At 61.2% G+C, this 52,581-nt stretch carries 67 protein-coding genes and 2 pseudogenes (2 of these 69 only partly in view); 12 read left to right on the top strand and 57 right to left on the bottom strand.

What is annotated here, in order from left to right; all coding sequences use genetic code 11:
* The 28 genes and pseudogenes from L6D64_RS16875 to L6D64_RS16745 form a co-directional block, all read right to left on the bottom strand.
* Positions 1 to 546 (bottom strand): annotated as a pseudogene (locus L6D64_RS16875) (hypothetical protein) (its annotated part extends 247 nt beyond the left edge of the window); the annotation flags it as partial.
* A 12-nt stretch (positions 547 to 558) separates the two neighbouring features.
* A complete protein-coding gene (locus L6D64_RS16870) occupies positions 559 to 1,614 on the bottom strand; it encodes a hypothetical protein (RefSeq protein WP_176507158.1) in 1,056 nt (351 codons plus the stop codon).
* Positions 1,614 to 4,661 (bottom strand): phage tail protein, encoded by a 3,048-nt coding sequence (locus tag L6D64_RS16865; RefSeq protein WP_176507157.1) that lies wholly within the window; start codon positions 4,659 to 4,661, stop codon positions 1,614 to 1,616. Before L6D64_RS16865 ends, L6D64_RS16870 begins: the two co-directional genes overlap by 1 nt.
* Entirely contained in the window at positions 4,658 to 5,056 is a 399-nt protein-coding gene (locus L6D64_RS16860; RefSeq protein ID WP_176507156.1) for a DUF6950 family protein, read from the bottom strand. Before L6D64_RS16860 ends, L6D64_RS16865 begins: the two co-directional genes overlap by 4 nt.
* 3 nt (positions 5,057 to 5,059) lie before the next feature.
* Positions 5,060 to 5,659, bottom strand: coding sequence for a hypothetical protein (locus tag L6D64_RS16855; RefSeq protein WP_176507155.1), 600 nt, complete (start codon positions 5,657 to 5,659; stop codon positions 5,060 to 5,062).
* Positions 5,659 to 6,243, bottom strand: coding sequence for a hypothetical protein (locus tag L6D64_RS16850; protein WP_176507154.1), 585 nt, complete (start codon positions 6,241 to 6,243; stop codon positions 5,659 to 5,661). The genes L6D64_RS16855 and L6D64_RS16850 overlap by 1 nt, the downstream gene beginning before the upstream one ends.
* Positions 6,244 to 6,269: 26 nt before the next feature.
* On the bottom strand, positions 6,270 to 6,410 hold the full coding sequence (locus L6D64_RS16845; protein ID WP_176507153.1) for a hypothetical protein: 141 nt from the start codon (positions 6,408 to 6,410) through the stop codon (positions 6,270 to 6,272).
* 21 nt (positions 6,411 to 6,431) lie between these two features.
* A complete protein-coding gene (locus L6D64_RS16840) occupies positions 6,432 to 8,894 on the bottom strand; it encodes a phage tail tape measure protein (protein ID WP_176507152.1) in 2,463 nt (820 codons plus the stop codon).
* A 55-nt stretch (positions 8,895 to 8,949) separates the two neighbouring features.
* Entirely contained in the window at positions 8,950 to 9,300 is a 351-nt protein-coding gene (locus L6D64_RS16835; protein WP_176507151.1) for a superinfection immunity protein, read from the bottom strand.
* A 71-nt stretch (positions 9,301 to 9,371) separates the two neighbouring features.
* Positions 9,372 to 9,590, bottom strand: coding sequence for a phage tail assembly protein T (locus tag L6D64_RS28645; protein WP_443096546.1), 219 nt, complete (start codon positions 9,588 to 9,590; stop codon positions 9,372 to 9,374).
* Positions 9,591 to 9,592: 2 nt separating this feature from the next.
* On the bottom strand, positions 9,593 to 10,060 hold the full coding sequence (locus tag L6D64_RS16830; protein WP_176507150.1) for a phage tail assembly chaperone family protein, TAC: 468 nt from the start codon (positions 10,058 to 10,060) through the stop codon (positions 9,593 to 9,595).
* An 8-nt stretch (positions 10,061 to 10,068) separates the two neighbouring features.
* Positions 10,069 to 10,584: a phage tail tube protein gene (locus L6D64_RS16825; RefSeq protein ID WP_176507149.1), complete on the bottom strand. Its 516-nt coding sequence runs from the start codon at positions 10,582 to 10,584 to the stop codon at positions 10,069 to 10,071.
* 52 nt (positions 10,585 to 10,636) lie between these two features.
* Positions 10,637 to 11,005, bottom strand: coding sequence for a DUF3168 domain-containing protein (locus L6D64_RS16820; protein ID WP_176507148.1), 369 nt, complete (start codon positions 11,003 to 11,005; stop codon positions 10,637 to 10,639).
* Complete coding sequence (locus L6D64_RS16815) at positions 11,002 to 11,487, bottom strand: HK97-gp10 family putative phage morphogenesis protein (protein ID WP_176507147.1); 486 nt, start codon at positions 11,485 to 11,487, stop codon at positions 11,002 to 11,004. Before L6D64_RS16815 ends, L6D64_RS16820 begins: the two co-directional genes overlap by 4 nt.
* Complete coding sequence (locus L6D64_RS16810; RefSeq protein ID WP_176507146.1) at positions 11,480 to 11,821, bottom strand: phage head closure protein; 342 nt, start codon at positions 11,819 to 11,821, stop codon at positions 11,480 to 11,482. The genes L6D64_RS16815 and L6D64_RS16810 overlap by 8 nt, the downstream gene beginning before the upstream one ends.
* Positions 11,821 to 12,297 carry a head-tail connector protein gene (locus tag L6D64_RS16805; protein WP_176507145.1) on the bottom strand — a complete coding sequence of 159 codons (477 nt, stop codon included), beginning with the start codon at positions 12,295 to 12,297 and terminating at the stop codon, positions 11,821 to 11,823. Before L6D64_RS16805 ends, L6D64_RS16810 begins: the two co-directional genes overlap by 1 nt.
* Before the next feature lie 3 nt (positions 12,298 to 12,300).
* Complete coding sequence (locus L6D64_RS16800) at positions 12,301 to 12,525, bottom strand: hypothetical protein (protein ID WP_176507144.1); 225 nt, start codon at positions 12,523 to 12,525, stop codon at positions 12,301 to 12,303.
* 41 nt (positions 12,526 to 12,566) lie between these two features.
* Positions 12,567 to 13,823: a phage major capsid protein gene (locus L6D64_RS16795; protein ID WP_050492188.1), complete on the bottom strand. Its 1,257-nt coding sequence runs from the start codon at positions 13,821 to 13,823 to the stop codon at positions 12,567 to 12,569.
* Positions 13,824 to 13,832: 9 nt separating this feature from the next.
* Positions 13,833 to 14,534, bottom strand: coding sequence for an HK97 family phage prohead protease (locus tag L6D64_RS16790; RefSeq protein ID WP_176507143.1), 702 nt, complete (start codon positions 14,532 to 14,534; stop codon positions 13,833 to 13,835).
* Positions 14,531 to 15,865 carry a phage portal protein gene (locus L6D64_RS16785; protein WP_176507142.1) on the bottom strand — a complete coding sequence of 445 codons (1,335 nt, stop codon included), beginning with the start codon at positions 15,863 to 15,865 and terminating at the stop codon, positions 14,531 to 14,533. The genes L6D64_RS16790 and L6D64_RS16785 overlap by 4 nt, the downstream gene beginning before the upstream one ends.
* Entirely contained in the window at positions 15,858 to 16,022 is a 165-nt protein-coding gene (locus L6D64_RS16780) for a hypothetical protein (protein ID WP_176507141.1), read from the bottom strand. The genes L6D64_RS16785 and L6D64_RS16780 overlap by 8 nt, the downstream gene beginning before the upstream one ends.
* A gap of 11 nt (positions 16,023 to 16,033) precedes the next feature.
* Positions 16,034 to 17,743, bottom strand: a complete 1,710-nt coding sequence (locus L6D64_RS16775; protein WP_176507140.1) for a terminase large subunit — start codon at positions 17,741 to 17,743, stop codon at positions 16,034 to 16,036.
* Positions 17,743 to 18,126 (bottom strand): terminase, encoded by a 384-nt coding sequence (locus L6D64_RS16770; protein ID WP_029885668.1) that lies wholly within the window; start codon positions 18,124 to 18,126, stop codon positions 17,743 to 17,745. The genes L6D64_RS16775 and L6D64_RS16770 overlap by 1 nt, the downstream gene beginning before the upstream one ends.
* A gap of 127 nt (positions 18,127 to 18,253) precedes the next feature.
* The gene (locus L6D64_RS16765) at positions 18,254 to 18,622 is read right to left on the bottom strand and encodes an HNH endonuclease (RefSeq protein WP_176507139.1); all 369 of its coding nucleotides are present in this window, start codon (positions 18,620 to 18,622) and stop codon (positions 18,254 to 18,256) included.
* A complete protein-coding gene (locus L6D64_RS16760) occupies positions 18,613 to 18,963 on the bottom strand; it encodes a hypothetical protein (protein WP_176506973.1) in 351 nt (116 codons plus the stop codon). Before L6D64_RS16760 ends, L6D64_RS16765 begins: the two co-directional genes overlap by 10 nt.
* Positions 18,964 to 19,023: 60 nt before the next feature.
* The gene (locus tag L6D64_RS16755) at positions 19,024 to 19,341 is read right to left on the bottom strand and encodes a YfgM family protein (RefSeq protein WP_176507138.1); all 318 of its coding nucleotides are present in this window, start codon (positions 19,339 to 19,341) and stop codon (positions 19,024 to 19,026) included.
* The gene (locus L6D64_RS16750; RefSeq protein WP_176507137.1) at positions 19,341 to 19,712 is read right to left on the bottom strand and encodes a chemotaxis protein; all 372 of its coding nucleotides are present in this window, start codon (positions 19,710 to 19,712) and stop codon (positions 19,341 to 19,343) included. The genes L6D64_RS16755 and L6D64_RS16750 overlap by 1 nt, the downstream gene beginning before the upstream one ends.
* A 60-nt stretch (positions 19,713 to 19,772) precedes the next feature.
* Positions 19,773 to 20,282, bottom strand: a complete 510-nt coding sequence (locus L6D64_RS16745) for an acyloxyacyl hydrolase (protein ID WP_176507136.1) — start codon at positions 20,280 to 20,282, stop codon at positions 19,773 to 19,775.
* Positions 20,283 to 20,479: 197 nt separating this feature from the next.
* On the opposite strand from L6D64_RS16745, the gene L6D64_RS16740 reads away from it, so the two are divergent.
* Positions 20,480 to 20,713: a DUF6555 family protein gene (locus L6D64_RS16740; protein ID WP_236192508.1), complete on the top strand. Its 234-nt coding sequence runs from the start codon at positions 20,480 to 20,482 to the stop codon at positions 20,711 to 20,713.
* Between the two features lie 152 nt (positions 20,714 to 20,865).
* On the opposite strand, the gene L6D64_RS16735 is transcribed toward L6D64_RS16740, so the two are convergent.
* Positions 20,866 to 21,012, bottom strand: coding sequence for a hypothetical protein (locus tag L6D64_RS16735; protein ID WP_176506972.1), 147 nt, complete (start codon positions 21,010 to 21,012; stop codon positions 20,866 to 20,868).
* A 90-nt stretch (positions 21,013 to 21,102) separates the two neighbouring features.
* On the opposite strand from L6D64_RS16735, the gene L6D64_RS16730 reads away from it, so the two are divergent.
* Positions 21,103 to 21,558 carry a hypothetical protein gene (locus L6D64_RS16730; protein WP_176507135.1) on the top strand — a complete coding sequence of 152 codons (456 nt, stop codon included), beginning with the start codon at positions 21,103 to 21,105 and terminating at the stop codon, positions 21,556 to 21,558.
* A 578-nt stretch (positions 21,559 to 22,136) separates the two neighbouring features.
* Here L6D64_RS16730 and L6D64_RS16725 read toward each other — a convergent pair.
* From L6D64_RS16725 to L6D64_RS16660, 14 genes are all read right to left on the bottom strand, one after another.
* On the bottom strand, positions 22,137 to 22,748 hold the full coding sequence (locus L6D64_RS16725; RefSeq protein WP_176507134.1) for a hypothetical protein: 612 nt from the start codon (positions 22,746 to 22,748) through the stop codon (positions 22,137 to 22,139).
* On the bottom strand, positions 22,745 to 23,302 hold the full coding sequence (locus L6D64_RS16720; RefSeq protein WP_236192507.1) for a hypothetical protein: 558 nt from the start codon (positions 23,300 to 23,302) through the stop codon (positions 22,745 to 22,747). Before L6D64_RS16720 ends, L6D64_RS16725 begins: the two co-directional genes overlap by 4 nt.
* Positions 23,299 to 23,805, bottom strand: a complete 507-nt coding sequence (locus tag L6D64_RS16715; RefSeq protein ID WP_176507133.1) for a hypothetical protein — start codon at positions 23,803 to 23,805, stop codon at positions 23,299 to 23,301. The genes L6D64_RS16720 and L6D64_RS16715 overlap by 4 nt, the downstream gene beginning before the upstream one ends.
* Positions 23,792 to 25,204, bottom strand: coding sequence for a replicative DNA helicase (locus L6D64_RS16710; RefSeq protein ID WP_176507132.1), 1,413 nt, complete (start codon positions 25,202 to 25,204; stop codon positions 23,792 to 23,794). Before L6D64_RS16710 ends, L6D64_RS16715 begins: the two co-directional genes overlap by 14 nt.
* Entirely contained in the window at positions 25,201 to 26,019 is an 819-nt protein-coding gene (locus tag L6D64_RS16705) for an ATP-binding protein (protein WP_176507131.1), read from the bottom strand. The genes L6D64_RS16710 and L6D64_RS16705 overlap by 4 nt, the downstream gene beginning before the upstream one ends.
* Complete coding sequence (locus tag L6D64_RS16700) at positions 26,006 to 26,800, bottom strand: helix-turn-helix domain-containing protein (protein WP_176507130.1); 795 nt, start codon at positions 26,798 to 26,800, stop codon at positions 26,006 to 26,008. Before L6D64_RS16700 ends, L6D64_RS16705 begins: the two co-directional genes overlap by 14 nt.
* Positions 26,797 to 27,027, bottom strand: a complete 231-nt coding sequence (locus tag L6D64_RS16695) for a hypothetical protein (RefSeq protein ID WP_176507129.1) — start codon at positions 27,025 to 27,027, stop codon at positions 26,797 to 26,799. Before L6D64_RS16695 ends, L6D64_RS16700 begins: the two co-directional genes overlap by 4 nt.
* Positions 27,024 to 27,665 (bottom strand): hypothetical protein, encoded by a 642-nt coding sequence (locus L6D64_RS16690; protein ID WP_176507128.1) that lies wholly within the window; start codon positions 27,663 to 27,665, stop codon positions 27,024 to 27,026. The genes L6D64_RS16695 and L6D64_RS16690 overlap by 4 nt, the downstream gene beginning before the upstream one ends.
* On the bottom strand, positions 27,662 to 28,408 hold the full coding sequence (locus L6D64_RS16685) for a Rha family transcriptional regulator (protein ID WP_176507127.1): 747 nt from the start codon (positions 28,406 to 28,408) through the stop codon (positions 27,662 to 27,664). The genes L6D64_RS16690 and L6D64_RS16685 overlap by 4 nt, the downstream gene beginning before the upstream one ends.
* Entirely contained in the window at positions 28,405 to 28,692 is a 288-nt protein-coding gene (locus L6D64_RS16680; RefSeq protein WP_176507126.1) for a hypothetical protein, read from the bottom strand. Before L6D64_RS16680 ends, L6D64_RS16685 begins: the two co-directional genes overlap by 4 nt.
* Positions 28,689 to 28,958: a hypothetical protein gene (locus tag L6D64_RS16675; protein WP_176507125.1), complete on the bottom strand. Its 270-nt coding sequence runs from the start codon at positions 28,956 to 28,958 to the stop codon at positions 28,689 to 28,691. The genes L6D64_RS16680 and L6D64_RS16675 overlap by 4 nt, the downstream gene beginning before the upstream one ends.
* The gene (locus L6D64_RS16670) at positions 28,955 to 29,251 is read right to left on the bottom strand and encodes a hypothetical protein (protein WP_176507124.1); all 297 of its coding nucleotides are present in this window, start codon (positions 29,249 to 29,251) and stop codon (positions 28,955 to 28,957) included. Before L6D64_RS16670 ends, L6D64_RS16675 begins: the two co-directional genes overlap by 4 nt.
* The gene (locus L6D64_RS16665; RefSeq protein ID WP_236192506.1) at positions 29,248 to 29,565 is read right to left on the bottom strand and encodes a hypothetical protein; all 318 of its coding nucleotides are present in this window, start codon (positions 29,563 to 29,565) and stop codon (positions 29,248 to 29,250) included. Before L6D64_RS16665 ends, L6D64_RS16670 begins: the two co-directional genes overlap by 4 nt.
* A gap of 339 nt (positions 29,566 to 29,904) precedes the next feature.
* Positions 29,905 to 30,231, bottom strand: coding sequence for a transcriptional regulator (locus L6D64_RS16660; protein ID WP_176507123.1), 327 nt, complete (start codon positions 30,229 to 30,231; stop codon positions 29,905 to 29,907).
* Positions 30,232 to 30,334: 103 nt separating this feature from the next.
* Here L6D64_RS16660 and L6D64_RS16655 point away from each other — a divergent pair, with 103 nt between their 5' ends.
* The 8 genes and pseudogenes from L6D64_RS16655 (at position 30,335) to L6D64_RS16620 (ending at position 35,298) form a co-directional block, all read left to right on the top strand.
* Positions 30,335 to 31,090 (top strand): S24 family peptidase, encoded by a 756-nt coding sequence (locus L6D64_RS16655; RefSeq protein ID WP_176507122.1) that lies wholly within the window; start codon positions 30,335 to 30,337, stop codon positions 31,088 to 31,090.
* A gap of 134 nt (positions 31,091 to 31,224) precedes the next feature.
* The gene (locus L6D64_RS16650; protein ID WP_176507121.1) at positions 31,225 to 31,623 is read left to right on the top strand and encodes a LuxR C-terminal-related transcriptional regulator; all 399 of its coding nucleotides are present in this window, start codon (positions 31,225 to 31,227) and stop codon (positions 31,621 to 31,623) included.
* Positions 31,624 to 31,713: 90 nt separating this feature from the next.
* A pseudogene (gene csrA / locus L6D64_RS16645) lies at positions 31,714 to 31,887 on the top strand (carbon storage regulator CsrA); the annotation flags it as partial.
* Between the two features lie 121 nt (positions 31,888 to 32,008).
* On the top strand, positions 32,009 to 32,236 hold the full coding sequence (locus L6D64_RS16640) for an Arc family DNA-binding protein (RefSeq protein ID WP_054886681.1): 228 nt from the start codon (positions 32,009 to 32,011) through the stop codon (positions 32,234 to 32,236).
* The gene (locus L6D64_RS16635) at positions 32,223 to 32,615 is read left to right on the top strand and encodes a hypothetical protein (protein WP_176506971.1); all 393 of its coding nucleotides are present in this window, start codon (positions 32,223 to 32,225) and stop codon (positions 32,613 to 32,615) included. Before L6D64_RS16640 ends, L6D64_RS16635 begins: the two co-directional genes overlap by 14 nt.
* Positions 32,612 to 32,755, top strand: coding sequence for a hypothetical protein (locus L6D64_RS16630; protein WP_176507120.1), 144 nt, complete (start codon positions 32,612 to 32,614; stop codon positions 32,753 to 32,755). The genes L6D64_RS16635 and L6D64_RS16630 overlap by 4 nt, the downstream gene beginning before the upstream one ends.
* Before the next feature lie 203 nt (positions 32,756 to 32,958).
* Complete coding sequence (locus L6D64_RS16625) at positions 32,959 to 34,161, top strand: Arm DNA-binding domain-containing protein (RefSeq protein WP_054886682.1); 1,203 nt, start codon at positions 32,959 to 32,961, stop codon at positions 34,159 to 34,161.
* Positions 34,162 to 35,298, top strand: coding sequence for a RelA/SpoT domain-containing protein (locus L6D64_RS16620; protein ID WP_054886683.1), 1,137 nt, complete (start codon positions 34,162 to 34,164; stop codon positions 35,296 to 35,298).
* Between the two features lie 252 nt (positions 35,299 to 35,550).
* Here the strand turns inward: L6D64_RS16620 and L6D64_RS16615 are convergent, their stop codons facing one another.
* From L6D64_RS16615 to L6D64_RS16570, 10 genes are all read right to left on the bottom strand, one after another.
* Positions 35,551 to 37,494 (bottom strand): response regulator, encoded by a 1,944-nt coding sequence (locus L6D64_RS16615; protein ID WP_176507119.1) that lies wholly within the window; start codon positions 37,492 to 37,494, stop codon positions 35,551 to 35,553.
* Complete coding sequence (locus tag L6D64_RS16610) at positions 37,484 to 38,347, bottom strand: sensor histidine kinase (protein WP_176507118.1); 864 nt, start codon at positions 38,345 to 38,347, stop codon at positions 37,484 to 37,486. The genes L6D64_RS16615 and L6D64_RS16610 overlap by 11 nt, the downstream gene beginning before the upstream one ends.
* A complete protein-coding gene (locus L6D64_RS16605) occupies positions 38,340 to 39,350 on the bottom strand; it encodes an ATP-binding protein (protein WP_176507117.1) in 1,011 nt (336 codons plus the stop codon). The genes L6D64_RS16610 and L6D64_RS16605 overlap by 8 nt, the downstream gene beginning before the upstream one ends.
* Positions 39,347 to 39,751, bottom strand: a complete 405-nt coding sequence (locus tag L6D64_RS16600; protein ID WP_054883953.1) for an anti-sigma regulatory factor — start codon at positions 39,749 to 39,751, stop codon at positions 39,347 to 39,349. The genes L6D64_RS16605 and L6D64_RS16600 overlap by 4 nt, the downstream gene beginning before the upstream one ends.
* Positions 39,748 to 40,110: an STAS domain-containing protein gene (locus L6D64_RS16595; protein WP_054883952.1), complete on the bottom strand. Its 363-nt coding sequence runs from the start codon at positions 40,108 to 40,110 to the stop codon at positions 39,748 to 39,750. The genes L6D64_RS16600 and L6D64_RS16595 overlap by 4 nt, the downstream gene beginning before the upstream one ends.
* 4 nt (positions 40,111 to 40,114) lie before the next feature.
* Positions 40,115 to 40,966, bottom strand: coding sequence for an STAS domain-containing protein (locus L6D64_RS16590; protein WP_176507116.1), 852 nt, complete (start codon positions 40,964 to 40,966; stop codon positions 40,115 to 40,117).
* 180 nt (positions 40,967 to 41,146) lie between these two features.
* On the bottom strand, positions 41,147 to 42,226 hold the full coding sequence (locus L6D64_RS16585; RefSeq protein ID WP_176507115.1) for a PDDEXK nuclease domain-containing protein: 1,080 nt from the start codon (positions 42,224 to 42,226) through the stop codon (positions 41,147 to 41,149).
* A gap of 144 nt (positions 42,227 to 42,370) precedes the next feature.
* Positions 42,371 to 43,762, bottom strand: a complete 1,392-nt coding sequence (gabP, locus tag L6D64_RS16580) for a GABA permease (protein WP_176507114.1) — start codon at positions 43,760 to 43,762, stop codon at positions 42,371 to 42,373.
* 365 nt (positions 43,763 to 44,127) lie between these two features.
* A complete protein-coding gene (locus L6D64_RS16575; protein WP_176507113.1) occupies positions 44,128 to 45,471 on the bottom strand; it encodes an MFS transporter in 1,344 nt (447 codons plus the stop codon).
* 153 nt (positions 45,472 to 45,624) lie between these two features.
* Positions 45,625 to 46,575: a 2-hydroxyacid dehydrogenase gene (locus L6D64_RS16570; protein WP_176507112.1), complete on the bottom strand. Its 951-nt coding sequence runs from the start codon at positions 46,573 to 46,575 to the stop codon at positions 45,625 to 45,627.
* A 99-nt stretch (positions 46,576 to 46,674) separates the two neighbouring features.
* On the opposite strand from L6D64_RS16570, the gene L6D64_RS16565 reads away from it, so the two are divergent.
* Positions 46,675 to 47,562: a LysR family transcriptional regulator gene (locus tag L6D64_RS16565; protein WP_176507111.1), complete on the top strand. Its 888-nt coding sequence runs from the start codon at positions 46,675 to 46,677 to the stop codon at positions 47,560 to 47,562.
* Between the two features lie 109 nt (positions 47,563 to 47,671).
* On the opposite strand, the gene gudD is transcribed toward L6D64_RS16565, so the two are convergent.
* Positions 47,672 to 49,027: a glucarate dehydratase gene (gene gudD, locus L6D64_RS16560; protein ID WP_176507110.1), complete on the bottom strand. Its 1,356-nt coding sequence runs from the start codon at positions 49,025 to 49,027 to the stop codon at positions 47,672 to 47,674.
* Positions 49,028 to 49,046: 19 nt separating this feature from the next.
* Positions 49,047 to 50,399, bottom strand: a complete 1,353-nt coding sequence (locus tag L6D64_RS16555; RefSeq protein WP_176507109.1) for an MFS transporter — start codon at positions 50,397 to 50,399, stop codon at positions 49,047 to 49,049.
* 259 nt (positions 50,400 to 50,658) lie between these two features.
* Between L6D64_RS16555 and L6D64_RS16550 the strand changes: the two genes are divergently transcribed.
* The gene (locus L6D64_RS16550; RefSeq protein WP_176507108.1) at positions 50,659 to 51,354 is read left to right on the top strand and encodes a FadR/GntR family transcriptional regulator; all 696 of its coding nucleotides are present in this window, start codon (positions 50,659 to 50,661) and stop codon (positions 51,352 to 51,354) included.
* 19 nt (positions 51,355 to 51,373) lie between these two features.
* Here the strand turns inward: L6D64_RS16550 and L6D64_RS16545 are convergent, their stop codons facing one another.
* Entirely contained in the window at positions 51,374 to 52,384 is a 1,011-nt protein-coding gene (locus tag L6D64_RS16545) for a zinc-dependent alcohol dehydrogenase family protein (protein WP_176507107.1), read from the bottom strand.
* 100 nt (positions 52,385 to 52,484) lie between these two features.
* Positions 52,485 to 52,581: the 3' end of an HAD family hydrolase gene (locus L6D64_RS16540; RefSeq protein ID WP_176507106.1), read on the bottom strand. 494 nt of this gene lie beyond the right edge of the window; only the last 97 of its 591 coding nucleotides appear in the window; its start codon lies off the right edge, out of view; it ends in the stop codon at positions 52,485 to 52,487.

The raw sequence follows: 52,581 nt of genomic DNA, 5'->3' as shown, positions 1-52,581 counted from the left end.
TCGTAGTACGCTGCCGACAGTGGAATCGTAGTTAGAGGTCGTGAGGGTCGCTACGGCTGCGCTACCTAAGCCTAAGTTAGTCCTGGCAGCCGAGGCACTGGCACCTCCCGTACCACCTTTTGCAACTGGTAGGATTGATTCTGTTGCGACAGAGCCAAGTCCCAACCCAGCACGAGCATCTGCCGCAGTGGTGCCGCCAGTCCCTCCTTTTGCTACTGGCAAGATGTCGTAGTTGCCCGTGGTGCCCAGCGCGGCGAGCTTGGTGCCGTACTGGTTGACGATGGCCCGCAACGCATCGGCCGAGTCCTTGACGTAGCCCTGCATCGGAGCGAGGCCATACCCGCCAGCGGATACGGTAGCCCCTTGGTAGGCCGGCAGGATGCTCAGCACCGTAGCGCTCGCGATGTTGGCCACCTCATACCAACGGCCGTCAGGCCCTTGGAAGGCATCCCCCACCCTGGCATTCGCGGCGAAGTCAGTATTCGTGCCGACCGCCGATGTTTGGCCGGCCGTGATCGCGACCGTGCCTGATCTGTACCATGGCATGCGTGTTTCCTTTCAAAGGGGTTTCATTGGGCGGGATGCAAAGAGGGTTCGACCGTTCACGCTGAGCGCGTTGATACCGTCGAAGTTCTCGCAGTACATCTGCAGCACGTCGCGCCTTCCAGGCAGAAATCCTCCGAAATTCGCCCTGAATGGTTGGGTGGTTTGCACAACGTTTGTCACCGAGAACAGCGCGTTCGCAAGGACGTAGTCAGCATAATTTCCGGTCCAAGCCATTTGCGCGGGCGAGGCGTAATAACCTGCACCGGTGATGGGCGTTCCTGCGGTCGCGAATGAGTTGTTGGCTGGCTGGCTGTTAAGCAAGGCCAAGTTGGCCGACGTGACGAATGTCCTGTTGCCTGCCGCGTCCCGCACCGAAGCTCCGTAAGCATCCACTGGTGTGTTCGGCGTCATGTAGCTAGCACAGAACCAGTTGATCATCATCGGGTTCAACGCAACGCTGCCGTGTGCTGGCTGGTTGTTGTAGGCTTTGATACGGAACCCGGTCCAGTTCCCGGGGGATCCCGTAACGAAGAAGTTTCCGACCATCATGTAGTTGTCAGCATTCAGGAAGATCAGCGGACGCTCATAAGTGGTGACAGGCTGAGGAAACGTCACAGTTCCGTATTGAATTTGAGTTCCGCTTCCAGCCCCCTGGAACCCTATGTTCATGCGTCCGTTGTACCGGACGCTGAGCACCCGGTTGATCGAGTCGATCTGCGTGCGGATATTGTTGTTTGCGGCCCTGATCCCATAACTGCCTGCTGCCGAAAACGGCTCGCCACCCTGCGACAGGATCATCACCTGCCAGGTCCTGGTGCCTGGCTGTCGCAGCTGCAGCTGTCCGGTAGTTGCCCAAGCGGGCGGGCTCCAGGTGTTGTCACCGCCGTCAAACAGGGCGTCAACCACGACAAAGGACGCCGCTTGGATTTCTGGTATCGCGATGTACTGGTCGAACGCGTTGTTTCCCACGACCTGCATCATCTTCAGAGACCGGATCGGTGTAATGGTCGTGTCCAGAGTAATGGCCCCAGACGCATCCTTCGTCCGGAGCCCATAAATGTCAGCCATCAGGTCATCCTCCCCAGCGCGGCGCGTTCGATGCCGTTGGCGTCATAAACGTAGATCCCGCCGTTGTTGATGAGCACGCTGCCGCTGGCATCCTGGCCACGGAAGGTGAACACGCCGGTGACCATGTTCAGTTCGATCAATGGCCGGCCCTGAGCGTCCACGGCCTGTGACCTGAGCGTTCCGCTGTTCACGATCGTCTGGATGTAGGCCGAGTTGATGAACGCCTGGTTGATGAAGACCTGTCCGCCCTGCACCACGAACGGCGAAGAGAGCGTCCCATTCACCCCGTTCACCACCGCAAACCTGTCGGCGCTGACCAGGAACTGGCTTTGCAGGCCGGCCGGTCCGTTCTCGATGCCCAGCCCGATACCCGCCGCCACGTACTGGCCCTGGGCATTTAGCTGCATCTTCACGGTCCACATCGTGGTCAGCTTGCCGGCGGTGTCGGCATAGGCCGAAGAGGTCTGCTGGATCGCTGCCGAGTTGTCGGCAACCGAGGCGTTCAGCTGCTGTATCGCCGTGGCCGTGGCCTGCTGATTGGTCGCAACCGTCGTTTCAACCGTGGTGAGGCGGCTTTCATTGCCACCGACGCGGGCCTCCAGATTCGTGGTCCGCTGGGTCTGTGCAAAGTCGGCCTCTGCGCGCACCTTGACCTCTTGGGCGTAGCTGGCGGTACTGTCCCAGCCCTTCAGCGCATCCAGCAGCTCCCCTTCCCCGTCGTCATCACGGGCCGAGGCGCGCAGCGCCTGCAGGCTGCCTGCCGTAGCAGTGACCTTGCCGTCGACCTCGGCGATGTCGGCGGTGTTGGTGGCCACCTGCTGGGCCAGACCATTGGCAGTCTCGAGAGACTGGCCAACGTCGCCCCAAAGCGCGGCATTGGGTGGAGCATTCGCACCAGAGGCGTCTGCTGGAACAGGCTGCAGCGCCTGGTAGATGCGGCCATCAACCACGACCATCTGGCCCTTCTGGTAGGCCTCATCCTTGTCGTAGGCCTTGAGCCCATCCAGCGCGGCGATCTGCTCCTCCAGGCCAGGAATCTTCTGGATTTCCTCCAGCAGGTCCTGGCCAAGTTCGCTCTCGGTGATCTTGCCCGACAGCGCTGCCAGCATGGCGGTGACGTCGTTCGAGGTGGACGCGGCGATCTTGAGGAAGCCACTGACACCGTAGGCGTTGCGGGAGCGGATGAAGTAGAAGTAGTTGGTGAAGAACGCCAGGCCGGTGTGCGTCAGGCTGAGGCCTTGCCCCAGGTAAGTCGCCTGCACAGCGGGAGCCTGCGGGTCTTCGCTGTAGAAGTACTCGTAGGTGCCTCCGTTCAGCCCGTGCTGCACGTTGCTCGGGAACAGCGTGATGGTGTCGATCGTGGACTGCACCGTGCACGCCTCTGGAATCGGCGGGCCGTCGATGTTCACGGTAATGCTGGCCTCGCCGGACCTGGTCAGCGGACCCAGCGCGGCAACGCTCATCGTGTAGTTGCCCGAAGACAGTCCGGCAATCGGCAGCTGCAAAGTCGTCTCGGGCACCTGCTGGGCCTGCACCGCAGTGCTGCCCTGACGAATGGTGACCGCATAACCCGTGACAATGCCCGCCGGCTGCGTCCAGCTCAGCACGCCCTGGGTGACTTCGGCAGTCTCGTCGGGCACCCAGGCCAGATTGGTAGGACTGCCCAGGCCGCCGGCCGGTAGGCTGATGAAGCCGATGGGGTTGTACGGCTGGCCCACGGCATCGTCGAAGATCGCGGGCTCATATTGGGAGACCGTCACCGTGCAACCATCGTCGGCGGCCATGTTCCAGTCGGTGACGATGAACTCCCCGATGATGTTCAGGGACGGAAGATTGACGCGCACTACGCGCCCCGGCCTGCAGTTGTAGCCAGCAAAGTTCATTGGCAGCTGGAGCGAGCCGCCGGCACGCGCCCGGCGCAACTTGATATTGGCCAGGCGCTGCGCCTGGTAGGCATCGGTCACATACCCGAGCGACATCGATTCGGCTGCCTCGCCACCGTCCTCATCCACCCATTGCTGAATCCGCACTTCGGGAAAGTCGGTCTCGGCCCAGGTCTGCGAGGGATCGATGAACGTGCCGGTGACGATGTTGATCGCAGAGTCGTTGTTGACCTCGGTGGTGCCCGAGACCGTGCCGACGATCATGTCCTCGGTGATCTCGAAGTCATACGGCCCGTAGTAGGCACCGGCCTGCATCATCCACTTGCCGCCGACGCGGATCAGTTGGCCTGCGCAGGATTCCTCCAACTTCTGGATAACCTGGGTGCGCTGCTCGTCGGCGCCGATAACACAACCGGTACGGTAGCGAATGCCCGCCGTGCCGTCGGCGTTGGCCACGGCCTCGTCGCACACGTTCGCAGCGCTGGCAAAGGTCTCGAAAACAATCTCGTCATCCGGCACTTTGCACCGGGCGCGCAGGAACCAGAGCATGTGCAGCGCCGTGTTGTCGCTGTAGCCGGTCATACCGGTGCGCGGGTCGTAGATATCGTTTCGACCGCGCACTACGAAGCGCACGTCAGGGATGCCCGACGGGAATTTCTCGGCATTGTGCTTGAGCGAGAGCCGAACGAACGACAGACCCCGACCGATTTGAGTGTCGCGCCAGTCGCGGCAGTTCGCCCTCAGGAAGGCATTGACCTGGGATGGATCTACCAGCAGCTCGTAGGAGGCATATTCACCGTAGGTGGCGATCTCCTCCTCGCCCAGATAGATGCCATCCAGTCCAGCGATTGCGCCCTCGCTGAGTACGTACACCAGGTGCACCCACTCGCCATCGGTCTGATCGCCAGTCTGCTCCTGGGCCCAGACCAGAACGCCACCGGTGTTTGCTCGCCCGAGGATGAACCGAGCCGGGGCTTTCGACGAGCGCACAGTCTGTGCCGACGGCTCGCTGCTGACACTGCCACCCTTTAGCGCGGCATCCTGCTGAGAGCCGACAAACAGGCCCACGGCCCCGCCGATGATGGCGAAGCCAATGCCGCCAGTGACGAATCCTAGCGCTGCGCCGGCGGCGACCAGCGCAACCTTCCTGACTGCCTTGCTCATTCAACTCTCCAGACAACCAGGGGCTCGCAGGCGATACGCCCTACCCCATCCTCGGTCACCGACCAGAATTCGCCGGCCCAGAACACCGCCACGCCGCGGCCGTTCTCGCCGTCGTACATCGCCACATCGCCGCGCTGAATGAACGCTTGGTTGACGCGCTGAAAGCACGCGTCCCAGGCGCCATCGAGTGAGCCGTGAATCTTCTTCAGCAGGCGCTTCGCACCGGTTTCGGTGGTGTAGCGGCCCCGGTACTGCTCGGCCGGGTCGGTACCGCAAACCGCCACCGCGCAGTCGGCAGCGAACAGGCAGCAGTCAAATTCGCCCCATGAAAAAGGCCGCTCAGTGGCGGCCTTGATCGTGTGGGCAAGTTGGGTGGTCCAGTCTCGATTGCGCATGGTCTACTCGTAGCTGAAGGAAGGTGCGTCCTTGCTGGCCCCCCAGTAGATGGGCCAGTCGGCCATCTGGGCGACGGCAAAGAAGAAGCGGTCATCCTGATGGCGGGCGCGGTGGTTCTCATCGGTCCAGCGCTCGGTGGCGATTCGGCTCCACTCGGCCATGCGGTCGATGATCGGCACCCGTATGGCGTTGCCGTCACTGCCGTTGCCGCTGTAGGCGAACTGGGCCGCGTCCATGCGCCCGCTGAACAGAATGTCGGCCGCGTACTCGCCGGCCTGGTTGATCACCACGAACAGCAGCTTGGCGTTTCGCCCGCGACAGCCCTTCAGGCTGGTCTCGCTGATGATTGTGGCGTCCAGTCCATTGAGGGTTAGTTCGACGCTCATTGGCGATCCAGAGCTGCTGCTCTCTTGGGCCTGGCCAACTTCGCCGAAGGTGCCGACACCCTGGTAGGTGATGCCGTCCAGCACCAGGTCACCGGTGCCGGTATGGGCGAACACCATGCCGTCGGGGAAATCCAACTGACATGCGTAGACCGCCATGAAGCGGCCTTGGCCGATGATGTCGACCACTTGCTGGCTGAAGGGGAATGAACCCGCCATCAGAAAGCCTCCCTGAACTCGAGTGCGTCATTGGCCACCAAAGGGCGCAGCGTCAGCGAATGCGTGTCACTGGCTCTGCGCATCTCGGCATACGGCGCCTTGTATTCGACTGCGGCGCCAGCAGCGATGGCCTTGCGGATCGGCTTGTTCACGTTGACCACCACCTGGCCGGCAGCGTCAGAGGTGGCATCGTCGATGACTTCGAACATGACCCCGCCGATGGTGATGTAGTCGCCCATAGAGAACACCTTCTTGTTCGGCGTCACCCCCCCCAGCCGCATCGAGGAGGCCTGGGCAACGGCCGCGACCACCACGGGCTCTCCAATCGAGTCGGTGCGCGTACGGGTGAAAGCCGGCAAGTTGAAGGTGTTGAACATGCCCTGCAGGCGGCCAATGAACGCCGTCAAGATTCGTTCCTCATCCCGGGACAACGCGGAGAACGTCAGCTGGCACTGCCAGTAAGCCCCCGGGTAACCCACGATCTGCTGGGCATTCGACAGAGTCGAAGTGAACGCCCGGTTGTTGTAGACGACGCCCCAGGTCATTTCACTCGGGCACAGGCCTTCCGGCCATGCGATTGCCATGTAGGTACTCCTGGTGATCGGTCTGGTTACTGAGAAGGGCCTTTGTGCAAGTCCTTCAGGACCATCTGATAGCCGAGCTGCGCACCCTGACGTGCCGCTTCTTGGATACGCGCCAGCAGCAGCGCCTCAGCAGCGGCTTTATCGGTGTCCTTCTGACATTGAGCCATTCATGTTCTCCTGGCTGTGTATCAGCCCTTGCGCAGCTGCTGCCGCGCAGGACCGTTACTGCGGAAGTCCTTGAGGACCATCTGATAGCCGAGCTGGGCGCCCTGACGTGCCGCCTCTTGAATCCGCGACAACGTTGCGTCGTCGGCAGAGCCCTGCACCACGATATGCTGCTGGATAGGCGGCATCGAACTGCTGACACCCTGGCCACTGCTGGATGCCTGAATGTCACTGAGGGTGCGGTCGAGCTTGGCGCTCGTCCCAGCAGTGGTAACGCGCTCCCCCTTCTGGAGCAACCAGGTGCCTTCACGCGGCACGCTGTCGATACCATCGTGCGCCATACCGACTAGGGCCAAGCTGCTGGCCAAGCCGGTGGTGCTGGTGATGGCAGCAGAAGCCGGCGCGGCGTTGGCACCGAACGACGCCAGGGAGGCCATAGCAGCCGCGGGAGCGTAGGCGGCCGCCATGGCAGTACCGGTCGCTGCGGCCAAGGCGGCGGACGACGCCGCAGCCGCATCACCGATGGCCGCATTGACCGCCATCTGCAAACCGACTTTCACGAGCATGTGCAGCAGGTCATCCGCGATGCCCTCTGCGAAGTCGCTGAAGTTGAACTCGCCGGTTTTTACGAACCCGACCAGCTCATCTTCCAAGCTGCCGAGCGCGTTACTCGTCACGTCGTACATCTGCGATGACAAGTCGCGCGCGTGATCGGCATAGTCCTGCCAGGCGTCCTTGGCGCCATCCAGCCAATTGGTCTGAAGCTCATCCTGCTTGCTGTAGTAGTCGACCTGCATCGACAGGCGCTCTTCCAGCGAGGATTGCAGCAATTCCGTTTCCCGCTTGAACAGGCTCTCGCTGATGTCTCCAGAGTTGCGCTGGGCCTGTAGATCGGCGTACTTCTGGTCGAACTCCTGGCGTATCTCAAGAATGCCCTGCAGGCGCTCGCGGGTCTTGTTCCCCATGCCAGCGCCTACAAACTCCATATTCAGACCAGACTGAGCTGTCGCATTGGCCGCGGCCAAAGTCGAGGCATACGACGCGGCCTTGGCATTCTCCTCGTTCGCGATCTTGAGCTGCTTGAGCTTGTCCAGTTCCTCGGCCAGGCCCTTCAGCTTGACCTGCTGCAGCGATGTGATGCCCTTCAGCTTGCCGGATTCCACTTCAAACTGCAGTTTAGCGACTTCCGTTGCGTCTTTGCGTTTATCCACCTCGGTATTAATGAGCGCAATTTGTCGGCGATAGCCTTCTTCACTGCTTTCAAACTGGGACTGAAGCTGCTTCGCAGCATTCGCAGCGGCCTTAGCTGCAGCTTGCGCGTCGGCAGTCGGAGCCTTAAATGTTCCGCGAGCCCCCTCCTTATTCAATAAAGCGAGAGCGTCAGCAATTTCTTTGATCTTGCCGCTAGCCTGACTGGAGGAGCCAGCCTGGTCGATTTTCACCCACAATTTGTTGTAGCGGGCATCCATTTTGTCCAGATCGTCAGCTACACCAGCTGCGAGCTTCGAAGAGTTTTCCCTGACCTTTCCGATTACCTCAGTAGGCTTTGACAGGTCAACCCCGTCAAAAGCACCACCGATGATCGTAACAAGCCCCTTGATCGATCGCCCGGTAAGTTCAAAGGCATACGCCACAGCCAAGGCGGATTTGGCGCTGATGTCCAAGATAACGCGCAGGCCCTCTGAAAGCGCGGTTACCGACTCGGTGTCTTGGCTCAGATCAAATAAAATGCCTGAGTAATCAGCAAGGGTAGGCATCAGGGCAGCAGCAACTTGGTTCTTTATCCCCGCCATGGACTGTTCGGCTAGCCATCCAGCTGCTGCCAAATTCTGGGTGGCGACAATAGTCTTCTCGTCCATGATGGCGCCGGCTTTCTCAGCTGCGTCGCCCAGCACCGCAAACCCGGCCCCATTGTCCCGCAGAAGTGGGAGTAGTAGGGTCGCATCGTTTGCCAGCGACTCCATCTGTTGCGTCATTTCGGCCTGACTCAACCCAGCTTTTTGCAGGCTAGTTGCGAACAGCTGTAATGCCTGAGGGCCAGACAGATTGCGAAACTGCTCAGCGGTGACCCCTACCTTGGGGGCGATTGTTTTGAAAAAATCTTGAAGCTCGCCACCGCCATTCAACAGAAAGTCGCCGACCTTGTCGTTGACGTCCTTGAAAATGTCGGCAAGCTTGTCATTTTCGACGCCTACTGCCTTAGCGCCAGCGGCGTACTTCTGAAATTCTGTCGTGGTGCTACCAGCGACCGAAGCGAATCGGGTGATTTCTCCAGCAGCCTGCACGGTGGAAACGGTAAAAGTTGCCAGTGCTGCGACACCAGCCGCAACCCCAGCGCCAACGGCAATTCCTGCAGCCTTAGCTCCTTTCTCAACTTCCTTGCGCCACTTTGCAGAGCTTCGCTCGGCCTTGTCCATCCCTGCTACGAAACCGCCAACTTGGGCAATAATATCCAGAGTCAAAGTGCCTAATGACTTTGAGGCCATCTCTTTCTCCGAGCAAAAAAAAAGCCCGCAAAGCGGGCTTATGTTGAGGCGGTAACTACCTACTGAGGACTTTGGCTTTCGCGGCCTCGAACTCTTCAGGAGTAAGATGACCGCGCTCTTTCAATGCTGCCAACTTTTCAAGCTCCTGATAGGAAGCCTGCTCAGATGGTTCGGGTTTTGACTGGATCACAGACTGCTGTGAGTCCGGATGTCTTACCGCGCTCACAGACCAAATGAAGGCTGCAATCCACCCGATACCGGTCCAGCCGAGAAGTAAGATCACAAAGAATATCGGTACTTTGTTGTGATGGCGGCGCGCTACCGAGATGATGAATGGAAGGAAGTACAGTACAACCATCCCTATAAGCATTGGCACTGCATCAAATGGTGCTGAATTTGCGGACATGACCTGGGCTCCCTGTCTCCCTGCCGTAGAGGGTGGCAATCTACCACCTCCTCGCGGAATGACCAAAACCATCAGGTCCACGTCGCCATAGCCAGGTCCAAACTGGCGGCTACCTGATCCCCATGCCTCATGAAATCATCGGGGGCATAAGGCTCTGGTCGGACCTTGCGGTCACGGACCTGGTTGGCCAGCATCGATGCCAGCAATGCAGCACCTCGCTCCACGCGCATTCCCACGTGAAGCGAGCCGCGACGCCTCTGGTACTTCACCCAGGAATGGAATTCGCGCAGGCTCAGGTTTTCTTGCGCTTCCGCGATCGTGCGGCCGCCGACTCCGGCGAGGACGAGTTCGTGCCAGAGCTCGTCGAGGTCGGTGAGCTCGTCGTCTTTCCCAGGTTGTTCACCTCATGGATGGCGGTGAGCAGCGCTACGGTGAGGTTGCCGTCCAAGGCACCAAGGCGCTTGGTGCTCTTCGGGTCTTTCGCCAGCTCAGCCTTATCCAGAGGGCCATGGGTGATATCCAAGACCGAAAAGACAGGCTGCCCTTCCTCGTTGCAGATCGCTGCGGCAATGCGACCGGCGATGCTGTCTTGGTGGCCTGCTGCAGCCAGAACATCACTGACGGCTGTCTGGTAGCCCAGAGGGCGCACAAATACTGTACCGGTGAGCTGTTCGCCGCCCTGGCGCCAGGTGATTTCCTTTTCAACGGGCCGGCCAGTGAACGAGCCGACCTGCTGCAGCGTTTCAATATTGAGCTTCATGGGCTACCTCAGGCAGTTTTGCGAATCCAGGCGGAGCCTCCCGAGCGCTGGATGGATACCGCGGTGCTAACAACAGCGTTGGCGGCGAAGTCGAAGGGGAAGTCGGCGACATAGCCCTGGAAAACGAACCAGGTGCGGTCCTCGGGCAGCTCGAAGTCGTCGCCGGCCGTGGCCACCGTGGGGAAGGATGTCTGCTTGCCCTCCGCGTCCACGGGACCATCGGACCAACCCACGGCCCAGCGCAGGGTGGTGTCGCCATTGGCCTCGGATAGCTGATGGAGACGAATGTGGCTCGGGCTGTCCGGATCAGCGTTGATGGTCAGCGAGGCCTGGCCAGGTGTACGCAAGCCCGGTTTGTAGGTGCGCTCGTTGGAGCTGAGGCACGTGTCCTCGATCTGCTCCTTGGGCGATCCGCCGGGGTTGAAAGCCGTTGCGCACTCCACTTCCATCACGGTCATTGGACCGGTGCCAGAGGTTGGCGGTACCAGGGCAAAGACCTGGGTGCCTTGGGTCAAAATCGACATGGTGGTCTCCTGTCGGGCAAAAAAATGCCCGCAATTGGCGGGCCTGGTTGGCTCAACGGCGGACTATCCAGTCCACGTCGAAGCTGGTTCGAAAATTCTTGGTCGCTGAGTCGCGGGACTCGCCGCCCCAGCGGGTGACGTAGGCACGCAACTCAATTGCATCGCGGATCGCATCGCGCACCTGGCGCACTGACTTGCTGGTGGTGCCGTACACGTCGACCTGCAGGGTGAAGCCATCGGCATCAGGCCGGCCCGCCAGGTAGTTCTCTGGACTGCCGTTCACCAACTGCCATACCGCATAGGGCTTGCCCACGCCTTCAGGCGCCTCACCGAATGGGTACATGCGCAGGTCAACGCCACTTCCCAGCAGCGCGGTGACACCAGGGTCAGCCGCGCAAACGCGTTCAATGGGTGGTGTCATGAGGATGCAGCCTTCTTCGCAGCGCGCCGGATAGCGCGGTCGATCGCCTTCTCGTACTCGGTGACGAAGGTGTTGGTGACTTCGCTGATGCTGTTGGCCAGGGCCGGTCGCATGAACGGGACCGCGGCCATGTGCTCGGTACCGAACTCGAGCAAGCGCCAGTGAGGCGTCGGTGCGTTCGGGCTGAGGTCGCCGCCATCCTTGAGCACGGCGCCGTGCAGCACGCCGATCCGAAACCCCAGGTTGCCGGTCTGCTTGAACAGCCGTCCATTCCAGCGCAGGGCGATGTTGTCAGCGATGGATCGCCCAGTGGCCTTGTCGTCGATCCGCTCGGCGCGCTCCTTGGCGTTCTGCATCACCACCTGGGCGGCTTTGCGCAACGCGGCCCTACCACCCTTGCGGCGAACGTCGTAGCTGACGGCGTCCAGCTTGCCCAGCAGGCTTTCCAGCCCGGTGATGCTGAACTCGACGCCGTCAGCCATCCTTCACCCCCTTCTCGACCAAGATCGTCAGATAGTCGAGGCCGGACTTGTCGTCGGCCAGAGGTGGCCCGACGATGCTGTACACATCGCCCCGGTAAAGGATGCGCATGGTTGGAAGAACACCTGGTCGGTACCGGATTACCATCCTGCCAGTGGCCTGTGCCTGGCCGGCCTGGGCCGAGATGAAATCTCTCGCCGATAGATCCTCTACGCGCGCCGGGCACTTTGGCCATCGAGTTACCCATTCAGGCTCGCCGAACTCCAGGGTCACCGGATCGCGCACTGGCACCAGCTCCTGGATATCGATCCGGTGCCGGAGCTTCCCGGCCTGCATCACACACCCATCCGGATGCGGTATGGCATCAGAAGGTGTTGCGAGGCCAGCGGCAGCTCGGTGGCAATGGTGCCGGTCACCACGTCCTCGCGGTTGGCGAACAGGTGCCCAAGCTTCAACAGGCAAGCCGCCTGGATAGAGGGGTTGAGCACCATGCCGTAGGCGATGGCGTCGGCCTGGCCATACGCATCGGCCAGAGCCTGGCGGGCGTGGTCGAGCAGTCGGCAGCGCAGCGAGTGGTCCTGCTCAGCCTCCGCTGCAGCGACAGCCGCGGCGTTTGCCTCCTTGGCCTGTTGCAGGGAAGCAGATACGCCGGCACGGGCGCTGTCGAGTGATATCTGGTCCAGGTAGAAGCGGCGGTTCAGGAACTGCATGGCCGCCTCCTCTGCCGCATCAAGCTGCGCCTGGACCAGCACCTGATCCTCCGGCTCGGCCAGCAGATGATGCATGGCCACGTCGATGGCGATCACGGACATGGATCACTCCTTGGGCTTGGTGGCCGCTCCCTTGCCGCCCTTATTGGCCGGCTCCGGTGCCTTCTTGTTCTCTGGCTCCTCGGCTTTCTTCACGGCGTACTCCTCGATCAGGCCGTTGCGCAGCAAGTCACGAGCACGCAGCTCGTCGACGGTGATTTCTCGGTTGCGCTTGACGTACTCGCCACCGTTGTTGAAACCCTTGATGGTTTTGACTTTGACGTCTGGCATGTGCGGTAACGCCCGGTTTCCCGGGCGCGCTCCTGAGCTGGTTACGGGGTGGCTTCGAATTCACCGTGCACGAACGACTCTGGGCGATACACCGCCAGTGCCAGGCGCTCCTCGGCGCGGATGGTGACCATGTTGGTGCGGAAGTTGTCACCGTCTTCGGTGGAGACCTCGACAGCCGCTTCCTCGCGGTCGAATACCTGGGCCGCGATGTTCATCGCGCCGACCAGAAACTCGCCCTCTGGCACCGCGTTGCTGTCCACCACCGGCAGCTTCCACAGACGCTGGACGCCGCCTTCTTGGACGTTCACCCAGATGTAGGAGCCGTTGGCGTCCTTGGTCAGCTCGATGTCTGCCCAGTCCACAGGGTTCAGCGCGATGGCCGAAGCACGGTACTCGGCAACGCGCACCTGCAGAATTGCACGGCGCAGGGTGTCGATCTTGGTGTCGCCGGTTTTGCGCAGCGCCTCGTTGAAGGCGGTGGCCTGCGGGATCAGACCCAGCAGGTTCTGCCCGGTGCCGTCGCCGGCCAGCAGCTGCTCCTCTTCCTTGTACTTCAGGCCGTAGATCGCGCGGCCGTTGATGTAGCTCTGCAGGAGCGGGATGTCCGACAACACCTGCTTGGAAGCGCGGAACCAGTGGGCAATGGTGATGACGTTGGTGGTCTTCAGTCCGAAGGACAGATCGGACTGGGCCTTCGCGGCCCCCTCACCCGCCTGGGGTGCGGCCATGTTCTGGAAGCCGGTTTCCTGCACGAACTCGACCGCGTTCGAGCCGGTGCGTCCTGGCATGATCAGGTCGCGGATGGTGAACTCGCGCTCGGGACCCACCACGATCCCGGGCACGCGGGTCGGCTGGATGCCGACGCCGACGCCACCGGTGCCAGTGGTAGCGCTGGTAATGTTGGTCACGGCCTTCCGGCCCACGCGGACGATGCCGCGCCCGCGAGTTTGCAGCGACTTGAAGTCGTCGCACTCGGTCAGCTCCTCGCCAGCCGACTTGAAGTCGACCGGATCGTTGGCGGAGAAGCGGCGGGCCATCTTCTGCTCAATCTCCTGCAGGCGGTCCTGCAGGCCCAGGCCGTCCTTCACCAGGCCATCGAGGATGGTCTTGGTATCGGCCAGGATTGTGCCGTGCGACTTGATCTCTTCAGTGGCCTTGGCGGCGAACGCCTTGATCTCTTTGTCGCGCTCATCGAGCAGATCGTTGACCGCTTTCAGTTGCAGCTTGTCTTCGGCGTGCTCTTTGCGCTGGAACTGGCGGTGTTCGGAGCGAGCCTGGTTGCTCATGGCGTTATGCATGATGAATCCTCAAAACGATGGTAGAGAAAGTGCCGGGCGCGACTTCAACGCCTCGACGATTTCGATTGCTGCCAGGTCGCCCTCGGACTCGCTCCGGAGCAGGTGCTGCAGGCCACGGTTGGCAATCACCGTAGACTGAGTTTTCGAGAAGCCTGCCTCGCGCAGGAGCAACTCAAATTCGGGCATCGATGGCAGGCCGCCATGGGCCAGCTTCGACTTGATGGTGTCGGTGCGCGCCTCGTCGTTGGCGGGCACGGTGACAATGGAGATCTCGATCAGGTCCAGCTTGGTCAGGGTGCGAATGCGGGTCTTCTCGTCGAAGCTCGATTCGCGGACGTAGTAGCCAATCGACAGGCCGGTGATGGAGCGGGTCTGCATGCCGCGATACGCGATACGGGCATAGGGCGCGTCTTCCAGCCAGAGCTCGCCGGCACCAAACAGCCCCCGATCATCTTCCTTGAGGCTGCTGATGTCCCAGCTGCCGATGGGCTCGCCGGTTCGGTGCTGCCAAAGGACCGGGAAGGTTCGCGACTTGGCCTTGGCTTCCTCGATCGACTCAAGGAAGGCGCCAGGCGCGACCACCTCGTTGTAGCTGTCGACCACGCCGAACACCGAGCCGTAGCCAGAAAAAAGGCCGTCGTCGCCGACAGCCTTCACGTCATAGTCGAAGGAGCGGTACTTGACCGCCGCCAGTCGATCCTTGTGTCTCATGGGGTATTACCTCTTGGCTGGTCGTTGAGCCAGTCGAGCAGCGCCGCCTTAGCCTGGTTGGCGCCGCCGGGGTCTTCGCCCAGCTTGTCGATCGGCAGCATGTTGGATTGCACGGTGAGCTTTGCCGCGTTCCCACCTTCAGGCGGCAGGTTCTCTTTGCGCCGGCAGTCGTCTCGGGTGTAGATCCCGTTCTGCGTCATCGAGCTGTAGAAGGCCGCCCGCGCCGCGCTGTCCATGCGCAATAGCCCCTCCGGGTTGAACTTCACGTAGAAGCGCCGCCGCTCATCTGGGCGCAGCAGGCGCCGGTTGGCGCACATCTCGATGCGTTTGATCCAGGGCAACAGGGTGAAGGACAGGAAGCCGATCATCTGCTGCTCCATGCCAGTACCCCAGCTGGTGGAGTTCTGCGTGTGTCCGACCATCCAGGGCGGCACGCGGAACCAGCGGCAAATTTCCTCGACGTTGAACGCCCTGGTCTGCAGCATTTGGGCATCCTCGGGCGTCATGGATACCTGTTGGTACTTCATGCCCGCTTCGAGAACCATCGTCTTGCCGTGGTTCGTCGCGCCGGAGAACTGCTTGATCATGTCCTCGCGGATGTCCTTTCGCTGGTCCGGCTTGAGGATCTGGTCGGTGGACAGCACTCCGCCCAGCTTCATGCCGTTGGCGAACATCTTCGCCGCCGACTCATCAGCGGCCATGGCCGAGCCAAGTACCTGCCGCCCGTAGGCCAGCGGCGACAGGCCGCAAAGCGAGTCCACCCCGAAGGCTCGAACGTGAACCATCTGATCCTCGGTAAGCGTGTGAGGCTTGCCGAAGTTGTCGGTGTAGCGGTACTCGATGGAGCCGTCCGCCAGGCGCCGCGGGGGCGACATGTTCTGCGGCAGCAGGAACTCTAAGCTCGTTAACGTCCGGCCGCTCTGGTGGGGCTCGCAAAATGCGTTCCCCTGCAGGAGCAGGCTGGCCATTACGTTCTCCCAGAACTCCACCGGAGTTTGGTCAGCGTTCGGCTGTTGGCTGATGACGAAGTTGACCGGGTGAGAGCTGGCCACCACTGGCGCACCGTTCTTGTCCTCGTACAAGGCGATCGGCAGTGTGGCGATGGTTTCAGCGATCAAGCGCACGCAGGCCCATACCGTAGAAAGCTGGAGCGCCGTTTGCTGGCTGACCACCTTCCCCGATGCCGAATCGGTGCCGTAGAAGGTGTTCCAAAAGGCGGAGTCGGTGAGGCCGATCTTGCGCCCCGCCCAGCCCGCCAGGCTCGATGCCACTCCCGGCTCGGCCGACTTCACCAGGGCCTGGCCGAGGATCTGAGTGAGTGATTTAGCCACCGATCAACCCCTTGCGAATGAAGCCCGCGGCGACCAGTAGCGAGCCGGCCGCAGCCAGCAGCGCGTAACCCAGGCCGGCCAGCACGTATACGCCAGCGACGCCCAGCAGCAAGCCGCCGGCGGCAAGCAACAGAAAGATGATCAGGCCAGTTTTCATAGGTAGTCCCGTTAACCAACCACGATTGGGCTGGCAAGAAAGTCATCGAAGTGGCCGGAGTCGTCGATACCGAGCTTGATGGCCACGGCGCAGCCGGTGATCAGGCTCACCATGCCGTCGATCTTGTTCTCCGGGCGCTCCTTGTTGGGGTAGATGTTGTCCTTCACGTCCAGCTTCGCCACCACGTTGGAGGCCATCCAGGTCAGCACCGGACAGTCACCGTGGGCCAGCTTGCGCTGCAGCACCAGAGCCTCGACCTCTTTCATGGGCTCGCTCAAGTTCTGCACTGTCTGGCGCAGCTCCACCATCGGCAAACCTTCGGCGTCCATTTCCTGAGCCAGCTGGGTGGCCTGCCATGGGTCGTAGGCGTAGGCCCGGATGTCGAAGCGACCGGCAAACTCGCGCATGTCCTCCTTGATGACTTCGAAGTCAGTGACCTCCCCGTCGGTCAGGGTCAGCAGGCCGAGAGCATCGAACTCGCGGTACCGCGCGGTGTTGCTGTCCAGCTCCTCCAGCACCCGCGCCTCTGGCAGGTAGTACCTGGCGTGGATATGCCAGAACGGATCGTCGCCATAGGGCGGGAAGATCAGCAGGTTCGCAGCAATGTCGATCTTGCTCGCCAGGTCGAGACTGCCGTAGCACGGACGGCCCTCCAGTTCTGCAAGACTCTTCCTGACCGGGGCCTCTTTCCAGCGCAGCATGTTGAGCCAAGCATTCTTGGCGCCTACCCACTCATTCAGGTGCTTGGTGCGGAAGGTGGCCTGCTTGGTTGCCGACTGCATCGCGTCACGCTGGCGGGCCAGCAGGAAGTCCTCGCCGACCGAAATGCCGAAGTTCGGATTCGCCTTGCGCAGCGCGATCTCGCTGGTCCAGTCATCGCCATGGTCAATGGTGTAGAGCGCGGGCCAGAGATCCGGACGCTCAATGACCCCTTCCAGCATCCGCTCGGAGTCGCGGATCAGCTGGTGGCACGGCCCGCCGATGCTGGAACCCGCAGTGGTGATGACTAGCATGATTGGCTGCTCGCGGGCGCCCATGCCGGTTTCCATGGTGTCGTAGAGCGTCGAATCCTGATGCTCGTGGTACTCGTCGACCACCGAGCAGGACGGTGAAGAGCCGTCGCCAGGTTTGCCAATGACCGGTTCGAAGCGCGACCCATCGGCCAGGACGACCATGTTCGAGGCGTTCACATCGACGCCATAGTGCTCTCGCAGGTCATCAGTCCGTTCGACCATCAGCTTGGCCGGCCTGAACACCTCCCAGGCTTGCTTCTCCGTGGTCGCGCCAGAGTAGACCTCGGCGCCGAACTCTCCGTCGGCGACGAACATGTACAGACCCACGCCGCCGCCGATGATCGATTTGCCGTTCTTCCTTGGTACGAACACCAGAATCGTCCGGTAACGGCGGGTACCATCCTTCTTGCGTACCCAGCCGAACGGCAAGCAAACCGAGAAGAGCTGCCAGGGCTCCAGCTTGATCAGCTGCTTCTTTCCGCCCCATTTACCCTTGGTGTGCGGCAGAAGCTGCAGGAACTTAGCGACTTTCTCCGCCTTGGCGGGATCGAATTTGTACGGAAAGTCCTTGCGCTTTGAGGCGGCCATGTCGTCGAGGTGACGCTGGGCCAGCAGCTGGATCCATTTGCAGACGAGGATCTTACCGGCGACGACATCCTTGGCATACTTTTCGGCCGCCTTCATCAGCGGAAATTTCACCTTGGCCATCACAGCTCCGCGAATGCATTGCCCTTCGGCGCGTCTTTTTTACCCCCGCCCACCTTAGACCGGTCAGCCGGTGTCATGCCGAATTTGCCGAGCATGGCCTCCAGGCGCACTAGCTTGGCGGCAGGGAAATCGAGTGGGTCGTTGCGGAACTGGGCCAGTAGGTTGGCGGCCAGTTCCAGGCTGAGTCGGTCGGAGTTGGTCAGCACGTCCCGCGGGGCGTACTTCGCAATCTCCTTCCAGGCGTGGAGCACTGCTCCGTTGATGTGAGCCGGCGGTGCGGTCAGCTCACCCACCGGTTCGGCATCCTCACGGTGACGCTGGGGGTCTTTCTTGAACGCACCGGTCAGCTCAAGCACGTTGGTCGGCTTGCGCGGTCGGGCCATTTTGAAAACCTGAATTTTGCGGAAGTGGAAAAAAAGCTGAGGGCGCGGTGTCCGAGCGAAAGGGCCTGAACTTTTGACCCTCCCCCTCCCCATAGACGAGATTCCGTCTCATTTTCGCAGTTTTCGATCATTTTTTGATCGACTTCGACTCTCGCTGCGTCTTCGCCTTGTGACAGTCGCGGTTGATCGCCCGCAGGTTGTTGTCAACGTCGGTGCCGCCGTGGGCCAGGGCCACAATGTGGTCAACCTCATGTGCCTCGCGGATGCGGCCGAGCTTGGCGCAGTCGTCACAGCGGCACAGGTACTGATCTCGCTTCAGGATTCGCTCACGTTTGCGCCGCCAAGGGCGGCCACCACGGCCTGACCCCTTGCGTGTCGCCCATGCCTTGGCCTGCTCGGCAGCCAGGTCGGCGTGACCATCGCAGTAGCCGTTGGCGTTGCGATGCAGTGAGCGGCAGCCTTGGGCCCGGCACGGTCGCTGCGGCCTCAGCGGCATGGAGCGCCACTTAAGTAGGTGCTGGGCGGGGCATCGCCGTCACCCTCATCTGCCAGGGCTTCGATCAGTGCCAGGTTCTGGGTCGCGATCTGCTCCAGTAGCGCGGTCTGCTTCTGCTGCTCGGCCAGCACGTCGCTGAAGCTGGGTTGCAGCTGAGCCGTGATGCCCGCTTCAAGCACAATCAGCTCACAACTCAGTCGATCCGCCGCTCCCGCCAGGTGCTGAGTCAGTCGGTCCCGCACCTCGGCTTTGATCGGGAACGGAACGTTGACCACCAACAGGTCGCCCTTCTTCGGGCTGAGCTTCTCGATCTGATGAGAGAAGTTTTCGTGCTCGCTCATATGCCACCTTTGTCCATTTGTTGATCCATTCGCGCCGGGCGGCGCATCCGCTGCAGGCCATTACTGAATCGCTCGGTTCAGAGCCTCATCGGCTTTGTCTGCCGCCTGGGTGGCAGTAGTCGCTGCCTTCGAGGCCTTAGCCGCAGCGCTGTCGGTTCGCTTGGTCAGTTCGTCCATGAGCTTGTCACGCTCAGCCATCGCGGCATCGTAGGCCTGGCGGATCTCGTCCACCTGATGGGACTGGGTACTTGCCATGGCCCAGTAGGCAGACTGCCAACCCAGCACCGCGCCGCCAGCGATCAGCACCACAGCAATGACCCACACCTCCGCGCGACGCCACCAGCGGCGAGCAATGAATTCCAACGCGCACTTGTCCATCAGGCGGTACCTCCAAGCTGGGAGCGAAGCCGGGAAATCTCGGCGCTCTGACTGGTCACCTTCTCGGTGAGCTGGCCCACCTGACTGGTGAGGGCCTCGATCTTCCCTTCCATCCGGCCCACTGCTGCTGCGAGCTCGTTGCGCTCTTTAGCGAACTGATCCGCTCGGGCCTCAGCCAGCTTGCGGGCCTCGCGCTCGGAGTCGAGTAGTTCATTCAGTCGCCGGACTGTGCCGATGTCGGCGTTGTCCATCGCGCGATCGGCTGCATCCTTCGACAGGAATTTGCGCAGCCACAGAAAGCCGCCCAGCAGGACGGTGCCCGTTCCGCCCAGCCAGGTGGCTGTGCCTGGGCCGAAGTCGGTCGGGTCCATCCAAATCTCCAGAGACAAAAAAGCCCGCACTGGGCGGGCAAGGGAGCTACGCAGAAAGGGTTAAATCTGGTGGCTATAGAAGAGCGAGTAGGATTCGATGCCGTCGTTCGGCTGCTTGATGCCGGCGTTGGAGTAATGAATGGCTCTAATGCCCACCTTCTGGGTCTCGCCAATCTTTAGGCCAAGACCGATGCGATCCTCGAAGTTGAAGGCGGAGCCAAGGTCCTGATCACCAGCGGAGGTGCCGGAGAACACCGCAACGCCAATACCGGCCTCAACAAATGGCTTCACATCGCCGCTACCGAATTCATACACGAACACGGGAGCGAACGAGAGCGAGTGAGCGCCACTGGAAGCATCTCCTGCCTCCCAATAGGTATACCCAGCATCCCAGTAGCCGGTGAGACGGCCAACGCTGGACTCAAACCAGCTCTTGTCCCAGTTGAAGCCAAAGCCTACGCGCGCTGTGAGGCCGCCTTGACCGGTCGCTCCGAGCGCCCCCGAAAGCTCAGCGGCTCCGGCGGACGCAGCGAAAAGGGAAAACGCTGCAGCAGTTATGAAGGTTCTCATCACTAGGATCTTCCATGTTTGTTAGCAAGCTAATAGAACCATAGTGCTATCAAAAAACCATTTGTTACAAGGAAAATCTATATCCACAATGCCGCTTGTAGACCTTGGTAGTAACGGAACGGGGATGCTTGCCCAAGTCCCGAGTACGGATTACAAAGAAACATTGCACATTTCGACGCGCTAGAAGGAACTAGAGAATGTCCGCTGGGAACATCTACGTCATCGCCTACAGCCTCCACGGGGAGAGCCGTGAATTCATAGTCCGCGCCGAGCGGATGGATGACGCCGAGGCTTGGCACTGGGCGGCCTGCGAAGCTGGTGTAGGAGTCATTCCTAAATTCACCGCTTCGGATATCAAGAAGGTCTCTCGACCCGCGGCTGAGCGCTTCGGGATAACCGACGTCCAATGGCGGAGGTCAGCCAATCTATGAAATACCGCGTTGACTACAACCTCAAAGGCCATAGCAGATTCTGGATCTGCGACTGGTCTACTAGCCCGAGCGAAGACAACGTGCTTACCGCTCTCCTCCGCCTACATGCTCCCGCTGACACCCTATCCGAGATGCGTGCGCCGCATCGTTTATCACATGATCAACTGCGAATTGCGGTCGCCGATCTGGGCATTTCGGATGTGCGCATTGAGGGCAACGTATAGAGCGCTCGCAGCACAAAAGCCGACGCTGGCAAGTACGCCGGTCACTGCAAGGGCGCCGGTACTTGGCTCGGCCATAGGTGCTCCACAGAAAAGAGAAAGCCGCTCATGGCGGCAAATGGCTCCGTGCTATCGTCAAAGCCTCAACAACATCCAAAGGACGGAACCATGGCGAAAACAAACATTGAGCGTTTCGATGAAATCAGCGCGGACATACTGGCGCACCTATACCAGGCTTTCCCAATACCCGCGCCTGTGACCCCCAAGGTCGCCGGGCTCCCAGAACTTGAAGTCCTGAGTAACGATCCAGGGAGCGAGGACTCAGTTACGCGTGGGGAGCGAGACCCGGAGACTGAGTTCTTCGAAGCAAGTTTGGCGTGGCTGACTCACTCTGGTTTCATCCTCAAAAAGGATGGTGGTCACTTCCAATCCAAGTATGTGCTCACTTCATACGGCCTGCAGGCACTCAAGCACGTACCGACGCCGTCTCTGGGAAGCGAAACATTAGGAGACCGGCTGTCAACCGCCGCGAAAAGTGGTGCTACCGGAGCGGCGAAAGAGGCGATGAACCAAGCCATCTCAATCGGGATACAACTTCTGGCCAGAACTGCCGGGATTCCCTAGCCAGGTGAATAGTTTCGTAGGTCCGGAGCTTCCCGGCTTGTTGGTTAGGATTACTGGGTCACGTATCCCAGACTCTCATTGCGTAGACGACCAGGGAGCGCACGGCTTTGATCGACGGCACTACCGACTTAGATCAGCTGCCTGGGCGCGTCATCCGCATGAACGAAAAAGCCCAACACAATGGTTGGGCTTTGAAAGAAAAAACCATCATTTTGGCGTAATGCGACGTCGGCTTGGGGTTGGCTCAGTTGGCTTAGGTTTGTCGGGCCTGGTTTCCGGAGTTAATACCTGCTCGGGCTTTCCAGACCCCTCGCATGGCGCCTTACCTAACGCCGCTGTATGCGCCTCAAGTTTGGACTCATACTTATCTGGAAGAAGCCTCTCGTTGCATTTCAGGCGCCACTTCCCATCAGCGTCCTGGACAATCTTGTATCCGTTAGGCATTGAACACCCATCCTTAGTGATCGCTAAAAAACAACAAAAAACCCCGGCTTGCTGGCCGGGGCTTTTCTGCTCAATCCCGTTTACGCGCAGGGATCTGAGGATGGTTGGCAATTTCGCTCATTCGCTCACTATTGTCAAGCGAAGCATTCGATCAGCTGTTCACGCTCCAAGATCTCGGTGACATGCACGACCGCGCCCTCCTCCAACTCATCGAGTGACTTGTGAATGCCCCGGCGCCAGCGTGTGCGGGTTGAGTCAGGCCGAGCATCCACGTCCCATGTGTTCATGTCGTAGAACTCGTCTGGCAGAACCGCTACATCGGTCGAACGCTTGCCTTGCTTGCCCTTCATCTTGGGTATAAACCAGACCGTCGTGGCCTTGTAGATAAACAGGGCCGGGGCTGGCGAACTGATGCGTGGGATAATGCGAGCGATGGAACTGACCCTGTTTGCCTTGTGCGTGGAGTATCTGCCCACCAGTACATCCCAGTGCGCTGGGCTGAGCGCTCGATGCAGCAAGGCATGCAGAATGCAGTCGTAATCGAACTGGTCCCGGGCCGAAAGAAGCGCCCTAAACCCTCCTGTTCGTGGCCCTGAGTCGATCAGCTTCTGCCAGCTCTGCCTTGTGGCGTTGCTGGTGCTATCGGCCGCCAAAACTCGGACGATTGCCGCCATCACGCCCTGGTAGATCACCGGCTGAAAGTCACCCAGCATCCTGCGCGGCATCGCCGCGGTTGCATTGCTCATTGCGCGGCACTCCATACATGCAGAATCTCACCAGGGCGCTGATCGATGCGCGCCTCCACCGATACGGCCCTGGCCCAGGAGCGATATGCCTGCTCCGGCGTGTCGCCAGCACCGGCCCACGGGTGCTGCTCGGACATGCACCGCCAAGAGCCTGCGTATCGCCAGATCTTCACCTTTGGCAGTCGACCGGTGAAGCCGACCTTGTGCGACGAGAGCCAGGCCTGAACATCTGGCCAGATCACTTCCTGCTCTCCAGGCTCGAACTTGGACTGGTGGCCGCTGAAGACTTCGGCCAGGCCGTAGCTCTCATTTGCCACCCACATCACGAAGCCCGTGGGCGCGTGCTCCAGCTCATAGCCCTTCACGCGCCAGCACCAGTCGCCTGGGTAATCGCGCAGCGAAGCGGCAATGCGCTCTGCCTCCGGGTAGCGCTTGATATGGACCACATCAGCGCCTGGCGGGAGCACCGCCACCCCATCAGTGACGACTGGCTGATACCCAGCCGGCTCGCGCACAGGAGCCAGCGCTCTGGCAATCAACTTGAGCAGGTTCATCGCATCGCCTCCAGATCCTCGTCCACCACCCGCACGCACTCGTCGAACACCTCCTTCGGCACCCGAGCATTGAGCTCGCGCAGGATCGCCTTATCGCGGGCCTGCCAGGCCGGGCAGTTGCGACGAACCTCGATGCGCAGGGCTTTCATGTGCACCATGAGGCGCTGGCGGTCACGGTTGATGTACTTGAGCGCGGCCTTGGCGCGGTGGAACCAGGCCGGGTCGGCATAGCGCTTCTCGGCCTTGGCGGTGCCCTCAGCCACACCGATCTGACACTCCAGGCGGATGGCATCGCGGGCAAGGGTTTCCTCCAGCACCTCGCACTCGGCCAGGGTGGCGGGCAGCTGAACCGGACCGCGCGGGGCATTGCTGGATGCCGAGTCATCGACAGTGGCAACAGCCTGTTCAGCGCCAGCACGCTTGGTCACCGCCACAGAAACAACAGGGCTAGCCGGGGTGCGGGCTGGCGGCTTGTGGCCTGGCCAAAAATCAGAAAGTTTCATGGTGCGCTCCTCTCGAACGGTGACGGCTGGCAAAGGGCCGGCCCATTTCGACTTCTTCGTTGCTTGGCTGGTACCCGACCAGCTCGGCGAATCTGTGATAGGCGCCCTGGTGTTGCACCCGGCAGATGCCAGTTTCACCGTGGCGGTTCTTGTCCACGATCAGCTCGGTGACTCCCGACTGGCCTTCTTCGGAGTCGTTGTCACGGTGGACCAGTACCACTACGTCGGCGTCGGCCTCGATCTGGCCTGAGTCACGCAGGTCGCTCTTCGTGGGGCGCTTGTTGGCGCGGTTGTTGGGGCCGCGGTTCAACTGCGCCAGCACCATCACTGGTACGCCAAGCTCCTTCGCCAAACGCTTGATCGACTTGCTGATGTCGGTTACCTGCTCATACCGGCTGGCAGACTTGCTCTCGCCGTTGACCAGGCCGATGTAATCCAGCGTGACAGAACCCAGGCCGTGCTCCCGCTTAACCGTCCTGCAGATCTGGCGGATATCCCGAATAGTCAGGGAGGCGTCATCGCAGAAGATCAGCGGTGCCTTGTTGAGCTTGTTGACCGCCGCTGTCAGGCCCGGCCAGTCGCTGTCGTCCATCGAATGCCCCTCGGTGATGTGCTTGAGTTGCACACTGCCCACCGATGCCAGGGAGCGGTTGGTCAATTCGACATCGGTCATTTCCAGGCTGAAAACCAGCGAAGTCGAATTGGCGACCAACGCGATGCGTTCGGCAATCCCCAGGCCGAGGGTGGTCTTGCCACTACCCGGGGCGCCAGCAACCACGACCATGTGCCCCGGGCAGATACCTGGGATGAACTTGTCGAGCGATGGCAGACCGGTGTCGAAGCCCAGCACCACCTCGCGATTGAACCGGCGATCAACTCCATCGATCGCTTCTGGCAGGATCTCGCCGATGAAGCGATACCGCTTACGCGAATCCAGCCCTTCCGCCTCAAGAGCGATCCAGGCCTGCTGCCCCTGCGCCAGCACCTCGTCCAGTGAATCACCACCCTTCAGGCGCTCCGACATGATGTGTGCGGCGGCGATCACCCGGCGGGCCACTGATCGCTGCTTCACGATTCGGGCGTACTCGGCGAAGTTCGCCACGCTGGGGGTGTTGTGGGCGATGTGCGCAGCCACTGCCAACGTGCCGCGCCCGTCTGCCAAGGTCGGGCGGGCGTCGGACAGGGTTACCACGTCGATCTGGCGCCCCTTGGCCTTAAGCGCCAGCAGCAGCTCGAACAACTCCGCGCAGTCAGGCTGGTAGAAATCACCGACCTCAAGCTTGGCGTCATCGATGAGCGCCGGCTGGTGAATCATTGCCCCAATCAGCGCATGCTCCGATTGGGGGCTGTGCAAGCGGGATTCACCCTGCATGCAGTCCAGATATTCCTGACTGATCATGCCCCACCCCCGACACGTGCCGACGACCAGGTGAATGGCGCCAGCAGGCCACCGTTCTCGCGTAGGCGGTCCATGGCCCGCGGCCCGATGTAGGCCGGCAGCTGCTCGCGGTCCTGATTGCTGATCAAGATCGTCGGACGAACAAGCTGATAGCGTCGGTCGATCACCTCATGCAGCAGGCTGGGCATGAAGTCCTTGCCTGGACGCGGCGTGTGCATGCCAACCTCGTCGATGACCAGCAGATCGACAGCCGCCAGCTCGGCCAACAAGTCGGACTTCGAAGGCCCGGCGTTGCTGCGGAAACTGTCAGTCACCGCTTGCATGATCGCTTCGGCAGTGACAATCAGGCCCCGGGCACCGTATTCCCGTACGACGTGCTGCAAGATCGCGCATGCCAGGTGGGTTTTGCCGTTCCCGACCTCGCCGAGTAGCATCAATGCGCGGCCAGCCCGGTAGTGACCCTCGAACTCATCGGCGTAGCGCCGGCAAATGGACTGGGCGCGGACCTTGGCCGATTCGGCATTGGTGATGAAGCTGTCGAACGTGCACCCACGGAAGCGCGGCGTGATGCCGGTGGCGAACAGGTCACGATTGAGCTCGTCGGCTTCCTTGTCGGCGTACGCAGCGTCCCGCACGCTTTTCTCGCACTGGAGGTTCAAAGCCTCCCAACGGCAACGCGGGCACTCATTCGCTTTCCAGTCGCCGCCAAACTGCTCGACCTGCTTCACCTCGTACTGGCCATGACCAGGCATTTCGCAGTTAGCAATGCCGACGCCCCGCTCGGCAGGGACCGGGCTGAATTTAGATGAGGTCATCAGGGTACATCTCCTGGTGATGTGCAGGCACTTGCAGAACTGCGCTTGCGGTGGTCTGTGCTCCGGCCCGAGCAGGGATGGCGCTTTCAGGGAAGAGCCCTGTCCACCCCTTGCCAATCGACAACTTGATCACGGCATCGGGGCTTGGGTGGTTGGCCAGATCCTCGGCCTGCTGCTTGCAGCTCGTTGCGGTCAGCGGCTTGCGGATCTCTTTGCGGTGCTGACACCAGTCAGCCCAGGTCTCAACCGATACGTTCTCAGGCTTCGCGCTCAGAGGATCAAACTTGGCTGACTTCTCCCTAGCAGGCTTGCCTGCACGCTTCTTTGGGTTATTGACGGATAACTGACGGATAGATGACGGATTGGGTGCAGCTGCTGCACCCCGTTCTGTCGCCATTTGCACCCCGTTCTGTTGTGAGCTGCACCCCGTGGCGTCTTCATTTGCACCCCGTTCGGCTTCCTCGTCATCGCGGGGTGCAGCTGGTGCACCCCGATTTTCAACCATGTCGTAAACCACCGGGCGCCGGTCATAGCGATCAATGTAGGCAGCAGCTATCGCCTGGTTCCCGCGCTGGATAACCCCAGCGGCCTCCAGGGCGTCCAGCTTGTAACGGATGGTGCGCTCGGAAAGCCCGGTGTCATCAGATAGGCTCGAAGCTGATGGAAACGCCCCGCGCCCGTTCTTGTCGGCATAGTTGGCCAGGCACAGAAGCACATGCCGGCAGGTGGGATCGGTGACCACGCGCTGCTCAAGCGCCCAGGTCATGGATTGGATGCTCACAGCTGCAGCTCCTCACAAATGCGGCGCACGTACTGGTCGTACGACTCCTCGAAAATCCAGCCATGCCGCTCAAGAAAAGCCCGCTGCTGTTTTGCCCACTCGTAGAACTGCCAGCGGGCGCCTTCAGGGAACAGCTTGAACAGATCGCAGCAAGGCCATCCACTCGGCACGATCACTGCGCCAGCGCGCTGCTGGAGTGCCTGGGCGGGGTTTGGTGTGGTAGTCATTGGAGAGTCTCCGATGAGGGACCTGTAGTAGCCGGCGCCGGATTGGCCTGGACCAGCTCAACACCAGAGAATGGTGAGCCTTGGCCGAACAAATCAGGCAGGTCGCCTTCAGGGGCTGTCTTGATCCAATCCACCATGGCCATAAAGCACGCTTCGAACAAAGGCCCACCCTCACCCCAGCCTTCGGACTGCGGGCTGACGCTGTTTTCCAGCCGAGCGACGCAGATCAGGCCCGCAAGGCCTCGCTCGTCGCTCGGGATCGCCGGGCGGTGTACCGGGTTGATGCTCAGCAGGTCACACAAGCTGTCGAATCCAATGGCGTCGTAGCTGTTGTCCGTATCCTTGATCAGGTGGTAACCCATCCCGATCAGACCCTGCTTGATGTCACGGATATCATCGTCGCGATGAGTGCGGGATTTCTCTAGAAGCTTGTCCATCTGCCGCTGGGTGTGTGGGTAACTATGCAGCGTTGCCGCTTCGCGTCTGAAGACACGGCGCTCGGCACGGATCTCAGACAACCTGGACAAGCTGATGCGCACCATGCGCTGAGTCAGGATCAACATGGCCCTCGGCGAGTGGTCAGGCTTCCGTGCAATCTTGGCCAGCTTCTCGGCTACCTTGAGTTTGATGAGGGTCATTGGTGTTCTCCAGCAGCGCCGAACAGATCGGCCAGATCAATTTGGTAGACGGCTGCCCAGGCGGCAGCAGGCCAGGAGCGAACCCAGCCGAATCGAGGGTCTTGGACTTTTGGGGCGGACACCCCATGGCTGTCGCACCAATTCTTGAGCGGCCGGAAACCCTGGCCACCGAAGCTCCGGTGAGCGGCCCTCTCCACCGCCGTCACGGTGGCGTGCTGGCAACCACGGCCCAGCTCGTTCTCCAGGTGCATGACCTTGCGCACCGCGGCGGATGCGGTGGCCATCGCCGTGGCTTCACGCCGGCTACCAATCTCGGCCTTGGTGGCTATCGCATGATCACGCTGCTCGAGCGCCAGCTGTTCAGAACGCTTCGAGGCCAGCAGGTGCTCCAGCGCCTCGATGTAGTTCTCTGGCATGGATGACTTGGCCCGGCTGCGCTCCTGCACCAACTCCCAGAACTCGCGGACCAGCTTCTTCTTGAAGGCACGCACTATCTCGGTGTTGCGCATGAAGGTCAGCAGCAGGGTTGCCTGGGGTTCATCCAGCAGAGCAATCTCCCGCGACTGAACCCCGCCAGACGTTTCAAAGGGTTCGATTTCAAATCGCACCCTTCCGAACTCCTCGAAATCTGCCTGGTACTTACGCACAAGCGCAATGACACTGGCGTGCTCGTTCTCCGTACCGGCGGCGATTACGGTAGTCGTGGTGACGGCTTCGCCGTCCTTGATGAGGACCAAGTTCATGCCGCACCTCCCGCGCCACGAACTGGAACACTGGCTTTTTGTGGCGCGCACGCCTGCAAGCGCTTCAGTAAGTCTTCCCGGGCACAGTCGAAGCCATTGGCCTGGTCGCCCGCCGCATAAATGCCGAGCTCGATCAAGCGTGCGGGTCCGGTGTGCTCGCCCAGTCCTGGTCGGGCGGCCTTCAACAGTTCCTCCAGCTGCAGGATGGTCTGCACCGCTGCAGCCAACTGGTCGACGGCTTCGCGGGCAATCAAATCGTGGGGGTTGCAGAGGCCGACGTTCATGCTGCACCTCCTTGCGCCGGGTCTACACCGGCGTGAGAGGCGTAGACGAGCGCCAGCGCCGCTTCGGCTGCGTAGAAGATCAAGGTGGCACGGTGAGTTACGGCCGGCTCTTGCATCAAATCCGCCAGGCCCGCCACCACTGCCTCCAGACGATCAGTTGCGGCATCGAGAGCTTCGTGGACGGGTATCTCGCCAGAGGCCTCGAACACATCGTGGAGCCCACTGGTAGCGAATGGACAGGCAAGAGTTTGGAGTTGGCTATTCATGCCGAGATCTCCTTGCCACCGAACCGAGGGATCGGATCTTCTGCCAGCTCGACTGCGACAACTCCTGAGTCGACCAACGCCTTCGCCTGACTTACCAGTGCCCGGATCGCAAAAGCCAAGTGGCAGCTTTCGTCGAGCTGGACGAGCTGACCCAACAGGTCTTCGGCCGAATTCAGGTTGGCGCTGGCGAGGTTGAACGCATCGGCACAACTGACGCCGGGCACGGTTGCAAAGAAGTGTCCTTGGCCATTCTTGTTGAACTGGTGCGAGACGGTTAAGAGAGGCGTGATCATGGCTTCACCTCCCACTTCTCCAGAGCAACTTGCGCGCTTCGATTAAGGGTGTTGGCGGCATCGGCCAAGAACGCCAGGGCTCGGAGCTCGTTAGTCCGAATGTGCTCCCCCATGTTCGCCGCCAGCTCAAGACGATGGGCGAGCTGGTGAATGCCCTCTGTCAAGCTGACGGCCAAGCTCAGACCATCCATGAGGCCGGCGTCGCCAATGATGCGGAACACCGAGTCCCTCTCGAACTCTTTTGAGCCGAAGTCCATTGGGCGAAGCAGAGGAAGTTGCGCCGGTGATGGCGCGGTGGTATTTTCTGGGTGCATCTCGTCCTCCTACAGAACGAAGATTCAAAAAGTCCATTGGCGTGGACTGGCTAGAGAAACCCGCTTCCTACGGCGGGTTTTTTGTGCCCTGGATTTGGGTAACCCCCATCATCCATGGAACACAAAAACTGCAACCCCCCTCCCCCGAGAGGGTCAGGGCCTACCCTGGACGGGTCGGCGGAATAGTTAATTGCATGCGCATATCACGCTCCTTCGAAAGCGCAACACGCGCTTTTTTCCTATATGAATCAATCAGGTTAACGGCCGGGTTTCGCCTTTCAAGGGCAGGCAGATAGTTTTTCCGCTCGGCCCAAGATGCCACCACAGCCAACATGCGGATCATGAGGCGGCCTGCGAAGCACTGGATGGATTAACAGCCACCGCAGTGGAGTTACGCTGATGGCTGTTGGCCGGTATATTTTGTTGCAAGGTTGCCGAGCGATCTGCCAGTTCCGGCCAGAGGCGATGCCAGTCATCAGGACGAAGCATCTGTCTAGTCACAGATCCGCTGGTTGCGCGCTCAATGCCAACTGCCATACCTGCAGATGCAGTCTTTTGGCCGTAGCCAATCAACCTGAGATAAGCCCTTGTCGTGCCAGTCTCCGACACGCCGTTGTCATCAGCGGTTTTGAGCCAGGCAAGCAACGGCTGGAGCTTCATTTTCATAGCCAGCCCTTCGAGTGAATGCATAGAAGATAACCCAGAGGTTACCTACCGGCAACACCTACAGGGAATTTACCCATAGATAACTATTAGGGACAATTGACGAATGGATATCTATGAAATACGCCGCCAGAACCTTAGAGAGCTCGTCACCGAGCGCTTCAACGGCCGCATCGCAGGGCTAGCTGAGGCAATTGAGCGAGCCCCGAGCTACCTCTCCCGCTGCCTATCTGGAAAACCTGAGCATCGAAAAAGGGTTGGCGAGGCCCTGGCCAGGGATATTGAAGACAGACTTGATCTTCCACGTTTCTGGCTCGATGTGGCTTCCGTTACCAGTGAGCATCACCATCGAGAAGCCACCCATCCAGCTGAGCACCCGGAGATGGCAGATCTCTCGATATGGGATGACGAATCTCCGATCGAAGATGATGAGGTGGTCGTCCCCTATCTTCACGAGGTCGAGCTGGCAGCTGGCTCTGGCCGATTTGCAATTGAGCAATCCGATGGGTCGACCCTGAGATTCGGAAAGCGCAGCCTCCGAAAGAACGGAGTTCAGTTCAATTCCGCTCGGTGCGTCACGGTACGCGGGAACAGTATGCTTCCGGTATTAAGAGATGGAGCCATCGTAGGTGTGGACGTAGCCAAAAATTCATTCGGCGACATCATTGATGGCGACATCTACGCCATCAATCACAATGGCCAGCTTAGGATTAAGCAGGTTTATCGCACTCCAATGGGCATCAGGCTCCGAAGCTTCAATCGTGATGAGCACCCCGACGAGGACTACACGTTCGATGACGTCCAGGATCAAGCTCTTACCCTAATCGGTCATGTGTTCTGGTGGGGAATGTTCGCCAGGTAACCATAGCCATCTCGAGAAAGCCGCCGTTTGGCGGTTTTTTTTCGCCTGGAGAAAAATTTACCTGGAGGTGTTGACCACAAAGGTAACCTACAGGTAATTTTATATGCATCAAGTCCACGCATGGAGCATCAGCGATGACAACGGCAAACTCGATCACCGTCGGCAACTGGCAGGGCTATCTCGGTCACGGCGCAGCTCCACGCGAACTGGAGTGCTTGCTGGCGATTGCTAGTGGCGCTTCGGGAAAAGAGGCTGCCCGGGCATTGGGCATCAGCGAGGATGGCGTCAAGAAGCGCCTGATCGCCCTTGGTACAAAATGGGGCGTCACCCGTCGCGCTGCACTGGTGGCCGAAGCCTTCCGCCGCGGCGTGATCAGCCCGGCAGCAACCGCTTTGGCCCTGCTGATGGCCATCCACGGAATGATCGGCGATGACCAGGCAATGCGCATCCGCCGTGGCGGTAACGGCGGTGAACGGAAGGTTGAAATGCGTGTTGCAACCCGGCGCGCCGAGTGCGCCCTGGCGGTGGCGTGACGCCAGCCGCCTGACCTGATCCATCCCTGATTTTTGCGAAAGCCATCAACCGCGGCAGGCCCTCGGCTTGCCTGAAAAAGGAGCTTCACCATGTTGATCCTCACACGCCGTGTAGGCGAATCCATCAAGATCTCCGACAACATCACCGTTGTCGTGTTGGGCATCAAAGGTAGCCAAGTCCGACTTGGCATCGAGGCGCCACAGGGCGTGTCAGTCGACCGCCAGGAAATCGCCGAGCGCAAGGCTGCCGGAATGCCCGCGCCAGCAGCGATCACTGTTGAGGCAACGAGCCAAGAGAGCGAACCGCTCTACGCCAACCGAACGGAAGCCGAATGGCGCGAGCTGCTGGCCCAGGAACAGGCTGTTCAGGCACAGGAGGTGAACCATGGCCTTTGAGTACGGCTCACGCGTCGCTGACAAATTCGTTGTTCGCCTGCCAGATGGCATGCGCGAACAAGTGACCATCGCAGCAGATGCCGACGACCGCAGCATGAACAGCCTGATCGTGAAGGCGATCCGCGAATACCTGGACCGCAACAAGCGCGCTAACGCTCTGCTGGATGCGCTGACACTGGCTGCAACGACCCAAGGAGCCCAACATGACGCAACCTGACCGCATCACCCTGGTGCTACGCGCATGCGAGGCGGCGCCCCTGTCGAGCATCCTGCCGTTTGTGAAGCTTGGGGAGTTGGTATCCGTGGGTCGCGGGCTAGCTGTGATCACAGCCGCCAGCCAAGGCGACCTGGTGTCGCCAGCACTTGAGCGTGAAGCGCTCAACATCGACGAGCATGTCCGCATGGCCGCTGATGCACGCCGGTACCGCTGGCTACGCGACCAAGCACTTTCCACTCACTCCGGGCACACACCTGCCGTATTCGACAGAGCAGGCGGTATCGGCACTTTGCGTGTAGGTGAGGATCTGGACCAGCGTATCGACGCCGCGATCCGGCACCTCACCACGCAGCAGGTGGTGCAGGAGAGGCAGCCATGAGCCAAGCCGGCCTGCTCCTACTGCTGTGGGATGCCCTGCAGCAGCGCGACACCACCTTCGGGCAAGTGATCGACTTGTCAGCCGCTTGCGGTCTGGACGGACGGCGCGTGCTGGCCGACCACTTTCGGGGGTTGCTGTGACAGATCAGCGTGAAAACGAAAACCTGACGCGTCAGGCGGGGTAAGACAATGCGCTACATGACCGTCAGAAAATTCGCCAGCGAGTCTGGCTACACCGAGGACGCGATCCGCTCAAAGATCCGCGACGGGATCTGGCGGCTAGGTGAAATTTGGCTAAAAGCGCCGGATGGCCGGACGCTGATTGACATGGAAGGATATGAATCATGGGTAGAGGCGGGAGCGGGGTCAGGGCAGTCTCAGACTCGAGCATCGAGATCACGTTCATGTTCCGGGGTGTTAGGTGCCGCGAGCGCGTCTCGCTCAAGCCCACCGCCACTAACCTGAAAAAGGCACAACAGCACAAGGCGGCGATTGAACACGCCATTGCACAGGGGACGTTTGACTATTCCGTCACGTTCCCCGGCTCTCCGCGGGCCGCAAAGTTCGCACCGGAAACCAGCCAGGAAACGGTTGGTGGATACCTGACCAGGTGGCTGGAGGCGAAGAAGAAGCATATTTCCAGCAGCACCTTCGAAGGCTATCGAAAGATTGTCGAGCTGCGACTCGTTCCTGCCCTGGGCCACCATGTTGTCCTAGACCTCAAGCGGAAGACGATAAAGGACTGGCTGGACAAGGTGCAGGTCGGCAACAAGACGCTGAGCAACATCCAGAGTTGCCTGCGGTCGGCCCTGAACGATGCGGTCGACGAGGAGCTGCTGGATACGAATCCGCTGGCAGGCTGGACATACGCCCGGAAGGAAGCACCGCCGAGAGAGGATGACGTGGATCCGTTCACGCCTGAAGAACAGCGGGCGATTCTGGCCGCCTTGAGCGGACAGGCTAGGAATATGGTCCAGTTCGCGCTGTGGACAGGACTCCGGACAAGTGAACTGGTCGCGCTGGATTGGGGAGATGTGGACTGGGTCCGAGGGGAAGTGATGATCAGCCGGGCAATGACCCAGGCTGCAGGTGGAGAGGCTGAGGTGACGAAGACTGCCGCGGGCCGGCGATCGGTGAAGCTGCTGCGACCCGCACTTGAAGCGCTGACAGCGCAGAAGGCGCACACGTTCTTGGCTGATGCAGAGGTTTTTCAAAACCCGCGGACGCTTGAGCGCTGGGCAGGTGATCAACCGATCCGCAAAACCATGTGGCATCCAGCAATGAAAAAGGCCGGCGTACGATACCGGCGCCCCTACCAGACTCGACACACTTACGCTTCGATGATGCTTTCTGCCGGGGAGCATCCGATGTGGGTAGCGAAGCAGATGGGGCACAGCGACTGGACGATGATTGCGAGGGTGTACGGGAGATGGATGCCAAACGATGAGGGGCAGATGGGGTCGAAAGCTGTAGACATGTGGGATCAGAAATCCACGCACGATCCATTGCCCGCGATTGGGCAAGGTGCCATCATCGAGGATTCCTAAATGCTTCCATGGAAGGCAAAAATGGCTTGGGTAACCCCACAGTACAGCAAGAAAAAAGTCATGAAGGCAGGCTCCACCCTGTTTGATGAAAATGCAACTGATGAGGCGTTTGAGGAAGCATTGCTAATTCTCAACAACTGGCGCTCAAGCCACAGCTATCCAGTTAACACTTTCCAAGCAAGTCTGAGAAACAAACTCAAATCGCTGGGAATCAATGGCCTTGTAGCCCAGCGCCTAAAGCGTATTCCGTCAATCGTAGCTAAACTTGAGCGTTTCCCTGGCATGAGCCTCGCACGTATGCAAGACATTGGCGGATTACGTGCTGTAGTACCAAGTCTAAAGGCTATTTACCGCCTGCGGGAATCCTACCTACAAAGCAAATGGGATCATATCCTTGTTTCTGAGTACGACTACATTAAAGACCCTAAAGACTCAGGGTATAGGGGCATCCATTTAGTTTATAAATATAACAATCGGAAGGGTGCCGCAAAAGACTACGAAGGTCTGCAGCTTGAAATCCAAATCCGCAACGAAGTTCAGCACGCTTGGGCTACTGCGGTGGAAACGGCCGGAGTTTTTCTAAACCAGGCGCTGAAGTCGAGCATGGGCAATGCTCGTTGGCTTGAGTTCTTTCAATTCGCCTCCTCTAGCTTTGCCTTAATGGAGGACTGCGAAGTTCTTGCCGCACATCGCCATCTTAGCAAGATGGAGATTCTAAGCCAGACCATGGAGATCGCGGAAGAACTTGAGGTGATTGAAAAACTTACAGTCTACAACTCCATAGTAGAAGAGCTTCATCACACTCAAGATGAAAAAACCCACTACTACCTATTAGAGCTCAATACCCAAGACAGAAATGTAACTGTGAACGGGTATTCGCGAGAAGAGCTTCCAAAAGCCACATCGGATTACTTGGAAAGGGAAAAAGCTGCGAAGGGTAATGATAGTGTCCAAGTCGTACTAGTTGCAGCCCAATCGGTATCCGCACTCAAGAAGGCGTATCCGAACTACTTCCTTGATACCGGTCGATTCGTCACTCGTCTTCGCCGGATCGGGATCATCGTAGCAAGGGGCACCGTGCTACCTCCGCCACCAGTCACTTCGAAACTCACACTGAAGCAGATTTTCGGAGAATGACAGCTTAATGACAGCAATCAGGCTGCAGGCCCTGAGAATAAAGGCTTGGCTGCGGGTTCAAATCCCCCCGGCTCCACCAAATTCCAAAAAAGAAGACGCCCTAGGGCGTCTTTTTTTGTGTCTGGATTCAGAAACCCATCGATCCGCAGACGCTGCACTGACCCGCAGCATGCTCCGCCTGGCCTGCCAGGCCGGGCTTCTACACAACGCCTTGAAACAACTTCAAGCCGCTCTGCTCTTGAGGGCGGCTGTTCAAACGCGCCCCACCGCCCGCCTCACCTTGTCCAGCAACTCGCCCAACCGAAACGGCTTCACCAGCATATCCATCCCCACCCCCAGAAACGCCTGCCGGTCCAGCGCTTCATCGGCATACCCGGTCATGAACACCACAGGCAACCCTGGCCTGCAGACCCTGGCCATATCCGCCAGTTCGCGCCCGCTCAGCGTCGGCAACCCCACATCGGTCAACAGCAAATCCGGCCCTGGCTCGTGCCGCAGATGGAAAAGCGCCTCGTCGATCGTCGATGCCAGCGTGCAGCGGTAGCCTGCATCGGTCAGTGCCTCGGCCACCGACAGGCGCACCGACGCCATGTCCTCGACAATCAGCACATGCTCGCCATTGCCGCGGGCATCTTCTGCCACTTCGCGCTGCGGGGGCACGGCGACATCCTCGGTGGCGGGCAACATCAGGGTCACTTCGGTACCTTCACCCAATACGCTGCGCAGCACTACGTGGCCGCCCGACTGCCGGGCGAAGCCGTAGATGGTCGACAGCCCCAAACCGGTCCCCTGGCCCAGCGGTTTGGTGGTGAAGAACGGGTCGAAAACCTTGTCGAGCACATCAGGCTCGATGCCGCTGCCGTTGTCACGCACCGTCACCGCTACATAGGGACCGTCTTGCAGGTTGGGGTCGCCATGGACCAACGCCGTGCAGGTCTTGACCCAGATCTGCCCGCCCTTGGGCAACGCATCGCGGGCGTTGATCACGAGGTTGAGCACGGCACTTTCCAGCTGCACGGGGTCGACCAGGGCGATGGCAGGATGGGTAGACAAATCCAGGCTGAGGGAGACGCGTTCGCCGATGGTGCGGGTGAGCAGCTCCTCCAGCGAGCTGACGTGCTGATTGACGTCCACCGGCCGGGTGTCCAGCGGTTGCTGGCGAGCGAAGGCCAACAGGCGGTGGGTCAGCACGGCGGCGCTGTTGGCGGAACTGAGCGCTGCATCGACGTATTTCGGCACCTTTTCCGTGCGGCCTTCGGTGACGCGTTTGCGGATCAGTTCGAGGCTGGTGATCACGCCCGTCAGCAGGTTGTTGAAGTCATGGGCGATGCCACCGGTCAGGCTGCCCAGGGCTTCCATCTTCTGCAATTGCAACAGCTGGGCCTCGGTGCGCGCACGCTCGGCGACTTCCTTGGCCAACTGCGTGGTGGCATCGTCCAGGCGCGCCAGGTGCGAGCGTTCGCGATGGCGGTGCTCGGTGATGTCTTCGATGAACACCAGGCAAAGCCCAGGTGCGCGATACGGTGACAACTGCCATTCGGTATCGCGCGGCTCGCCATGCAGGCGCATGCCCAGGTTGCCACGCCAGCGCTTGCCGGCGCGCAGGTGCTCGCGCAGCTCTTCCAGCACCAGTGCCTGGCCTTCGGCAAAGCACTCGCGCAGTTGCTGCGGGTCGTGGTTGTCCTGCATCAGGTGGGCGAATGCGTGGTTGCATTCATGCACCTTGAACTCGGCGTCGAGCACGGCGATAGGCGCCGATACGCTGCGGAAGATTTCCTGAAAACGCGCCTCGCTTTCGCGCAGCGCACGTTCAGTGTCGCGTACCCGCAACAGCGTGCGCAGGGTGGCCAGCAATACGTCCGGGTCGACCGGGTGGATCAGGTAGGCATCGGCACCGGCGTTGAGACCGGTGATGATGTCGCCGCTCTGGATCGATGCGGCCGACACGTGGATCACCGGCAACAGGGCTGTGGCCGGGTCCTGGCGCAGCAGACGAACGATATCGAAACCGCTCATGTCGGGCAGGTTGACGTCGAGGATGAGTGCATCCACCTGCTGCTCCCTGATCAGCGCCAGCCCATCGCCGCCGGTGCCGGCTTCGAGCACCTCATAGCCATGCACGCCCAAACGCCGGCGCAAGGCGTAGCGGGTAGCCGCGTTGTCGTCGACGATCAGCAGGCGGACATCAGGTTTCATCGGCGTGCTCCTGGGCCAAGGCCAGCGGGATGATCACGAAGAAGCATGAGCCGATCCCTGGTTCGCTGGTCACGCCCACCTCACCGCCCAGCAGCGTGGCGAAGCGCTTGCACAGCGACAACCCCAGGCCGGTGCCGCGCAGGCGTTTCTGCAGCGGCGAGTCGACCTGGGCGAAATCCTCGAACAAGGTGTTCAACAGCCCGGTAGGGATGCCGATGCCGGTATCGCTGACGGCGAAGCGGATCTTGTTTTCGCCTTGCAGTCGGGCAGAAACGCGCACCTCTCCGCGCGAGGTGAATTTCACGGCGTTGGAGATGAAGTTGCGCAGGATCTGCGCAAGCTTCTTGTCGTCGGTGTAGAGCCTGGGCAGGCCGACCGGCTCTTCGAAGACCAGGTCCACCGCGCTGGCGTCGACAATTGGCCGGAACATGCCGCGCAGGGCCGCGAACAGGTCGAGCATGTCGAACCAGGCCGGCGAAATGGTGATGCGCCCGGCCTCGATCTTGGCCAGGTCGAGGAGGTCGTCGACCATGTCCGACAGCTCGCGGGTGGCGGTACTGACGAACGCGACCTGGCGGTGCTGCTCTTCGGACAAGGGGCCATCCAGTTCGTCGGCCAGCAGGCTGGTAATACTCAGGATCGAACCCAGCGGTGTGCGGAATTCGTGGCTCATGTAGGACAGGAAGCGGCTTTTCAGGTCCGAAGCCTGGCGCAGTTGTTCAGCCTGGATGTCCAGTTCGGCATACAGCGCCAGCACGCCCTGGTTGGTCTCGTCGAGTTCGGCGCGCAGCGCCTGGTTTTCGGCCTGCAGGCGGGCGACCAGTGCCACTGGGTCGGTCAAGGGTTCAGCCATGGGTGGGCTCCAGGTCAACGACCAGCACTGTCACATCATCCCGCCCGCGGCAGAAATCACGGTGCAGCACGGTCGCAATCACGGCCGGATGGCGATGCACCAGGCCAGGGTAGTCTTGAAGGTTCCAGCGCGATTGCAGGCCGTCGCTGTACAGGATGAGCAGGTTGCCGTTTACCTGAGCGTAGTCGAAGGCCTGCGCCTTGCGGTATTGGCCGCCGACAATGCCTGGCAGCGAGGCCAGGCCACGTGCCTGGGTGCCCTGGATCAGGCTGGCGCCGATATTGCCGACGCCGGTGAAGGACAGGCGGTTCTGGCTGGCATCATGCTGGGCGATGGCGACGGCCCCACCGCGGGTGCCTGCCATCGCCTGATGCAGGCGGCCGATCAGCTGCAACGGGTCGATGAACGCATCGGCGGCAAAGGCCACAGCGCCTGCCTGCGCGGCCGCCTCGGCATCCGGACCGTGGCCCAGGCCATCCACCAGCAACGCGCTGAGGCGGTTGCCGTCGATCGCCACGTGCCAGGTGTCGCCACAGGCCGGGTCGTCATGCAAGGCGTGATGGCTCACGCCGATACGGATATCGTGACCGGCGTCCTGGCGCCGGTACAAGCGCGCCATGATCACCGAACCCCGCGCATCGGTGTGAACGTCGAACACCTGCGCCAGGCGCGCAATGGCACCCAGGCCAATGCCTTGGGTGCCGCCTGTGGAATAACCGTCTGCCAGGCAGGTGGCGGTATCGAAGCCCTGCGCCCGGTCCACGGCCAGCAGTTCGACGCCGCAGCCGTTGGCGCCGGGTATGGCGCGCAGGTGCAGCTCGCCGCGCTGTGCATGCTTGAGCACATTGCTGCTCAGTTCGGTCGCCAGCAGGGCTACGCGCCCGGCATCCTCACTGTCGAAGCCTTGTTGCTCGGCCAGCTTCTGCGCCATGCGCCGGGCGTGGCCGACCTGGCTGCTGTCTTCCAGCGGCAACACCAGCGTGAGGCTGGCATGGATGTTCATGCCCATCGCGTGATCGTCACTCGTGTGCCCTCGCCTGGCGCGGTGTCCAGCTCGAACTCGTCGACCAGCCGCCTGGCTCCCGTCAGGCCAAGGCCCAGACCATTGCCGGAGGTCCAGCCGTCGGTCAGCGCCAGGTTGATGTCGGGGATGCCCGGGCCTTCATCGCGGAACACCAGGCGCAAACCGGTTCGCCCGGCCTCTTCCAGCACCTGCCAGTCCATGTCACCGCCACCGCCGTAGACCACGGTGTTGCGCGCCAGCTCGCTGACCGCCGTCACCAGTTTGGTCAGGTCCACCAGGCGCATGCCGCATTCGCCGGCCAGCTTGCGGGCCAATTGGCGGGCCAGCACCACGTCCTGCTCGATACGCACCGGCAGGCTGCCACTGTCATGGGCATTCATACGCGCCTCACGGTCTGGCGCAGGCGCTGCATGCCACGCTCGACGTTCAGTGCCGTGCTGACGCCGGGCAGGTTCAGGCCCAGCTCCACCAGAGTGATGGCCACCGCTGGCTGCATGCCTACCACCATCACCTGGGCATCCATCAGCCGCGACAGGCTGGCGATGTCGGCGATCATCCGGCCGATGAAGGAGTCGACCATGTCGAGTGCGGAAATGTCGATCAGCACGCCACGGGCCGAGGTACTGCTGATACGGTCGGTAAGATCGTCCTGCAGGCGCATGGCCAGTTCGTCATGCATGTCGACCTGAATGGTCACCAGCAAGAATTCACCCATTTGCAGGATCGGTATGCGTTCCATGGCCTTATCCCCGCTCGGCCAGGCTCACACCCAGGCGTGACAGGGCCAGTTTCAGCGCGTCGGCAAGGTTGGCCTTGGTGGTCAGCGTGCCCAGGTCGAGCCCCAAATGAACGATGGTCTGGGCGATCTGTGGGCGCACCCCGCTGATGATGCAGTCGGCGCCCATCAGGCGGATAGCAGTCACCGTCTTGAGCAGGTGCTGGGCGACCAGGGTATCGACGGTCGGCACGCCGGTGATATCGATGATGGCGATTTCCGAGTCGGTGTCGACGATGCGTTGCAGCAACGATTCCATCACAGTCTGGCTGCGTTGCGAGTCCAGGGTACCGATCAGCGGCAGCGCCAGCACGCCGTCCCACAGCTTGACCACGGGGGTGGACAGCTCCAGCAGCTCTTCCTGCTGACGCTTGATCACCGCTTCGCGGGTTTTCTGGTAGGTACGCATGGTGTGCATGCCGAGGCTGTCGAGCAGTTCGGAGATGCACCACAGCTGCTCGGCGAGGCGCGCCGGCTCATCGCTGTAATGGGCCTGTAGCAAGCCAAACAACGGGCCTTTGAGGGCGAAGATGAAATAGACGGTCTGGTGCGAATCATGACCGAGCTGGGCACGGCTGGCAGACAACTTCTCCAAAAAGCGCCGTGTTTCCTCCCATTCACCCGTAGCGACATTGTTGTCGCCATCCGATTGCATGCCTTGCGACAGCAGTTGGAGGAATTCGCGGGCTTCCTGGTTGAGCGTCTGCTCTTTGATGTTGCGTGTGGCGCCGCTGGCTTCCAGGGCCGCAAGCCACTCATTGATCAGCTGAGCCTGGTTTGCCTTGATCGCTTCCAACGTGCTGCCTTGCAATGCTGCCATGTGCCTTTCGCTCCTGTGCGTTAAGGCCGGCATCCCTGGTGGGCGCCAGCCTGTTGAGAATGACATCTTCACACTCAAATAGTTGTAGCGCACGGGAAAGATAGTTGCAATGGGCCATGTCTGCGCGCTGTCTTCAACACCCAGGTGGGCAGCGAGCGGTTCAGCAGCGCACCGACAAGCTCAGCGAACGCCAGGGGCGCGATGGTCTGACCGAGCTCTAGCGCCGTCATCAGAAGTAGCCCCCAAGGCGTAGAACTCGTGCAACTTGGCCTGCAGTAGTGCCTTGTCTGGCAGTCGTGTCTGGTACTCCGCAATCAAAGCGGGTGACAAGCTGCGGTTGAGCGCGTATTCGACCACTTCGTCGTCCTTGCTGGCACACAGCAATACACCGATGGCAGGGTTTTCATGAGGTTTGCGCTCATTGCGATCCAGGGCTTCCAGATAGAAATCGAGCTTGCCCAGGTATTCCGGCTCAAAGCGACCGACTTTGAGCTCGATCACCACCAGGCAATTGAGACCCCGGTGGAAGAACAGCAGGTCCAGAGCGAAGTCGCGGCCGCCTACCTGTAATGGGTATTGGGAGCCGACGAAGCACAAGTCTCTGCCCAGCTCGATCAGGAATTCTTTGAGCCGATCCATCAATGCGCGATGCAGATCAGCTTCGGCATGGCCTCCAGGCAGGCCAAGGAACTCAACCACATAGGCATCCCGGAAAACATCCATGGCAGCAGGATAATTCTGTCTCAGCGCTGCTGAGACTTTTGCCGGACTGGCGATGCTGCGTTCATACAACGCTGCCTTCAACTGTCGCTCAAGCTCACGCCTCGACCACCGCTCCTGAACGGCCATGCGCACATAGAACTGGCACTCATCGCGCTGCTTGCACTGCCCCATGATGATGAGGTTATGACTCCAGGATAATTGTCGCACCAGTGGTGCGACTTTCTCGTCACCCTGATATGACTCGTAGAACTGACGCATCCGGAACAGATTCGCGCGGGTGAAACCTCGCAGCCCCGGCTGCGTTTGGGCGAGATGTGCGGCCAATTGGCTGACCACCGAATCGCCCCACTCCGCTTGCTCCAGCTTGCGACTGATATAGCCCCCCACCTGCCAGTACAAATCGATCAACTGGGTATTGACTGCCTGCACCGCCCGTTGCCGGGCCCCGTGAATCAACGCCAGCACTTCCTCGAAACGGTCATCCTTTACCGACGGAGAAGCCACTGGCGCATTGGCGTCTTGTTGTTTCGCGCTCATGCCTCGACTCCCTGTATGAATTGCGCAGGAAGTCTACCCCCACCAAACCACCCTCCAACTGCCAACAGCACCGATCAAGTGTTTCAAAAAGCAAAGGGCACCCATCCACTGGGTGCCCTCGCCTTTGTTGCAAGGTGAACTCAATCACCCCATCGACCGCGCCCCCACCGTTTGCGCATGGCCCCGGGAGGTCACGATTCCCAGGAAGGAAATCACGATCGCCAGGCTCAAGGTCGAACTCACTTCCGCCCGGTGTTCAGGCGTGTACATCATCACGGCCAGCGCGCCGGAGATGAAAATGATGACCGCCCAGGTCAGGTACGGGAACAACCACATGCGGAACTTGAGCTCCGTGTTCTCGCGCTCCAGGCGGCGGCGCATGCGCAGCTGGGAGATGGCGATGACCATGTACACCAGCAGCGCGATGGCGCCGGAGCTGGCCAGCAGGAACTCGAACACACCCTTGGGTGCAAAATAGTTGAGGATGGCGATGGCGGCGCCGATCAGGGTGCTGCCGAATACTGCGGCGCGTGGCACACCGACCTTGGAGGTCTTGTTCAGCAGCGCCGGGGCGTCGCCGCGCTTGGCCAGCGAGTACATCATCCGCGAGGCGATGTAGATCGACGAGTTCATGCAGCTGGTCACGGCCACCAGCACCACCAGATCGACCATGAAAGCGGCATTGGGGATGTTCATGATTTCCAGCGCACGCTGGTAAGAACCCACCACTGCCAGCTGTGGATCGTTCCACGGCACCACCGAGATGATCACGAAGATCGACAGGATGTAGAAGGTGCTGATCCGCCAGATCACCGAACGGGTGGCCTTGGCGATGTTGCGCGACGGGTCGCTGGATTCGGACGCGGCGATGGTCACGGCCTCGGTGCCGATGAAGCTGAACATCACAGTGATGAACGCGCCGATCACCGCCGACCAGCCTTTGGGCACGAAGCCACCATGTTCGGCCATCAGCCCGCTCAGGCCGCTGACTTGACGCTCGGGCAGCCAGCCCAGCAGCGCAGCGAAGCCCAGGCCGATGAAGCCGAGAATGGCGGTGACCTTGAGGATGGCGAACCAGAACTCGAACTCGCCGTACTTGGCCACGCTGAACAGGTTGGTGCCCGCCAGCAACAGCACCGAGGCGAGGGCGAAGATCCAGCTGGGGATATCGGGGAACCAGGCGTTGAGCACGTGCCCTGCCGCCAATGCCTCGATCGGGATCACCAGTACCCAGAACCACCAGTACAACCAGCCGATGGTATAGCCGGCCCAGCGGCCGATGGCCTGGTCAGCGTAGGTGGAGAAAGATCCCGTGTCCGGATGCGCCACGGCCATTTCGCCGAGCATGCGCATGACCAGTACCACCAGGGTCCCGGCCACGAAGTAGGAAAGTATGGTGGCTGGCCCGGCAGCCGCGATGGCGTGCCCGGAGCCTACGAAAAGTCCGGCACCGATGATGCCGGCGATGGACAGCATCGTTACATGACGTGGCTTGAAACCTTGTGCAAGGTTGCCATCAGATCCCACGGTGTTCATTGATCTTGTTCTCTTTTTGCTGACACAAGGAAGGACGGGCAGGCGTAGGCGAAAATATCTCCTTTCAAATCAGGAAGTCGACACGTTGCGGGTGCGCTGTTGTTGATCTTTGGCACACGTCACAGAGCAAGATGCCGGTGTGGTTCGGGCTTCATTTAAGCCCCGTAAGGCTGTGGGAAATTACACGAGAACGCCTCGGAACTGTTCGATCACGACAGGGCATTTCCCTGAGCGCCAGATGTCGCGAATGGCATGCCCGATCACGCCAGCGGGCCATCTGAAGCTTCCGTTTTTCATTTGGATGTGTTTTCAGCAGGCACAAAAAAGCCCCGGTTCCCCGGGGCCTCTGTTGCTCAGGCGTCTGCCTACGCCTGCCCAGTGCGTTCGAAACGCCTGGCCAGCAACAGGTAAGCGAAGATCCCCAGCACGCCATGGGCGGCCACGAACCAGAGTGCGTTGTGGAACGAACCGGTGCTGGCGACCACGTAACCGATCACCAGCGGGGTGACGATTCCCGCAATATTGCCGATGCCGTTGAACACGCCACCACACAGGCCGACCATCTTCTTCGGCGCCACATCCGACAGCACCGCCCAGCCCACCGCCGCCAGGCCCTTGCCGAAGAACGCCAGGGTCATCAGGGCGATCACCGCCGCGTTGCCGTCCACATAGTTGGCCAGCACCAGGCTGGTGGACAGCGCCATGCCGATCACGAACGGGGTCTTGCGTGCCTTCGACGGGTGCACGCCGTGGCGGATCAGGCAGTCCGAAACGAAGCCGCCGAGGATGCCGCCGGTGAAGCCGCAGATGGCTGGCAGCGCAGCGACCCAGCCGGCTTCCATGATGGTCATGCCACGGCCCTTGATCAGGTAGATTGGGAACCAGGTGATGAAAAAGTAGGTAAGCGCGGTAATGCAGTACTGCCCCAGGTACACCGCCCACAGGTTGCGGCTGGTGAACAGCTGGGCGATCTCGGCACGGGTCGGTTTGCTCTTGGCGGTCTTGCGCTCCTTTTCCAGGTCGACCAGTGCGCCGCCCTCGCGCATGTAGTCCAGCTCTTCGCGGCTCAACCCTGGCGCGCTGTGCGGTTCGTGATACAGGCGGAACCACACCACGCTCAGCAGCAGCCCCAGCACGCCCATCCAGATGAACACCTGCTCCCAGCTCAGGCTGTGGGTCATCCATGCCATCAGCGGGGTGAACACCACCACGGCCATGTACTGCGCCGAGTTGAACAAGGCAGAGGCCGTGCCGCGCTCACGGGTGGGGAACCAGCAGCTGACGATGCGTGAGTTGGCCGGGAACGCGGGTGACTCCACCAGGCCGAGCATGAAGCGCATTGAGAACAGCGCCACCGCCGCAGAAAACCCGGCCAGGCCCAGCCAGCCTACGGTGCCTTGCAGCAGGGTGAACAGCGACCACAGGACCAGGCTGAAGCCATACACCCGGCGCGCGCCGAAGCGGTCGAGCAGCCAGCCGCCGGGGACCTGGCCCAGGGCGTAAGCCCAGGCGAACGCCGAGAAGATCATCCCCAGCATCACAGGGTCCAGGCCCAGGTCCTTGAGTACTTCGGTGCCGGTGATCGACAGGGTGGCGCGGTCAGCGTAGTTGATCACAGTGATGACGAAGATCAGCGCCAGGACCAGGAAACGGTGGCGGCCGACTCCGGCCACGGCCTGCGATGGGGCGACGGCGGATTTGCTGTTCATGTGGACCCTCTTGCTTCTCGGTGGAAGCGATTGTTTTTGTACAGAGAAGGTGTGGCCCTGGGGCCTTGTGTTGCCTGATCTGGCCCTTCGCGGCTTAAGCCGCTCCTACACACGGCGATGTCCCTGCAGGAGCGGCTTTAGCCGCGAAGGGCCCTAGAGGTCGATCACCCGATTCGGCGGCACCTCGCCTCGAAAACAGGCTTGAAGGTTGTTCAGCACCATCTGCCCCATCGCCAGCCGGGTCTGCAGCGTGGCGCTGCCGCGATGCGGCTGCAGGCTGACCTGATTCAGGTCACGCAAGGCCGGCGGCACAGATGGCTCATCGACGAACACATCCAGCCCGGCCCCGGCGATGCGCTGTTCGCGCAGTGCCTCGACCAGCGCGTGCTCATCGACCAACTTGCCCCGCGCCACATTGACCAGGTACCCCTCCGGCCCCAGTGCATCGAGCACCTGCGCCGTTACCAGCACCCGGCCGCCATCGGCTGAAGCCGCCACCACCAGCACATCCACCGAGCGCGCCAACTCGATCAGATCGGGTTCGTAGCGGTAGCCGGTTTCCGGCTGCTCGCGCCGCCCGTTGTAGGCAATGCGCATGTCGAATGCAGCGGCGCGCCGGGCGATGGCCTTGCCCACCTCGCCGAGCCCGACGATACCCAGTTCGATGCCGCTGACCTTGCGCGCCAATGGCAGGTTCACCCTACCCCACAAACCGTCACGCACCAGCCGCTCCCCTTCGCCCAGGCGGCGCAGGGTGCTGATGATCAGGCCCATCGCCAGGTCCGCCACATCAGCGGTGAGTACGCCCGGCGTGGTGGTGACGTGGATACCGCGGCTGGCCGCGTGGCGCAGGTCCACGGCGTCGGTGCCGATGCCGCTGATGGCGACGATCTCAAGGCTGGGCAGCTGGTCCATCAGCGCGTTCGACACGCCCTTGGCGCCGCCAGTGACCACCGCGCGAATGCGCGGGCCAACCTCGGCCAGCAGCTGTTGCGGGTGGTCATGCTGATACAGCCGATGCACCCGGTAAGTACTCACCAGCTGGGCATCAATGGCCTCGGGTACGGGCTGGGTTAGCAGCACGTCGATGGCGTCGTTGTTCATCGTGGGCATCCGGCAGTTCAAAGACATGACTCGATGCTAGGTCCACATTTGATACAGGTCTAATATAGATGCTGGATCGAATAATTCAGGAATTGAATCATGGAGCTGCACCAGTTGCGCTGCTTCGTCGCCGTCGCCGAGGAGCTGCATTTCGGCCGCGCCGCCATCCGCCTGCACATGACCCAGCCACCGCTGAGCCGGCAGATCCAGCTGCTGGAACATTCTTTGGGGGTGCTGTTGCTGGAGCGCAACAATCGCCAGGCGCGCCTGACCCTGGCCGGGCAGAGTTTTCTCGAAGATGCCCGGCGTATCCTGCAAGTCGCCGAGTCGGCCAGCCAGTCGGCACGGCGTATCGCCCATGGCGAAGCAGGTCGCCTGACGCTGGGCTTCACCGCCGTCGGCGCCTACAGCATGATCCCGCGCTTGCTGGTGCACGCCGGCCAGACCTTGCCCGACATCGAGTTACTGCTCAGCGAACGGGTCTCGTCCACCCAGGTGCATGACCTGGAGGCCGGCCTGATCGATGTCGGCCTGGTGCGCCAGGTGCTGCCCAGCGCCCGCGTGGAGTACCTGCCGATTCACCGCGAACCCTTCGTCGCCGCCCTGCCCGCCGGGCATGCGCTGGCGGCACGCGAGCGGCTCAGGCCGAGCGATTTCGCTGGGCAGCCGTTCGTGATGTACAGCGCCAACGAAGGGCGCTATTTCCATGACCGCATCGCCAACCTGTTCGCCCGGCACGAGGTGCAGCCGCAGTATCGGCATCAGCTGGGGCAGACCCATTCGATCCTGGGCCTGGTCAATGTCGGGCTGGGCTGCGCGGTGGTGCCGGCTTCGGCGCAGGCGTTGCGCCTGGAGCAGGTGGTGTTCAAGCCGTTGGTGGGCATGGAGCAGCAGGCGGAGATCTTTCTGGCGTTTTGCCGGGATAACCCGAACCCGGTGCTGGGGGGCTTTGTGGCGATGGCGCGGGCATTCTTTGAAGCAGGATGAACAGTGGTGGCTTCTTCGCGGGTGAACCCGCTCCCACAGGTACTGCACAAGCCTGGAAGCCTATGCATTCCCTGTGGGAGCGGGTTTACCGGCGAAGAGGCCCTATACCTTAACGCACCAGGCACGGCCGCTTGTTGTCGAAACTCCAGCCCGGGATCAGGAACCGCATCGCCACGCTGTCATCCCGCGCCCCCAGCCCCATGTTGCGGTAGCACTCATGGGCCTTGGCCAGCTGGTCTTCATCCAGTTCAACGCCCAGCCCCGGCCGCTCCGGCACCCGCACATGGCCATCGATGATACGCAGCGGCTCACGGGTCAGGCGCTGGCCGTCCTGCCAGATCCAGTGGGTATCGATGGCCGTGATTTCACCCGGCGCCGCCGCCGCCACCTGGGTGAACATCGCCAGCGAAATGTCGAAGTGGTTGTTCGAGTGCGAGCCCCAGGTCAGGCCCCAGTCATGGCACATCTGCGCCACCCGCACCGAACCCTGCAAGGTCCAGAAGTGCGGGTCGGCCAGGGGGATGTCCACCGACTGCAACTGGATTGCGTGGCCCATCTGCCGCCAGTCGGTGGCGATCATGTTGGTGGCGGTCGGCAGGCCGGTGGCACGGCGGAATTCGGCCATCACTTCACGGCCCGAATAACCGTTCTCGGCCCCGCACGGGTCTTCGGCATAGGCCAGCACATCGTGCTTGTCGCGGCACAGGGCGATGGCTTCTTGCAGCGACCAGGCGCCGTTCGGGTCAAGGGTGATCCGCGCTTGCGGGAAGCGTTCGGCCAGGGCCGTCACGGCCTCCATTTCCTCCTCACCGCGCAACACTCCACCCTTGAGCTTGAAGTCGCTGAAGCCATAGCGCTGCCTGGCTGCTTCAGCCAGGCGCACCACCGCCTCCGGGGTCAGGGCCTTTTCATGGCGCAGGCGCAACCAGTCGTCATCGGCGTCGGCTTCGTCGCGGTAGGCCAGGTCGGTCTGCTGGCGGTCGCCAATGTAGAACAGGTAACCGAGCATCTTCACCGCGTCGCGCTGCTGGCCTTCACCCAGCAGTGCCGCCATTGGCACGTTGAGGTGCTGGCCGAGCAGGTCGAGCAGCGCCGACTCGATGGCCGTCACCGCGTGCACGGTGATGCGCAGGTCAAAGGTCTGCAGGCCGCGGCCTGCAGAATCGCGGTTGGCGAAAGTCTGGCGCATGGCATTGAGCACGCGCTGGTAGTGGCCGATCGGCTGGCCAACCACCAGGTTGCGGGCGTCTTCCAGGGTCTGGCGGATCTTCTCTCCACCGGGCACTTCGCCCAGGCCGGTGTTGCCGGCACTGTCGCGCAGCACCACGACATTGCGGGTGAAGTACGGGCCATGGGCACCACTGAGGTTAAGCAGCATGCTGTCGTGGCCGGCCACGGGAATCACCCGCAGGTCAGTGACCACTGGGGTGCTGGTGTGTACGGCGGGATTGGTCTGCATGTTCATGGTCGTTGTCTCGCAGTCATCAGTGGGTCTGGCCCAAGGCCGAAGGCGCCTTGTGCTGGTCAGAGGAAGCGCCCTTTGGGCGTATGCGTACGAAGAAGACGGCGATGGCCGCCAGCACCGAGGTCACGGCCAGGCCATACAGCCCGCCCTGGATCGACCCGGTCTGCTGTTCGAGCAGGCCGAAGGTGGTGGGGGCGACGAAGCCGCCGAGGTTGCCGACCGAGTTGATCAAGGCGATCACGGCCGCGGCGATACGGGCGTCCAGGTAGCCTTGCGGAATCGGCCAGAACAGCGACGAGGCCGACTTGAAGCCGATGGCGGCGAAGCACACGGCGACGAAGGCGAACACCGGGCCGCCCGTGGTGGACATGAACATGCCGATGGCCGCGACAAGCAAGGCACCGGCAACCCAGGCCTGCTGGAACTTCCAGCGCGTGGAACCGGCAGCGAAGGCGTACATGGCGATGATCGAGATCAGCCACGGGATCGAGTTGAAGAAGCCGACCTGCAGGTCGCTGAGGTCGCCCATGCGCTTGATGATGCTCGGCAGCCAGAAGGTGGCGGCGTAGATGGTCAGCTGGATGCAGAAGTAGATCAGGCAGAACAGCACGATCTGGCGGTCCTGGAGCAGGCGCCAGGCCGATGGCTTCACTGCGCCCACGGCTTCACGCTCACGCTGTTCACGGTCGATGGTCGCCACCAGCGCGTCCTGTTCGGCCGGGCTCAGCCACCTGGCATCCTGCGGTTTGGAGTCGAGCCAGAAGAACACGAAGAAGCACAGGGCCACCGAGGCCATGCCTTCGATGAACAGCATCCACTGCCAGCCATGCAGGCCCAGGCCCTGGATCTGCATCAGCGCGCCGGCCAGCGGCCCGGAAATCAGCGATGCCAATGCCGAACCGCTGAGGAAGATGGCAATCGCCTTGCCGCGCTCGGCGGCCGGCAACCAGCGCGTGAAGTAGTAGATCACGCCGGGGAAGAAGCCTGCCTCGGCCACGCCCAACAGGAAGCGCAGCACGTAGAACTGGGTTTCGTTCTGGACGAAGGCCATGGCGGTGGCGACCAGGCCCCAGGTGAACATGATGCGGGTCAGCCACAGCCGCGCACCGACTTTCTGCAACAGCATGTTCGAGGGCACTTCGAACAGCGCGTAGCCGATGAAGAACAGCCCGGCACCGAAACCGAAGGCGGCGGCACTGATGCCAAGGTCGCTTTCCAGGTGCGGACGGACGAAGCCGATATTGACGCGGTCAAGGTAGTTGACGATGAACATGATGACGAACAGCGGCAGGACGTGGCGCTTGACCTTGGCCACGGCACTGGCCAAGGCGTCGCCTTCATTCCGGGCAGACGGAGCGAGGGTGTCGTTCACAGGTATATCTCCCACTAATTGTTTTTGTGCGGGTCGAGGTTGTCTGACATGACAGTGGAACGGAGCATAGGCGCAGCGAAGTTGTACGACAAGATGTCGAATTGCGCCTAAATGGCAAAATACAAGCTGATAAACCAGCAAATAGCGTCTAACATGCTTAGAAATCGATTAACAGCCCTGCACCGTGCAGCGAAAATACGGGCAAAAAATATTTTTATTGATTAACTTGTCATACAAGACAATCAGCTCCGGACTCCTCATGGATATTCCAGCCAAACGCAGCCACAGCCGCGCCCACGACCTGGTGTCGAGCCTGACCCAGCAAATCCTGCTGGGCACTTTCAAGCCGGGGGACAAACTGCCGTCTGAGAACACCCTGGTGCGCGAGCATGGCGTCAGCCGCACCGTGGTCCGTGAAGCGCTGTCGAAATTGCAGGCCTCAGGGCTGGTGGAGCCACGCCATGGCATCGGCACCTTCGTGATGGAGCGCCAGGGCCAGGCGGGTCTGCGCGTGGGGGCGGAAAATGCCGCGAGCGTGCGCGACCTGCTGGAGCTGCGCATCGGCCTGGAGGGCCAGGCGGCCGCGCTCGCTGCCGTGCGCCGCAACGACGAGCACCTGGCACGCATGCGCAAGGCGCTGGATGACTACCAGGACCTGGCGGCTGCCGGTGACAGCTGCATCGAGGCAGACCGGCGCTTCCACCTGTTGATCGCCGAGGCCACCGGCAACCTGTATTTCAGTGAGATGATGGCGCAACTGGGCAACGGGTTGATCCCGCGTAACCGCATGGCCCTGGCCGAACGCGCCGGCGCCAACCTGGCGCGGCATGCCTACCTGGCCAACCTGGAGCATGAGGCGATCCTCAATGCCATCCGCCGGCAAGACCCGGACGCGGCGCGGGCGGCGATCTGCCTGCACCTGTCCAACAGCCGCGATCGCCTGCTGCCGGACTAGGGCCGCTGTCGTTGCCGCTTCACCAGGTCAGGCAGATCTTGCCGAAATGCCGGTTGCTTTCCTGGTAGCGGAACGCCTCGACGATCTGCTCCAGCTCGAAATGCTTGTCCACCACTGGCCGCAAGCCGTTGGCATCGATCGCCCGCACCATCGCCTGCTGCTGCGCACGGCTGCCCACCAGCACGCCTTGCAGGCGGATCTGCCGTACCAGTGCCTGCACCAGCGGCAGTTGCCCGGCCACACCGGTCAGAATGCCGATCAGCGACACATGCCCACCAATGCGCGCGGCGATCATCGACTGCTCCAGGGTCGCCGGCCCACCCACTTCGATCACATGATCGACGCCGCGATTGCCAGTCAGCTCACGGGCCTTCTCGCCCCAGGCCGGGGTGCTCTTGTAGTTGATCAGGTGGTCGGCGCCGAGGGCCTTCAGGCGTTCGAGCTTGGCGTCGCTGGACGACGTGGCGATGACCGTGGCCCCTGCCAGCTTGGCGAACTGCAGGGCGAAGATCGACACACCGCCGGTGCCCTGCACCAGCACCGTGTCACCGGGCTTGAGGTGATCATCGCTCATCAAGCTGCGCCAGGCGGTGAGGCCGGCCGTGGTAAGGGTTGCAGCCTCGGCGTGGCTGAACCCCTTGGGTGCCAGCGTGAACGAAGTGACCGGGGCCGTTACCTGCTCGCGGGCATAACCATCAATGCCATCGCCAGGCACCCGGGCAAAGCCTTCGACGTTGGCCTGGCCGTCGAGCCAGTCCGGGAAAAAGGTGCTGACGACGTTGTCGCCGACCTTGAATTCACTCACACCTGTGCCGACCGCGACCACTTCGCCGGCGCCGTCGGCCATGGGAATGCGCCGCTCGCTCGGGCCCCACATGCCACTGACCACGGCGAAGTCGTGGTAGTTGAGGGAGCTGGCATGCAGTTGCACGGTGATCTCGCCGGCCTTGGGCGCTGGGGCCTCGCAGGTGCCGACCTCGACCTTGTCGTAGCCGCCGCCGGGTTGCACATAGATGGCCTTGCTGGTCATGACTGAGGCTCCATTCAGAGAAAGACTGGGGTTCAGCATAGCCAGTGTGGGCCCTTTCGCGGGCTCGCCCGCGAAAGGGCCGGAACTGGCGCCAGATAATTCAGCCCAGCATCACCCGCAAGGCCCGGCAATCTGCTGCATGCCAATCCACCAGCTCCGGCCACGGGTTTTCCGGCAGGTTCACCAGCACCGTGCGC

Source organism: Pseudomonas urethralis, assembly GCF_021602465.1.
Classification (GTDB): domain Bacteria; phylum Pseudomonadota; class Gammaproteobacteria; order Pseudomonadales; family Pseudomonadaceae; genus Aquipseudomonas; species Aquipseudomonas vlassakiae.
Note: the sequence above shows the minus strand (reverse complement) of the source record. Positions and strands in the feature narration are given on the sequence as shown.

Coding starts and splice junctions, on each gene's coding strand:
- L6D64_RS16650 (WP_176507121.1), top strand. CDS start 31,225: ATGACAACGGCAAACTCGATCACCGTCGGCAACTGGCAGGGCTATCTC.
- L6D64_RS16765 (WP_176507139.1), bottom strand. CDS start 18,622: ATGCCGCTGAGGCCGCAGCGACCGTGCCGGGCCCAAGGCTGCCGCTCA.
- L6D64_RS16710 (WP_176507132.1), bottom strand. CDS start 25,204: ATGATCAGTCAGGAATATCTGGACTGCATGCAGGGTGAATCCCGCTTG.
- L6D64_RS16820 (WP_176507148.1), bottom strand. CDS start 11,005: ATGACACCACCCATTGAACGCGTTTGCGCGGCTGACCCTGGTGTCACC.
- L6D64_RS16630 (WP_176507120.1), top strand. CDS start 32,612: ATGAGCCAAGCCGGCCTGCTCCTACTGCTGTGGGATGCCCTGCAGCAG.
- L6D64_RS16610 (WP_176507118.1), bottom strand. CDS start 38,347: ATGGCTGAACCCTTGACCGACCCAGTGGCACTGGTCGCCCGCCTGCAG.
- L6D64_RS16755 (WP_176507138.1), bottom strand. CDS start 19,341: ATGGACAAGTGCGCGTTGGAATTCATTGCTCGCCGCTGGTGGCGTCGC.
- L6D64_RS16800 (WP_176507144.1), bottom strand. CDS start 12,525: ATGCCAGACGTCAAAGTCAAAACCATCAAGGGTTTCAACAACGGTGGC.
- L6D64_RS16605 (WP_176507117.1), bottom strand. CDS start 39,350: ATGAACATCCATGCCAGCCTCACGCTGGTGTTGCCGCTGGAAGACAGC.
- L6D64_RS16815 (WP_176507147.1), bottom strand. CDS start 11,487: ATGGCTGACGGCGTCGAGTTCAGCATCACCGGGCTGGAAAGCCTGCTG.
- L6D64_RS16780 (WP_176507141.1), bottom strand. CDS start 16,022: ATGAAAACTGGCCTGATCATCTTTCTGTTGCTTGCCGCCGGCGGCTTG.
- L6D64_RS16545 (WP_176507107.1), bottom strand. CDS start 52,384: ATGACCAGCAAGGCCATCTATGTGCAACCCGGCGGCGGCTACGACAAG.
- L6D64_RS16640 (WP_054886681.1), top strand. CDS start 32,009: ATGGCCTTTGAGTACGGCTCACGCGTCGCTGACAAATTCGTTGTTCGC.
- L6D64_RS16675 (WP_176507125.1), bottom strand. CDS start 28,958: ATGAATAGCCAACTCCAAACTCTTGCCTGTCCATTCGCTACCAGTGGG.
- L6D64_RS16810 (WP_176507146.1), bottom strand. CDS start 11,821: ATGCAGGCCGGGAAGCTCCGGCACCGGATCGATATCCAGGAGCTGGTG.
- L6D64_RS16865 (WP_176507157.1), bottom strand. CDS start 4,661: ATGAGCAAGGCAGTCAGGAAGGTTGCGCTGGTCGCCGCCGGCGCAGCG.
- L6D64_RS16695 (WP_176507129.1), bottom strand. CDS start 27,027: ATGACTACCACACCAAACCCCGCCCAGGCACTCCAGCAGCGCGCTGGC.
- L6D64_RS16805 (WP_176507145.1), bottom strand. CDS start 12,297: ATGTCCGTGATCGCCATCGACGTGGCCATGCATCATCTGCTGGCCGAG.
- L6D64_RS16795 (WP_050492188.1), bottom strand. CDS start 13,823: ATGCATAACGCCATGAGCAACCAGGCTCGCTCCGAACACCGCCAGTTC.
- L6D64_RS16870 (WP_176507158.1), bottom strand. CDS start 1,614: ATGGCTGACATTTATGGGCTCCGGACGAAGGATGCGTCTGGGGCCATT.
- L6D64_RS16665 (WP_236192506.1), bottom strand. CDS start 29,565: ATGCACCCAGAAAATACCACCGCGCCATCACCGGCGCAACTTCCTCTG.
- L6D64_RS16790 (WP_176507143.1), bottom strand. CDS start 14,534: ATGAGACACAAGGATCGACTGGCGGCGGTCAAGTACCGCTCCTTCGAC.
- L6D64_RS16775 (WP_176507140.1), bottom strand. CDS start 17,743: ATGGCCAAGGTGAAATTTCCGCTGATGAAGGCGGCCGAAAAGTATGCC.
- L6D64_RS16825 (WP_176507149.1), bottom strand. CDS start 10,584: ATGTCGATTTTGACCCAAGGCACCCAGGTCTTTGCCCTGGTACCGCCA.
- L6D64_RS16835 (WP_176507151.1), bottom strand. CDS start 9,300: ATGTCCGCAAATTCAGCACCATTTGATGCAGTGCCAATGCTTATAGGG.
- L6D64_RS16725 (WP_176507134.1), bottom strand. CDS start 22,748: ATGAGCAATGCAACCGCGGCGATGCCGCGCAGGATGCTGGGTGACTTT.
- L6D64_RS16845 (WP_176507153.1), bottom strand. CDS start 6,410: ATGGCTCAATGTCAGAAGGACACCGATAAAGCCGCTGCTGAGGCGCTG.
- L6D64_RS16575 (WP_176507113.1), bottom strand. CDS start 45,471: ATGAACAGCAAATCCGCCGTCGCCCCATCGCAGGCCGTGGCCGGAGTC.
- L6D64_RS16655 (WP_176507122.1), top strand. CDS start 30,335: ATGGATATCTATGAAATACGCCGCCAGAACCTTAGAGAGCTCGTCACC.
- L6D64_RS16685 (WP_176507127.1), bottom strand. CDS start 28,408: ATGAACTTGGTCCTCATCAAGGACGGCGAAGCCGTCACCACGACTACC.
- gabP (WP_176507114.1), bottom strand. CDS start 43,762: ATGAACACCGTGGGATCTGATGGCAACCTTGCACAAGGTTTCAAGCCA.
- L6D64_RS16735 (WP_176506972.1), bottom strand. CDS start 21,012: ATGGCCGAGCCAAGTACCGGCGCCCTTGCAGTGACCGGCGTACTTGCC.
- L6D64_RS16860 (WP_176507156.1), bottom strand. CDS start 5,056: ATGCGCAATCGAGACTGGACCACCCAACTTGCCCACACGATCAAGGCC.
- L6D64_RS16750 (WP_176507137.1), bottom strand. CDS start 19,712: ATGGACCCGACCGACTTCGGCCCAGGCACAGCCACCTGGCTGGGCGGA.
- L6D64_RS16840 (WP_176507152.1), bottom strand. CDS start 8,894: ATGGCCTCAAAGTCATTAGGCACTTTGACTCTGGATATTATTGCCCAA.
- L6D64_RS16615 (WP_176507119.1), bottom strand. CDS start 37,494: ATGAAACCTGATGTCCGCCTGCTGATCGTCGACGACAACGCGGCTACC.
- L6D64_RS16570 (WP_176507112.1), bottom strand. CDS start 46,575: ATGAACAACGACGCCATCGACGTGCTGCTAACCCAGCCCGTACCCGAG.
- L6D64_RS16850 (WP_176507154.1), bottom strand. CDS start 6,243: ATGGCAATCGCATGGCCGGAAGGCCTGTGCCCGAGTGAAATGACCTGG.
- L6D64_RS16720 (WP_236192507.1), bottom strand. CDS start 23,302: ATGAACCTGCTCAAGTTGATTGCCAGAGCGCTGGCTCCTGTGCGCGAG.
- L6D64_RS16680 (WP_176507126.1), bottom strand. CDS start 28,692: ATGAACGTCGGCCTCTGCAACCCCCACGATTTGATTGCCCGCGAAGCC.
- L6D64_RS16635 (WP_176506971.1), top strand. CDS start 32,223: ATGACGCAACCTGACCGCATCACCCTGGTGCTACGCGCATGCGAGGCG.
- L6D64_RS16855 (WP_176507155.1), bottom strand. CDS start 5,659: ATGGCGGGTTCATTCCCCTTCAGCCAGCAAGTGGTCGACATCATCGGC.
- L6D64_RS16660 (WP_176507123.1), bottom strand. CDS start 30,231: ATGAAAATGAAGCTCCAGCCGTTGCTTGCCTGGCTCAAAACCGCTGAT.
- L6D64_RS16745 (WP_176507136.1), bottom strand. CDS start 20,282: ATGAGAACCTTCATAACTGCTGCAGCGTTTTCCCTTTTCGCTGCGTCC.
- gudD (WP_176507110.1), bottom strand. CDS start 49,027: ATGAACATGCAGACCAATCCCGCCGTACACACCAGCACCCCAGTGGTC.
- L6D64_RS16620 (WP_054886683.1), top strand. CDS start 34,162: ATGCTTCCATGGAAGGCAAAAATGGCTTGGGTAACCCCACAGTACAGC.
- L6D64_RS16715 (WP_176507133.1), bottom strand. CDS start 23,805: ATGAAACTTTCTGATTTTTGGCCAGGCCACAAGCCGCCAGCCCGCACC.
- L6D64_RS16600 (WP_054883953.1), bottom strand. CDS start 39,751: ATGAATGCCCATGACAGTGGCAGCCTGCCGGTGCGTATCGAGCAGGAC.
- L6D64_RS16740 (WP_236192508.1), top strand. CDS start 20,480: ATGTCCGCTGGGAACATCTACGTCATCGCCTACAGCCTCCACGGGGAG.
- L6D64_RS16830 (WP_176507150.1), bottom strand. CDS start 10,060: ATGAAGCTCAATATTGAAACGCTGCAGCAGGTCGGCTCGTTCACTGGC.
- L6D64_RS16730 (WP_176507135.1), top strand. CDS start 21,103: ATGGCGAAAACAAACATTGAGCGTTTCGATGAAATCAGCGCGGACATA.
- L6D64_RS16565 (WP_176507111.1), top strand. CDS start 46,675: ATGGAGCTGCACCAGTTGCGCTGCTTCGTCGCCGTCGCCGAGGAGCTG.
- L6D64_RS16585 (WP_176507115.1), bottom strand. CDS start 42,226: ATGAGCGCGAAACAACAAGACGCCAATGCGCCAGTGGCTTCTCCGTCG.
- L6D64_RS16690 (WP_176507128.1), bottom strand. CDS start 27,665: ATGACCCTCATCAAACTCAAGGTAGCCGAGAAGCTGGCCAAGATTGCA.
- L6D64_RS16670 (WP_176507124.1), bottom strand. CDS start 29,251: ATGATCACGCCTCTCTTAACCGTCTCGCACCAGTTCAACAAGAATGGC.
- L6D64_RS16770 (WP_029885668.1), bottom strand. CDS start 18,126: ATGGCCCGACCGCGCAAGCCGACCAACGTGCTTGAGCTGACCGGTGCG.
- L6D64_RS16590 (WP_176507116.1), bottom strand. CDS start 40,966: ATGGCAGCATTGCAAGGCAGCACGTTGGAAGCGATCAAGGCAAACCAG.
- L6D64_RS16625 (WP_054886682.1), top strand. CDS start 32,959: ATGGGTAGAGGCGGGAGCGGGGTCAGGGCAGTCTCAGACTCGAGCATC.
- L6D64_RS16595 (WP_054883952.1), bottom strand. CDS start 40,110: ATGGAACGCATACCGATCCTGCAAATGGGTGAATTCTTGCTGGTGACC.
- L6D64_RS16550 (WP_176507108.1), top strand. CDS start 50,659: ATGGATATTCCAGCCAAACGCAGCCACAGCCGCGCCCACGACCTGGTG.
- L6D64_RS16705 (WP_176507131.1), bottom strand. CDS start 26,019: ATGACCTCATCTAAATTCAGCCCGGTCCCTGCCGAGCGGGGCGTCGGC.
- L6D64_RS16760 (WP_176506973.1), bottom strand. CDS start 18,963: ATGAGCGAGCACGAAAACTTCTCTCATCAGATCGAGAAGCTCAGCCCG.